Below are 55,523 nucleotides of genomic sequence, written 5' to 3'. Positions count from 1 at the left end.
CGCCGCCCCCCCCCCCCCCCCCCCCCCCCCCCCGCCCGCCCCCCCCCCCCCCCCCCCCCCCCCCGCCCGCCCCCCCCGCCCCCCCCCCCCCCCCCCCCCCCCCCCCCCCCCCCCCCCCCCCCCCCCCGCCCCCCCCCCCCCCCCCCCCCCCCCCCCCCCCCCCCCCCCCCACCCCTCCCCCACCGCCATCCACCCCGGACGATCCCGCGCTGACCCGCCGGCGGCGCCGGCGCCGCGTCATCCGAGACCTCCGGATCTACCTGCTCGTGCTGCCGGCAGCGGCGTTCTACATCGCCTTCGTGCTCCGCCCGATCGCGCTGACCGCGCAGTACTCGCTGTACGACTGGGATGGCTTCACCACCGCGTCCTGGGCGGGCCTTGCCAACTACGGCGAGGTCTTCGGCAACCCGACGCTGCTCGGCGCCATCCTCAACTCCTTCGAGCTGATCATCTACTTCAGCATCATCCCGGTGATCCTCGGACTCTTCGCAGCGAACATCATCCGGGGAATCGCAACGAGCCGGCTCGCCACGGTCTCCCGCACCGTCCTCTTCCTCCCGCAGGTCATCCCGCTCGTGGCCGCAGGGATCATGTGGAGCTGGCAGCTGTCCTCGAGCGGCTTCGTCAACCAGCTGCTGAGCGCGATCGGCCTCGGCGGACTCACGCGCGCCTGGCTCGGCGACTTCAACACCGCCCTTCCCGCCGTCGGTCTTATCGGCGCCTGGGTGCAGCTCGGCCTGTGCACCGTGCTGCTGCTGGCCGGCATGACCAAGATCGACCCCGCCCTCTACGAGGCGGCGCGCATCGACGGCGCAGGTCCCGTCCGCGAGTTCTTCTCGATCACCCTGCCGAGCGTCCGCCAGGAGCTCGCCGTCGCCATCACCGTGACCGTCATCTCCGCGCTCGCGAGCTTCGACATCATCTACATCTCCACCCAGGGCGGCCCGGGCAACAGCACGCTCGTCCCGGGCCTGCAGATCTACTACCTGGCCTTCTTCCAGCGCGACGTGGGCACAGCCTCCGCTCTCGCGGTCGTGCTGATGCTGCTCGTGCTCCTCGTGGTGCTGCCCCTGCAGCGCATCATCCGCGGGAGGGACGCATGATCACCCCGCTCCGCGACAAGATCCTCGGCCGCGCGCTGCTGTTCCTGCTCATGGCGATCACCATCATCCCGTTCGTGAGCCTCTTCGTCACGGCGCTGCATCCCCCCGGAACCTACCCCGCCGGCATCAGCTGGCCCGAAACGCCGCGGTGGGACAACTTCCTCACGGCGTTCCAGTCGGCCAACATGCTCGAGCTGCTGTGGTCGAGCGTTCTCATCGAGCTCGGCGTGGTTCCGATCGCGGTGCTGATCGCCACCCTCGCCGGTTTCGCGCTCGGCCACCTGCGACCCCGCGGCGGCAACGCGGTGTTCATCGTGTTCATCCTCGGGCTCACCCTGCCCTTCGAAGGCATCGTGGTGCCGCTGTACTACCAGATGCGCGACATCGGGCTGCTGAACACCCGGTGGGCGATCATCCTCCCCCTCATCGGCCTGTTCATGCCGTTCGCGATCATGTGGATGCGTGCCCACTTCGTGAACATGCCCCACGACCTCTCCGAAGCCGCTCGCGTCGACGGAGCGACGACCTGGCAGCTCTTCTGGAAGATCCATGTGCCGCTGTCGGCACCGGCTTTGTCGTCGCTGGCGATCCTGCTGTTCCTGTGGACCTGGAACCAGTTCCTCCTTGCCATCGTGCTCGTCGACGATCCGGCGAACCGGACGATGGCCGGCGCTCTCGGCGCCTTCCAAGGCCAGTGGGGAACGGATATCCCGCTCCTGTGTGCCGGGTCGCTGCTGATCCTCACCCCCACGCTGCTGATCTTCCTGATCTTCCAGCGCCACTTCGTCTCCGCCCTCCTCCAGGGCTCCCTGAAAGGCTGATCGATGCCGCCGATCCCGCCTTTCGATCCCGACGTGGCACACGCCCTGGCGACCAACCCGGACATCGTCACGACCCTCCGACCCGACGAGATCGAAGCCCTGCGCACCCGGAGCGTCGTTCCCCCGAGGGAGGAGATCACCCGAAGCGGTCGCCTCGAGCACTCCGAGCATGTGATCGAGGGTCCCGGCGGCGACCTCCGGGTCATCCTCCTCCTCCCGGCGGCACGCACCGGTCCGGTGCCGGTGCTGCTCTTCGCCCACGGCGGCGGGCTGGTCGTCGGCGGGCCCTACGACGGCCTGGCGCCCCTGACGGCTCTGGCCGACGAAGCGGGTCTCGCCATCGCCTCGGTCGACTATCGCCTCGCTCCCGAACACCGCTATCCCGCCGCCGTCGAAGACGTCTATGCCGCGCTCGCGTGGGTTGCGGGCCAGGCCTCCGCGCTCGACGTCGATCCCGACCGCATCATCCTGTCGGGGATCAGCGCCGGCGGCGGCCTCGCCGCGGCGACCGCCCTGCTGGCCCGCGACCGCGGCGGGCCGGGTGTCTTCGCCCAGCTGCTCGTCTGCCCCATGCTCGACGATCGCAACCAGACGGCCTCGAGTGCGCAGATGGCCGGCCACGGCGCATGGGACCGCGACGCGAACGAGACCGCCTGGAGCGCCTACCTCGGGCCCGACCGCACCGACGTGCCCATCTACGCCGCACCCGCGCGGGCCGAGGATCTGTCCGGGCTTCCGCCTGCCTTCATCGACGTGGGATCGGCCGAGACGTTCCGTGACGAGTGCGTGGCGTACGCCGACCGCATCTGGCAGAGCGGCGGAGACGCCGAGCTGCACGTCTGGCCCGGTGGGGCGCACGGCTTCGACGCCCTCGTGCCCGAGGCGCTGCTCAGCCGCGATGCCACCCTCGCTCGCGCTCGATGGCTCACTCGCGTGCTGGTGCACGGTCGGCGCACCCTCGCGGGCATCTGAACCTGCCCCCACCGGTCGTCCCCCCGGCCGGTGGGGGTACGGCCACCCCTGGCCTCCGAACGCAGACCGGTCAGTCTCCCCGGCGCCGGCGCATCTGCGCGAGCGGCATGTTCAACCGGGGGTTGCCGGCGAGCTTCGCCTCGTGCCGATCGAGGAAGGCCCAGTAGGCGCTGGTGAAGACCGAGTCGCGGGCCTCGCGGTCGCTGCCCCACCACCGGCCCATCTTCTGCAGGTAGGCCCCACCCGAGACGTAGGGCTTGGTGGCCACGCCGCCGCCGTCGGCGTACTGACTCATCCCCTGCACGTTGGGCACCATCACCCACTCGTACGCGTCGACGAAGAGCGCCGAGTACCAGTCGAACACCGCCCGCGGGTGATAGCCCTGGAGCAGGAACCAGTTGCCGAGGACCATGAGTCGCTCGATGTGGTGGGCGTAACCCCATCGATGGACACGGTCGAGCACCACCCGCACCGGTATCGGCAGATCGTCGGGGATGCCGGCGCCGGTGTACCACCAGTCCTCGAGGGGGCGGGTGAGCTCGAAGTGATTGGCATCGATGAGGGCCGGATCGGCGCGGTAGGACCCCCGCATGTACTCCCGCCAGCCGATCACCTGACGCACGAACCCCTCGAGCGAGGCGATCGGCACCGCGTCACGGTGGGCCACGGCGGCGCGGACGACCTCCTCGACGCGGAGCAGACCGACGTTGAGGAACGGGCTGATGATCGCGTGGAAGAGGAACGGCTCATCGGCGGCCATGGCGTCCTCGTAGCGGCCGAAAAGCTCCAGACGCTCGGCCACGAACGAGGTCAGCCACTCCCGAGCCCCGGAAGCGGTGACCGGCAGCCAGAACTCCGCCGCGTCTCCCGGATGATCGGCGAACCGGTCGGTGACGAGGGCCATCACCTCCCGCGTGATCTCGTCATGCCGGGTCTCGGGAAGGGCGGGGATCGAGATCCCGCCCGCGGGAAGCGGATGACGGTTGTCGGCGTCGAAGTTCCAGGCACCCCCCGCGGGCTTCTCCCCGTCCATGAGGACGCCGGTACGAAGGCGCTGCCATCGGTAGAAATCCTCCATCTTCGCCCGCGGGTGCCCGCCGAACCAGCCATCGAGATCCTCGGCGGCCGTGAGGAACAGCGCGTCCGGGTAGATGCGGGTCGCGACCCCCTCGTCATCGCAGACCCGGCGCAGGCGCTCGTCCACCCCACGATCCGTCGCGCTCATCCACGCCAGCCCCTCGATCCCGTGCTCGCGGATCAGCCGACGAAGGCCCGCCGCGAAGCTCCACTCCTCCCCGACCCGGAGGGAGGCCACCCGGTGTCCGGCTTCCTCGGCGCGCGCGGCGGCATGTCGGAGTCCGGAGAGGATGAGCACGAGCTTGTGCGCGTGGAACGGTCGCCGGGTGAGAGCCGACTCGGCCTCGATGAAGAACAGGATGTCGATGTCGGGATCGCTGAGGGCCGGATGATCCTCGAAGAGCTGGGTGGCGAGGATCAGTGCGGCCTTCATGCCGTCATCCTTCCACCGCCCGGGCGGGGCCGGGGTCGTCCGGGGAGGCTGCGGTCGTCGTAGGCTCGGCACATGTCCCGCACCGGCGCCGCCGCGCACGACGTCGTCGTGATCGGAGCCGGCCTGGCGGGTCTTCGGGCGGCGGACATCCTCGCCCGGGCAGGACGCGATGTCGTGGTGCTCGAGGCGGCCGACGACGTCGGCGGCAGGGAACGCACCGACATCGTCGACGGGTTCCTCCTCGACCGCGGCTTCCACGTCCTGAACCCGGCCTACCCCGCTCTCCGGCGCGCGGTCGACCTCCCGGGCCTGGACGTCCAGGCCTTCCCCGTCGGGGTGCGCGTGCGCCGCGAGGGGCGTTCGGTGCGCCTGGGGCACCCCCTGCGGCATCCGGGCCTCATCCCGGCGTCCGTCGCGAGCGGGCTCGTCCGACCCGCCGACCTCTGGGCGCTCGCCCGGTGGATCATCCCGGTGCTCCTCGACCCGAAGGGCGTCGTCTCCGGGCCCGACGGCAGCCTCGCCGAGGGGTGGACGCGGGCGGGTCTGAGCGGGCCGCTGCGCACCGAGGTGCTCGAACCGTTCCTCGCCGGCGTGATCGCCGACGACACCGGCACGACCTCCGACGCGTTCGTCAAACTGCTCGTGCGCATGTTCGCGATCGGGCGGCCGGGGCTGCCCGCCGGGGGAATCGCAGCCCTCCCCCGACAGCTGGCGTCGCGGGCCGAGGCGGCGGGTGCCGACATCCGTCTCTCCCACCGGGTCACCGCCGTGTCTCGCGGAACGAACGTCTGCGAGGTGGCGATCGCAGGGGCCGACACCGTGCACGCGAGCCACGTCATCGTCGCGGTGGGGCCCGAGACGGTCGCGACGCTCACCGATCTCCCGGCACCGAAGACGAAGGGACTGCAGACCTGGTGGTTCGACGCCGAGCACGAGCCCGCGTTCGACGCCCTCTTGGCCGTCGACGGGCGACGCCGGGGTGCGATCGTCAACACCGCGGTCCTCTCGCGCACGGCGCGCTCCTACGCCCCGACCGGCCATCACCTCGTGCAGGCCACCTGCCTGCTCCCCGCCGACGGCGGGGGCGCTCCGGAGGCCGACGTCCGCCGTCAGCTCGCGGAGCTGTGGGGGAAGGATGCCGCGCAGTGGCGTCTTCTCCGCCGCGACGACGTGCGCCACGCCCTTCCCGCCCAGCCGGCTCCCCTCCGCACGCGGAGTGCGCCCTGGATCGCAGAGCGGATCCTGATCGCCGGCGACCACCGTGACACCGCCTCGATCCAGGGCGCGCTCGTCTCGGGAGCGCGCGTCGCGCGGGCGATGCTCTCGGCGTGAGACCCTCCGGCCTCAGCGCCCGCCGGCCTCGGCGATGGCGCTCAGGGCGGTGACGATGATCAGGCCGTTGACGAAGTACCCGATGACGGAGTGGGTCATCACCCGCCACCGCATCCGACGGTCGTGCACCTCGACATCGGAGGCGGCGAAACTGACCGCGACCGTATACGAGAAGTAGGCGAACTCGAGGATGCCGGGGGTCGTCGTGCCGGGGAAACGCAGCGGACGGTCGTTCTCGCGGTAGTACAGCTGCAGGTAGAGCTGCGCGTACCCCCAGTGCAGCAGGGTCCAGGCGAGCAGCATGGCCCAGATCCCGATGACGTCGAGCAGCGGGGTGATCGCGTCGTCGGGCTGGAGGAAGATGTGCTGGACGGTGGCGACGACGCCGACGGCGCTGGTGAAGATGGTTGCCGTCAGCGAGATCGTGCGCGGCACGATGCCGAGCTCCATCAGCAGCGGTGGCCCGTCACTCTCGGCTCGACGCCCCGCGACCCACAGGACCACCCAGATGCCTGCCGCGTATGCCGTGCCCACGGCGCACCAGGCCAACAGAAGGACGGCGGAGGCCGCGTTGCCGGGGGCGAGGATGAAGCCGATCCCCAGCAGCACGAGCGCCAGTTGCAGCACCGAGCTGACGACGAGCCCCCACACGGCGGAGCGTCGCCGCGCACCCGTGACGAGGCCGCTCACCTCAGAACATCCACGGCTCGATCCCCTCCATACCCTGGCCGCTCTCCCGGGGCGGATCGGCGGTGATCGGCGGCGGCGTCCACCGGCGGCGCAGGCGCCGCACGGCGGGGTTGCGGCCGATCCCCTGCGCCCCGCGCATCCCCGCGCGCAATCGGATGAGATCGGCGGCGCGAGGACCGGTGGGGATGTCACGCGGCAGCGAGGATGCTGCGACGATCCAGTCGGGGAGCGAGAGGAGACGCAGGATGACCCTCAGCCGCTCGGACTCGGACACGCTGTCGCGCTCCAGCTCCTCGTCGAGGATCTCCGTCAGCTTCTCGCCGGCCTCGGGGACCCCCGCGAGGGCCGCGAACTCCGGCGCCGCGGCGACACCCACCGGCTCGGCGGCGACATCGTCGTCAGCGCCGGGCTCGGCCGACGGGTCGCTGTCGTAGCGGCCGAGCTCCTCCGTGCCCCGCCAGGCGACCACCCCGAGCTGCCGGTCGCGGCGCACCCGCACGGCCAGGACCGCACACTCGAGCTGCTCGGCGACCACCGCTGCGACCTCGATGATCCCGCGGCGTTCCGCCGCCACGACTCCCGCTCCCGGATCGCCGATCACGACCTGCGTGCCCGATGATGCGGGTGCGATCCAACCGGTGAAGCGGATGACGCGGAGAATCCTCTCCAGAGAGGCTGCGTCCGCGGCATCCGTCAACAGCACCAGCGCGCCGTAGGAGTATCCGTCGGGTCCGCCGACCTCGCCGGGTGTGGAGATGGGCAGATAGGCCATCGCGATGTCCGATCAGGCGTCGGCCTTGCGGCCCCCCGCTTCGAGCACGTCGCCCGCGGGGAGCTCCTGGTGACCGCCGAACTGCAGGCGCATGGCCGAGAGCACCTGGTTGGCGAAGTGGTCCTCGCCCCGCGATGCGAAACGTTCGAACAGCGACGCGGCGAGCACCGGGGCAGGCACGCCGGTGTCGACGGCGGCCTTGACCGTCCACCGGCCCTCGCCCGAATCGGACACCCGACCGGCGAGACCGTCGAGCGTGGGGTTGTCCTGCAGGGCGGCCGCGGTGAGATCGAGCAGCCACGAGGAGATGACCGACCCGCGGCGCCAGAGCTCCGCGACCTTGGGCGTGTCGATGGTGAACTGGTAGAACTCCGGCTCCTCCAGCGGCGCCACTTCTGCGGAGTGCTCCGCCTGATGGATGCCGGCATCAGCATGTTCGAGGATGTTGAGGCCCTCGGCGAGCGCGGCCATGATCCCGTATTCGATGCCGTTGTGCACCATCTTCACGAAATGGCCGGCACCCGACGGACCGCAGAGGAGGTAGCCGAGCTCCTCCGGCGCGAAATCGCCTTCGCGGCCCGGGGTCCGTTCGATCTCCCCTCGACCGGGGGCGATCGTCGCCAGCACCGGCTCGATGCGGGTGAAGGCCTCGTCCGGGCCTCCGACCATCAGGCAGTAGCCGCGGTCGAGGCCGAAGACGCCACCGCTCGTGCCGACGTCGACGTAGTGGATGCCCTTCGGCTTCAGCGCGGCCGCCCGACGAACGTCGTCGCGATAGTTGGAGTTGCCGCCGTCGATGATGATGTCGCCCGGTTCGAGCACCTGGACGAGCTGGTCGACGACCCCGCCGGTGAGACCTGCGGGGATCATCAACCACACCACGCGCGGGGTCTCGAGCTTGCCCGCGAGATCGGCCAGGGTCGCCGCGCCCGTCGCACCTTCCGCGGCGAGAGTGGAGACCGCGTCCTGATTGACGTCGTAGACGACGCAGTCGTGACCGTCGCGCATCAACCGTCGGACGATGTTCGCACCCATCCGCCCCAGTCCCACCATCGCCAGTTGCATCTGTCCTCGCTCCGCTTCGCGCACCGGACGGTCCGGCCCCTGCTCGCAGTCTAGGGACGCCGTGCGACGAGCGGCTATCACTGCTGTCGGCCCGGTGCAAGCTCTCCCTCCGAATTCGTCGCTCGCCTATCGTCGAATCCACCCCGACCGATAGGAGCGTTCCGTGGCCACCACGTCCGACAAAGCCTCTTCCGCCACCCGCAACAAGCGGCGGCCGTCGCGCGGCGCCGAACTCACCGATGAGCAGAACGCCGAGAAGGGCTTCCAGGCATCGGAGACCCTGAGCAACAGCCTGCAGCGTGTTCTGGTCGACCTGATCGAACTCTCCCTGCAGGGCAAGCAGGCCCACTGGAACGTCGTCGGGACGAACTTCCGTGACACCCACCTCCAGCTCGACGAGATCATCGACGCCGCGCGGGAGTTCGCCGACGACATCGCCGAGCGGATGCGGGCGCTTCACGCCCTGCCTGACGGCCGCAGCGACACCGTCGCCGAGACGACCACCCTGCCGGAGTTCCCGCAGGGCGAGATCGCCACGACCGAGGTGATCGACCTGATGACCGAACGTCTCGACGCCGTCGCCGGCACCGTCCGCGAGGTGCACGACCCCGTCGATGACGAAGACCCCACGAGCGCCGACATCCTGCACGGGGTTCTCGAGCGCGTGGAACAGCTGTCGTGGATGGTGAGCGCGGAGAACCGCAAGCCCCGGCGCTGACAGCGAGAGACGAGAGCGGATGCCGTGGGGGCGGCATCCGCTCTCGTCATGTCCGGGGGGCGGACGCGCCGGGGTTTGGGCCGTGTCCGCCGACCTCGCTACTGTGTAGCGGCGGCGCTGACGCGGATCCGTCGCATGGAGAGGAAGCGATGTCCGACCAGAACCCTTCTCCCGGAGACGGGCAGCAGCCCGCCGATCCTCCGCCCGCGGGCCCCTACGCGCCTCCCGCAGGTCACTACGCGCCACCGCCGGGGCCGCAGTACGCCCCTCCCGCGGGGCAGTACGCCCCTCCGGCGGGGCAGTACGCGCCTCCGGCCGGGCAGTATCCCGCGCCGCCCTCCTATCCGGGCACCCCGCTCCCGCCGTATGCTCAACCTGGCATGGCCTATCCGGGGTCGCCGTCCTCCCCGGGAGCACCCGATACGCGCCCCAAGGTCCTCGCGATCGTCGCACTGGCTGCGGCGATCGTCGGTCTCCTCATCGCCTTCATCCCCTTCTTCGGGTGGCTCTCCGCACCGGTCCTGCTGGCCGCGCTGGTGATGGCCATCATCGGCCTGGCGGTGAAGTCGCAGGGGGGCAAGGGCTTCAGCATCTCCGCGCTGATCATCTCGGTGCTCGGCGGCATCACGGCGATCGTGGTGACGATCGTGGCGACGCTGTTCACGACGATCTCGACCATCGAGACGATCGACGACGGCATGACCGACCCGTTCGCCCCCGGCGGTGGGGAACCGGTCGCCTCGGCCGAACCGATCCAGGTCGTGGAGACGGCCTTCGGCCAGGACACGCTGGATCCCGGACTGTGGTGGTACGTCGTGATCGTCGACAACCCGAACCCCGACGCGGTCTTCGAGTTCGGGGAGATCACCACCGAGGCGGTCGACGCCTCGGGCACGATCCTCGACAGCTCCACCGACTACATCACGATGCTTCCCGGTCAGGTCGCCGTGTCCGGATCGTTCTACGAGGTGGGCGCGAACGAGATCACCGCGCTGGAGGTCATCGGTCCCGACCCCGCCGAAGCGGTATCCGAGCCCTCGACCGGGGCCGGTACGTTCTCGGTCGGCGAGCTGGCGGCGACCGGCGACGACTACGTCACCGAGGTCTCCGGCACCGTCACCGGGGAGTTCCCGGTCGATCAGGAGTTCGTGGGGGTCACCGTCGTGGCCCGCGATCCGGGCGGAGCGATCATCGGCGGCACGTCGACCTACATCGAGCGCCTGCCCGCCGACGGCGGCAGCGCCCGCTTCGAGGCGATCTTCTTCACCCCGTTGCCGGCCGACACCGTGTACGAGGCGTATCCGTTCCTCTGATCGGCCGGCGTGGACCGGTCTTCCCGGCGACCGGTTTCAGGCGGAGAGAAGGATCCTGTCGGGGTGCGTGTAGACGTTCATCGACGCGCCCCGCAGGAAACCCACGAGCGTGAGACCCGAATCCTCGGCGAGTTCGACGGCGAGCGACGACGGCGCCGAGACCGCCGCGAGGATCGGGATGCCGGCCATCACGGCCTTCTGCACGAGCTCGAAGCTCGCCCGCCCCGACACCTGCAGCACCGTGCCCGCGAGCGGAAGCCGGTCGTTCAGCACCGCCCACCCGACCACCTTGTCCACCGCGTTGTGGCGCCCGACGTCCTCGCGCACCACGAGCGCCTCGCCGGTCGCGGCGTCGAAGAGCGCGGCAGCGTGCAGCCCGCCGGTCTTGTCGAAGACATCCTGCTGGCGCCGCAGCTCGTCGGGGAAGCCGGAGAGCATCGCCGCCGGCACCCTCGCCTGGTCGAGCGCGATGTCGTAGCTCGACACCGTGCGGACGGCATCGATCGACGCCTTGCCGCACAGCCCGCAGCTGCTCGTCGTGTAGAAGTTCCGGGCGAGATCCGGGTCCAGCGGCGGGACGTCAGGGGCCAGCGAGACATCGAGCACGTTGTAGGTGTTCCCGTCAGCCGATGATCCCGCGAACGATGCGGTGGCGCCCGGCATCCCTCCCGGCATCCCTCCCGTCAGCCTTCCCGTCCCCGGGCCCCCGCAGTGGATGGCCGAACGGAACTGGTCACCGCGGGAGATCACCCCCTCCGACACCAGGAAGCCCGCGGCGAGCTCGACGTCGTGCCCGGGCGTACGCATCGTGACCGCGAGCGACGTGCCGCGCACCCGGATCTCGAGGGGCTCCTCCACGGCGAGCGCGTCGGGACGCCTGCGCGCCGCATCCGTTCCCCCCTCGCCGCCGCCGATCGTGACGCGTGTGACGGGTCGGCGCGCGGTGATGCGTCCCATCTCAGCCGCCGATCGCGTTCATCCCGCGTGCGGGCTGAAGGAAGGACGGATCGTTGATGGCGTGTCCGGGGAGCTTCCCGTGGACGCAGGAGCGGAGCATCCGGTCGATCGCGTCATCGCCCGCAGCGGGCCCGCGCAGGACGGGGAGCAGGTCGTACTCGGTCGTGGAGAACAGGCAGTTGCGCAGCTGCCCGTCTGCGGTGAGACGGAGCCGGTCGCAGGCGCCGCAGAACGGCGCGGTCACCGAGGCGATCACACCGACCGAGGCCGGACCACCGTCGAGGAGGAAGCGCTCCGCCGGCGCGCCCCCGCGACCGGGCACCGGGGCGAGATGCCAGCGTTCCGAGAGCGCGGCCAGGATCTCGTCGCGTGTGACCATGCGCTGCCGGTCCCAGGTGTGACCGGCGTCGAGGGGCATCTGCTCGATGAAGCGCAGCTGCGCGTCGTGGGTGAGCGCGAAGTCCACCAGGTCGACCAGCTCGTCGTCGTTGACATCGCGCATGGCGACGGCGTTGATCTTGAGGGGGCGCAGTGCTGACGCCGCGGCGGCGTCGATCCCGTCGAGGACATCGGCGAGCCGGTCGCGGCGGGTGAGGTCGCGGAAGCGGTCGCGGCGGAGCGTGTCGAGCGAGATGTTCACCCGCGAGAGGCCCGCGTCGATGAGGGCGGGAAGCGCCGCACGCAACCCGATGCCGTTGGTCGTCATCGCGATCTGCACCGGCCCGTCGGGTCCGCGCAGGGCCGCGAGCCGCGCGACGATCTCGGGGAGGTCGCGACGCAGCAGCGGCTCGCCCCCCGTCAGCCGGAAGGTCGAGACCCCGTCGGCGGCGGCGATACGGCCGACACGCTCGATCTCGTCGAGGGTCAGGATGCTGGTGCGCGCGAGCCACTCGTTGCCCTGCTCGGGCATGCAGTACGTGCAGCGGAGGGAGCAGCGGTCGGTCAGCGAGACGCGCAGGTCGCGGTGCACCCGGCCATGGGTGTCGACGAGCGGATCGCCGATCGTGCCGGGATCTTCGACCGGATGAGCCTGCGGGCGCGACCGCGCGGGTGAGATCGTCACCGGGATGGCCACCATCTCAGCTGCTCCCTCGCCGCGCAGTCATCCTTCGAGCGTAGTCCCGCCCTGGTCCGGTGTCGCTTCCTCCCCCGCCTGGTGGGATGGCGGGTCGTCCACGATCGGGATGTGCGGGGATCGGCGTTCGCCGCGTCGCAGGGAGGGACCGATGCGGTATCCGCGCCACATCGGCCGAGCGCGGATCAGCACTCGATGACGTTGACGGCGAGGCCGCCCTCGCTCGTCTCCTTGTACTTGTGCGACATGTCGATGCCGGTCTGGCGCATGGTCTCGACCACGGCGTCGAGCGAGACGAAATGCGATCCGTCGCCGCGCAGCGCCAGGCGCGCCGCGGTCACGGCGGTCGACGCCGCGATGGCGTTGCGCTCGATGCACGGGATCTGCACGAGCCCGCCCACAGGGTCGCACGTCAGCCCCAGGTGATGCTCCATCGCGATCTCGGCGGCGTTCTCGATCTGCCGCGTCGTGCCGCCCATGACCGCCGTCAGGCCGCCCGCGGCCATCGCGCATGCCGAACCCACCTCGGCCTGACACCCGCCCTCGGCCCCCGAGATCGACGCGTTGGCCTTGAACAGCGACCCGAGCGCGGTCGCCGTCAGCAGGAACCGCCGGATGCCACGCCGCCGGTTCGCCTCGGCGACGAAGGCGGGGTCCTCCGCAGAGACTCCCCCGCCGGCAGCCCCGGCCCCGTCCGCGTTGAAGCCGAGAAGGGCGCTCCCGACGAGCTCGCCCCACGGGGTGACGGCATTGCCGACACCCAGCCCCGAATCCGACAGGAATCGCCACCAGTACATCGCCACCGCCGGGAGGATCCCCGCGGCACCGTTGGTCGGCGCGGTGACGACACGACCGCCGGCCGCGTTCTCCTCATTCACGGCGAGCGCGAACGCGCCGAGCCATTCCCCGGGGAGCTCGCGGTGCCCGGAGGACTCCGCCTCCTCGAGCTGCGCACGAATGGCCGCCGCGCGGCGCTTGACCCCCAGCATCCCGGGAAGGACCCCGTCGGTGTGAAGACCCGCCGCAACGCACCCCGCCATGGCATCCCAGATCGCATCCAGGCCCGCGGCGATCTCATCCGGTGAGCGCAGCGCCTCTTCGTTGCGCCGAGCGAGCTCGGCGATCGTGATGCCGTGATCGTCGCAGAGGCTGATGAGCTCCGCCGCGCTCGCGAACGCGAAGGGGAAGGTGGCCGCCGCCACCTCGTCGTCGGCCCCCTCGCGCCGGATGAACCCGCCGCCGATCGAGAGGTAGGTCTCCGACAGCAGCGGAGCCTCGCCCGCCGAACCCCATGCCTCCAGGGTCAGCGCATTGGGGTGGCCCGGCATCCGGGTCCGCGGCGCGAACACGACGTCGTCCTTCGAGAACGCGATCGAATGGGTCCCGGCGACCTCGAGCAGCCCACCGGTCGGCCACTGCGCCCACGCCGCTCGCACGACGTTCGGATCCACCGTCTCGGGCTCGAATCCCTGGAGCCCCGCGACCACCGCGTCGGGGGTGCCATGACCGAGCCCTGTCGCCCCGAGCGACCCGAACAGCGTGCAGGAGATGCGGATGACGCGATCGAGCGTTCCGCCAGCGCGCAGCCGTCGAGCGAAGTCACCGGCAGCCCGCATGGGGCCGACCGTGTGGGAGCTCGAGGGTCCTACACCGATGGAGAACAGCTCGAACGCCGAGATGTAGGCGCTCACCCGTCTACCGTACGCCGCTCGCCTCGCTCGACATCGAGACACATCCGCTCGACGTCGAGACAGTCCCCCACGCTGTGGTCAGACCACAGCGTACGCTCGGTCCCGAAGGCCTCAACCGGAGATCGGAGAGCTGACGTGGACCTCCTCGACCCGCTGCTGCTGGCGCGGTGGCAATTCGGGCTCACCACCCTGTACCACTACCTCTTCGTCCCGCTGACCCTGGGGCTCGTGCTCGTCGTGGCGATCTTCCAGACGGCATGGCACCGCACCGGGAACGTGAAGTGGCTGCACCTCACGCGTCTGTTCGGCAAGATCTTCCTCATCAACTTCGCCATGGGCGTGGTGACGGGAATCGTGCAGGAGTTCCAGTTCGGCATGAACTGGTCGGCCTACTCACGATTCGTCGGCGACGTCTTCGGCGCCCCGCTCGCCTTCGAGGGCCTCATGGCCTTCTTCTTCGAGGCGACGTTCATCGGGCTGTGGATCTTCGGGTGGGATCGGCTGCCGCGGCTGCTGCACCTGGCCTCGATCTGGATGGTCGTGCTCGGCTCGACCCTGTCGGCCTACTTCATCCTCGCCGCGAACGCGTTCATGCAGAACCCGGTCGGCTATCAGCTCGCCGCCGACGGCGGCCGCGCCGAACTGATCGACATCGGCGCCGTGCTGACCAACCCCGTCGTGCTCGCGGCCTTCCCGCACACGATCTTCGCCGCGTGGATGTTCGCCGGCACCGTCGTCGTCGCCGTCTCGGCATGGCACCTCTCTCGCGGCCAGCACCTCGACACGATGCGCTCGTCGCTGCGCTTCGGCCTGTGGTTCGTCATCGCCTCGTTCCTCGGCGTCACCATCAGCGGCGACCAGCTGAGCCTGGTCATGGTGGCGACCCAGCCGATGAAGATGGCCGCGGCCGAAGCGATGTGGGACACCGCCTGCGGGGCGGACGCGTCGTTCTCGATCTTCTCCATCGGCACCCCCGACGGCACCGAGGAGATCTGGTCGCTGCGCGTGCCGTACCTCCTCTCGCTGCTGTCCACCCACAGCCTCGACGGATGCGTCGAGGGCCTGAACGACCTGCAGGCGCTGTACACAGAGCAGTTCGGCGCCGGCGTCGACTACCGCCCGATCGTGTGGGTGACGTACTGGTCGTTCCGGTGGATGATCGCCCTCGGCGGCCTCGCCGCTCTCGTCGCCGTGGCGGGGCTGTGGGTCACCCGCAAGAAGGCGACCCGCCCGGTGGCGACGTGGATGTGGAAGGTCGCGATCTGGTCGGCCCCGCTCCCCCTCCTCGGCAGCCTCGTGGGCTGGGTGTTCACCGAGATGGGCAGGCAGCCGTGGATCGTCTTCGGGCTGATGCTCACCGAGGACGGGGTCTCACCGAATGTCCCGGGGTGGACGGTGCTGATCTCGCTCATCGCCTTCACGCTGATCTACGCCACCCTCGCCGTCGTGGAGTTCGGACTCATCCTCCGCGCCGCGCAGAAGGGACCGGAGACGACCCTTCCCGCCGGTGACGACGAGGACGCGGAACTGGCCACCCGGACGACGGTCTACTAGGCGAAAGGCGCATCATGGATCTCCCCTCCCTGTGGTTCTGGATCGTCGGCTTCCTCTTCCTCGGTTACTTCGTGCTCGACGGCTTCGATTTCGGCGTCGGGATGTCGCTGCCGTTCCTCGGCCGCGACGAGACCTCGCGCCGTCAGATCATCAACACCATCGGGCCGGTGTGGGACCTCAACGAGACCTGGGTCATCGTCGCCGGCGCGTGCCTGTTCGCGGCCTTCCCCGAGTGGTACGCGACCCTGTTCAGCGGCTTCTACCTGCCGCTGCTGCTGATCCTTCTGGCCCTCATCGTCCGCGGGGTGTCCTTCGAATACCGCCACCAGCGCGATGACCTCCGCTGGAAGCGGCGCTTCGACCTCATGATCGTCGTCGGTTCGGCGGTCCCGGCGTTCCTCTGGGGTGTCGCGGTGGCGAACATCGTCCGCGGCGTGCCGATCGACCAGGACTTCGAATTCACCGGAACCCTGCTCGACCTGCTGAACCCCTACGCGCTCCTGGGCGGAGCGACGACCCTGCTGCTCTTCTTCACCCACGGGGTGACGTTCGTGGCTCTGAAGACCGATGGACCGGTGCACGCCGGCGCGCGCCGGCTCGCCGTCCGCGCCGGCATCGTGACCTTCGCCGTCGCCGCGGTGTTCCTCACCTGGACCCTCGCCGACGCCTGGAGCGGGGGCGCCCCCGCCTTCCCCGCCGCCCTGATCGCCGCCGGTGTGGCCGCCGTGTGCGTGCTCGGCGGGGTGATCGCCAGCGCCCGAGACCGCGAGGGCCGCGCCTTCGCGCTCGGGGTGGGCGCGGTCGCGGGCGCGGTGCTCACGCTGTGGTTCGCGCTGTTCCCGAACGTGATGCCCTCGGCCACCGACCCCGCGTTCAACCTGACGATCCAGAACGCCTCGAGCACCGATTACACCCTCACGATCATGTCGTGGGCAGCGCTCATCTTCCTTCCGCTGGTTCTGGCCTACCAGGGCTGGACGTACTGGGTGTTCCGCAAGCGCGTCACCCGCCGTCACATCGAGACCGCGGGCGCCGCGGCCGCCCACTGAGAACCCCTCATGGCTCGTCCCGTCGACCCTCGGCTTCTCCGCTACGCCGCGGCATCCCGTCCGTTCTTCGCGCTCCTCGTGCTGATCGGGTTCGCTCAGGCGGTGGTGGTCGTCGCCTTCGCCTGGCTGCTCACGCAGGCGATCGTGGGCGCGATCGACGGGATGCCGCCGGCCGAGCTCGCCGGGATCCTCACCGCACTGGTGGCGGTCGTCGCCCTCCGCGCCGCGCTCGCCTGGGTGCGTGAGGCTGCGGCGGCGCGGGCCGCGGCCCGTGCGCAGTCAGAACTGCGGGCAGCCGTCCTCGCCGCCATCGACCGCCTGGGCCCCGGCTGGCTCGCCGGCCGCAACACCGCACGGCTGGCGGTCACCGCCGGCCGAGGGCTCGAGGCGATGGAGGCCTACTTCGGCCGCTACCTGCCGCAGCTGGTTCTCACCGCCGTGGCCACGCCGCTGCTGGTGGCGGTGATGTGGTGGCAGGACTGGGTCTCGGCCCTGACCGTCGCACTGACCCTCCCGCTCATTCCGCTGTTCATGGTGCTCATCGGCCTTGCGACCCGGTCGGTGCAGAAGCGGCAGTGGGACACGCTCGGCCGGCTGGCCGCCCGCTTCGCCGACACCGTGCGGGGCCTGGGCACCCTGAAGCTCTACCAGCGCCAGGACCGCGCGGTCTCCTCGATCGGCGAGACCACCGCCCGGTACCGCCGCGAGACGATGACCGTGCTGAGGGTGTCGTTCCTGTCGGGTTTCGCCCTGGAGTTCCTCGCCAGCATCGCCGTGGCCATCGTCGCGGTCTCGATCGGCTTCCGACTCCTCGACGGCGCGCTGCCCCTCGCCGTGGGCCTGTTCGTCCTCCTCCTCGCCCCCGAGGCGTATCTGCCGCTGCGTCAGGTGGGCGTGCAGTTCCATGCGGCGGCCGAAGGCGTCGCCGCGACCGAGGAGGTCTTCGACGTGCTCGACGCCGCCGGCGACACCGCTCCCGCCGGCGATGATCGGCCGTTCCCATCGGATGCCGCGGGGCAGGGTCCGGGCGGAGGGGAAGAGGGTCTCGTCGTGGAGGGCCTGCGGGTACGCCGTGGCGACGTCTTCCTCGCCGCGGTCGACCTCACGGCGGCACCCGGCACCGTCACCCTCCTCACCGGCCCGAGCGGAGCAGGCAAGAGCAGCCTGTTCGCGGCGCTCCGCGGAGCTGCCGCTGCCGAGGGCACGGCGACCTGGCAGGGACGGGATGTCCGGGCGCTCTCTCCCGCGGATTGGCTGGCGTGGGCGGGGCAGGACGCGGGCCTTCTCCACGGCAGCGTCGCGGAGAACGTCGCCCTCGGCGATCCCGACCCGGATGAGGCGCTGGTGCGCCGCGCGCTGCACCTCGCGTGCGCGGACGGGGTCTCTACCGACACCGGTCTGGGCGTGCGCGGAGCAGGTCTCTCGGGGGGCCAGGCTCAGCGCGTCGCCGTGGCGCGGGCGTTCTATCGCCTGCTCCGCGACCCGGCTGGTCGCGGTGCCCGCCTGCTCGCGCTCGACGAACCGAGCGCCGCCCTCGACGCCGACACCGAGGAGCGCCTCTGGCGCTCGGTGCGCATCCTCGCCGACGAGGGTGCCGCGGTGCTGCTGATCTCCCACCGTGCCAGCGCGCGCCGGATCGCCGACCGCATCGCGTCGATGACCGCGGAGACGATCCCCGTCCCGGAGGCCCGTCATGTCGCAGCCTGAAGCCCGGACGAGCGCTCGCTCGATCCTCCGCGGCGCGCTGCCACCGGCGCCGCGGTGGGTGCCGACGATCCTGACCGGCCTCGCCGCGGAGGCATCAGCGGTCGCACTGCTGGCGGTCAGCGCATGCCTCATCGTGCGCGCGTCGGAGCAGCCGCCGGTGCTGTACCTCTCGCTCGCGGTCGTCGGGGTGCGCTTCTTCGCCCTCTCCCGGGCCGCCGCCCGCTATCTCGAGCGCCTGTTCGGACACGACGCCGCCCTCGGCCAACTCGTGCGCACCCGCACCGACCTCGTCCGCCGCCTCGTTCCCCTCGCCCCCGACGGCCTCAGCCGGACGCGGAGCGGCTCGGTGCTCGGCGCCCTCGTCGACGATGTCGACGAGCTGCAGGACCTCCCCCTCCGGGTCATCCAGCCCCTCGCCTCCTCGGCGCTCGTGGCAGCGCTGTCGGTGATCCTCGTCGGGCTGGTGTGGTGGCCTGCGGCCCTCACCCTGCTGGCCTGCCTCGCGCTGGCCGCCGTCACCGCCGCGGTGTGGGGCTGGGCTGCCGGGTCACGCGCCGAGCGCGCTGTGGCGCCCCTGCGGGCGCGGGTCACAGAGGCCCTGATGGATCACTTCTCCGCCCTCGACGTCCTCCACGCCTACGGCGCGACCGAGACCAGTCGCGCCCGGATCGACGCCGCCGATCGCGCCCTCCGCCGCGCCGTCGTGCGTCGCGCCGGAGCTCAGGCCGCGACGACCGCGGTCGTGTCGGTCGCGGCCGGCGTCGCATCGATCGCCGCCGTGCTCGTCAGCGCGCCCGCCGTGGCCTCGGGGGCGCTGTCCGGTCCCGGACTCGCGGTCGTCGTCCTCGTACCGATGGCGGTCTTCGAGGTCTTCACCGTCGTGCCGCTGGCGGCGGCAGCGTGGCGGCGCGTGCACGCCGCGGCGACCCGCATCGCCGACGCGGTGCCGGACGCCCTTCCGACCGAGCTCGTGTCCGATCGGCCGGGGCCACCCACCGGAATGGGCCCGTCCCTGGGGGAAGGGCTGTCCCTGCGGGGCGTGACGGCGAGGTGGCCGGGCAGCGCGGAGGCCGTGCTGCGCGGCGTCGACCTGGACGTCGCCCCCGGCGAGCGCGTGCTGGTGTCGGGCGCGAGCGGGGCGGGGAAGACCACGCTCGCGCACGTGCTGGTGCGCTTCCTCGAGGCCGGCGGCGACTACACGATCGGCGGCGTTCCGGTCACCGCGTTCTCGTCCGACGACGTCCGCCGCACGATCGGTCTCGTCGAGCAGCATCCGATGCTCTTCGATGACAACATCCGCCAGAACCTGCTGTTCGCACGGCCCACCGCGAGCGACGCGCACCTGGAGCGGGCCCTCGAACGGGTGGGGCTGTGGGACTGGGTCGGTCGGCGCGGGGGCCTCGACGCGCGAGTCGGCGAGCGCGGCGCCTGGGTCTCGGGGGGCCAGGCCCAGCGGCTCGCCCTCGCCCGAGCGCTCCTGCGCGGCTTCCCCGTCCTCGTCCTCGACGAACCCACCGCCGGCGTCGATCCGGCTGCCGCTGATGAGCTTCTTCGCGACCTCCTCTCGGCCGCCGGGTCCGAGCAGGCCGTGATCCTCATCTCGCACGCCGACGTCCCCGCGGGCGGTGTGGATCGCGTGGTGCGCCTGGAGGCCGGCCGCGTCGTCCGCGAGGTGGGCGCGACGACGCCGTAGGCCGGCGCCGCGCCCGCCGCTCAGGCGGGCGAGGTCACGGTCGGCCGGGCGCTGCTTCCCACCACCGTCTCGGCAGCCGCGGCGATGCGATTGGCCATGCCCGCGAAGATGAAGCCGTGGAACGGAAGCACGGCGAACCAGTACAGGCGCCCCGAGAGGCCGTGGGGGAAGAACACGGCGCGCTGCTCGTACCGTGAGCCGCCCGCCTCGGGGCGCGCCCGCAGCTCGAGCCACGCGAGCCCCGGCACCTTCATCTCGGCACGGAGGCGGAGGAACCTTCCCGGCTCGATCGCCTCCACACGCCAGAAGTCCAGGGCGTCGCCCACGACCAGACGGGCGCGGCTGCGTCGCCCGCGTGCCAGGCCGATACCCCCGACGACACGGTCCATCCACCCGCGGATCGCCCAGAGCACCGGGGAGGAGTACCACCCGTTCTCGCCGCCGATCCCCTCGATGACCTGCCAGAGCGCCTCGGGAGGGGCGGTGGTGTGCGCTGACCGCTCGTCGACGAAGACCGCCTTCCCCGCCCAGTCCGGGTCGCTCGGGAGCGGATCGCTCGGAACGCCGAGCACCTCGGCGTCTTGCCAGCTCGTCTCGATCGCATCCTCCGCCACCCGTCCGAGAGCTCGCGCCACCGCCTCCCGGTACGGCATCAGACCGCCTTCGGGACGCGGGATCAGAGCGTCGACATCGTTGTCCTTCATGACGCACTCGTTCTGCAGGGACTCCACCAGCGGACGCGCGATCGAGCGCGGGATGGGGGTCACGAGGTTCACCCAGTGCGAGGCGAGACGGGGCGTCAGCACCGGCAGCGCCGCGATCGCCCGCTGCGGGAGCCCGGCCTCGAGCGCGTAGCCGTTCATCATCTGGCCGTAGCGGAGCACATCGGGGCCGCCGATGTCGACGGCGCGATTGACATCGGGGGCGACGCGCGCGGCGCCGAGGAGATAGTGCAGCACGTCACGCACCGCGATGGGCTGGATGCGGTTGCGCACCCACCGCGGCGCGGGCATGTACGGGAGCACGTCGGTGAGGTGGCGGACCATCTCGAAGGACGCCGAACCCGACCCGATCACGACGCCCGCCTGAAGCACGAGCGTGGGCACACCGCTGTCGAGGAACACGTGTCCCACCTCGACGCGCGACCGCAGGTGCGCCGACAGCGGCACCCCCTCGGGATGGAGACCACCGAGGTACACCAGGCGCGCGACGCCCGCGCGGGCGGCGGCGTGGGCGACGGTTTCGGCGGCCTCCCGGTCGGCCGTCTCGAACCCCCGACCCGCCGACATCGAGTGCACGAGGTAGTACAGGACGTCCACGTCGGCAGCAGCGCCTGTCATGACGGTCGCATCCGCGGCATCCCCCGACACGATCTCGACCCGCTCGCCCCAGGCGAAGGCGGCCACGCGACGCGGATCGCGCGCGAGGACCCGCACCCGATAGCCGGCGTTGAGCAGCCGCGGCACCAGGCGTCCGCCGATGTAGCCGGTCGCTCCCAGGACGAGGGCGCGGGGGGCGGTGCCGTCATCGCGCGCGACGGCGACGAGCGCCGCTTCGCGACCGGTCGGAGCGGAGAGGTCGTCCATGCCAGCGAGGCTACCGCCGCCGCGGGGGGCGGAGGGCGGCGCGCGATCAGTCCAGACGCATCCCGAAGGCCTGACTCCCGGGCGTCGACGGCAGCGCCGCGAAGCCCAGGCGAGGATAGAACGCCAGCGCCCCGGTGTTGCCGGCGGAGGCGACGAGGTGCACACCCGGCACGCCCCGGTCCCGCAGCGTCTGGACGAAGCCGGCGATGAGCAGGCGCCCCCACCCCTGTCCCTGCACTTCGGGGAGGAGGTCGATGTGCAGGTGAGCGGGATACTCGCCGGCATACGGATGTGCGCTCGTCCCCCGAGCGGCGGCGTCGTTCAGCAGATCGGCGTGGCGCCCCTCGGCCCCCTCCCTCCCGGGACGGTGCGGGGCGACCCGCGGCCACCAGTCGCGCGCGAACCAGCTCTCGAACGCGGCGGTGTCAGGAGTCCCGACGAGGTAACCGGCGACCCGACCGTCATCGGTCTCGACGACCGAGGCCAGGTCGGGGTGCCGCGCGACGTAGGGGAGGACGAAGAGCGCGGCCCAGAGATCGTCATCGGGCAGCACGCCGGTCGCGTCGGCGCCGTCGTCGGCGGTGCGCAGACAGATCTCGGCGAGCGCCGGTTCGTCACCGGGGCGGAAGGGGCGAAGGCGCGGCACGCGGGGAGTCTACGCGGCCGGCGTGCGGGACGGCGCGCGTGTCAGGTGTCAGCCGGACCGCCGCCTCGTCGAGCGTGACGGTGACGTCGGCGCCGACGGGGAAGCGCGCGGCGGCGGCCAGGTCGGCATCGACGAAGAGGGGAGGCTCGTCGGTGTGCAGACGCACCCCCGAGGGCGTGGCCTCGTGCCGGACGATCCGCGCCGACCATCCGCCCACGCCCTCCGCCGCGGCGCCGCCACCGCCGTCGGGTGCCCCGATCGCCGCCGCCGAGGGGCGGAACACCGCCCACACCCGCCCACCCGTCACGAGAAGGGCGCGCGAGGCGGCATCCGCGGGAACGACCCGCCGCCCGGCGCGCTCCCAGGCTCCGTCCCGCGCAACCCCCTCGACCCGGTTCAGACCCGCGATGCGCGCGACGAACGCCGTCGCCGGGGTGGCGAGCACCTCGCGGGTCGGCCCGCGCTGGCTGACGCGACCGGCTTCGACGACGATCAGGGTGTCGGTGAGCACCGCGGCATCAAGAGCGTCATGGGTGACGACGACGGCGGTGACGCCCGTCGCGGCGAGCTGATCGCGCAGCACCGCGCGCAGGTCGTCGGCGGTGACGGGGTCGAGCGAGGTGAAGGGTTCATCCAGTAGCAGCACGGCCGGGTCGGTCACGAGCGCGCGTGCGAGGGCCACCCGTTGCTGCTGACCGCCCGAGAGTTCTCCGGGCCGCCGATCGCCGAGGCCCGCCAGGCCCACCCGTTCGAGCCAGGATGCCGCGTCGGAGCGCGCCTTCGACCGCGAGACGCCACGCGCCCGCGGCCCGAACGCGATGTTCTCGGCAGCGGAGAGGTGCGGGAACAGCCGCGCGTCCTGGCCGAGCAGCACCACCTCGCGTGCCGCGGCCGGCACGAGGCGTCCGGGGGCCGACAGCACACGTCCGTCCCGGACGACGCGTCCCGAGTCCAGCCGCACCGTTCCCGCGATCACTCCGAGGAGCGTGGACTTGCCCGCACCGCTCGGACCCATGATGCCCACGACCTCGCCCGGCTCGGCGACGAACGACACCGACAGCCGGATGTCGCCGCGCGCCTGGTCGTCGACCTCGACCTCGAGTCGCCCCGCCGTCACCGGAGGCTCCCCGGTCGCCAGGCACGGACGAGGAGCAGGACCACCAGGGCGGTGACGAGCAGGAGGAGCGACAGAGCCACTCCGGTCCCCTGCGCCACGCCCGCACCGTTGAAGGCGCTGTAGATGGCGAGCGGCATGGTCTGGGTGACCCCCGGGGCGTTCCCCGCGAACAGTGCCGTCGCGCCGAACTCCCCCACCGCCCGAGCGAAGCAGAGGATGACACCGGCGATGAGCCCCGGTGCGGCCAGCGGAAGGGTGATGCGGGCGAGGATCGTCCAGCGACCGGCGCCGAGCGCGCCTGCCGCCTCCTCGAACCGGCTCCCGATCGCTCGCAGCGACCCTTCCAGAGCGAGGACGAGGAACGGCAGCGCGACGAAGGCCTGGGCGAGGACGACGGCGGTGGTGGTGAAGGGCAGTCGGATGCCGACGGCATCCAGTGCAGGACCGAGCCAGCCGTTGCGGCCGAAGAGGAACAGCAGCGCCACCCCGCCCACCATCGGCGGGAGGACCAGCGGAACGGTGACGACCGCACGCAGAACAGCAGCGGTCCGCGTCGAGGCGCGCGCGATCACGAGCGCGAGGGGGATGCCGAGGATGATGCACAGCGCCGTGGCCGCGAGTCCGGTCTGCAGCGACAGCAGCAGCGCCGACACCGCCGGGGGCGAGGTCACGTCCGCCCAGAGGGTCGACCACTGCGCCCGCGACACCAGCGCGGCCAGGGGGACGACGAGGAGGGCGAGTCCCAGGACGGCAGGGACGGCGAGGATCGGAGGAACCGCGGGGGCGGGCGCCGATCGGAGCGAGCGCGAGTCGGAGGTCATGGTCCGGCAGACGCGAACCCGGCGTCGGCGAGCACACGCTGCCCCTCGGGACCGGTGACGAGGTCGACGAAGGCGCGGGCGACCTCGTCGGAGGCGGCCCCGGTGGTCACCGCGATCGGGTACAGGTTGACCACGTCCGCGGCTCCGCCGGGCACGATCACCTCGACGTCATCGCGGCCGACGACGTCGGTGGCGTACACCAGGCCCGCGTCGGCCTCGCCGGCGGCGACCTTGGTCACCACCGCCGTGACGTTCTGCTCCAGGCTCGCGGGGGTGAGACTCACCCCTGCGTTCTGGAGGAGCGTCCTCGAGGCGGCGCCGCACGGGACATCGGGCTCGCACAGCACCACCATCGCATCGACGAGGTCGGCGAGCCCTGCGATGCCCGCGGGGTTGCCCGTCGGGGTGACGAGGACCAGGGTGTTCGCGGCGAAGACCACCGGATCGGCCGCAACCCCGGCGTCGACCGCCTGCTGCATGATGCGCTCATCGGCACTGGCGAACACATCAGCGGGCGCCCCCTCGATGATCTGGGTGGCGAGGGCCGATGATCCGTCGGTGACGAGAGGCTGCACCGCGACATCCGGATGCTCCTCGGCGAAGACCGTCAGGAGATCATCGAACGCGCTCTGCAGGGACGCCGCCGCGTAGACCGTGAGGCTCCCTGTGAGTCCTCCCTGGGCAGAACCCGGCGACGGCGAGGTCGGGGCCGGCCCGGCGCAACCGCTGAGGATGACGGCGGCTGCCGCGAGAGCACCGATCGTGACAGGACGGATGTGACGTCGAGATCTCGCACGACCGGTCGAGGGAGCGCCCGTCACCGGGGGACCTCCACGGTCACCGTGGTGGCCTTGACCGACGCCACTGCGAGCGACCCGACCTCGAGCCCCAGGTCGTCGACCGCTTCGGACGACATGAGCGACACCACCCGGTGCGGCCCGCACTGGATGTCGACCTGGGCCATGACGCCGTCTCGCTGCACGCGGGTCACGAGCCCCACGAAGCGGTTGCGGGCGCTGGAGAGAACCCCGGTGGGGTCGCCCGCCTGCTTCGCCAGGGCGAGCGCGTGTGCGGCCAGGACGGTTCCCGAGATCTCCGCCGGGACCGCACCCGTGGTCTCGAGCGTTCCCTGATCGATCCATCGGCGCACCGTGTCATCGCTCACCCCCAGAAGGGCCGCGGCGTCTGAGATCCGAAAATTCGGCACAATACGCATCATATCTCCGCAGACGCGGAGGCGGCGCGGGGCATCGGCGGCGGGGCTAGCCTGATGCCATGCCGTTGCCACCCCTTGTCGACCCGGCACCGCTGCTCGACCCCGCCGAGCAGGAGCGGACGCTCCGACACGCCGCCCTGGCCGGGCTCGGCGAGATCGGTCAGCGGCGCCTCGCTGCCGCGCACGTCGCCGTCATCGGGGCCGGAGGGCTCGGCTCGCCGGTCATCCTCGCGCTCGCCGCCGCGGGCGTGGGAACCCTGACCGTCATCGACGACGACGTGGTGGATCTGTCCAACCTCCAGCGTCAGGTCCTGCACCGCGTGGCCGATCTCGGCAGACCCAAGACCGACAGCGTCGAACGCGTCACCCGCGACCTGTCCCCCACCACTCGCGTCCACGCGCGGCGAGAGCGCCTGACCGCTCACAACGCGGCCGATCTGCTCCGCGGCGCCGATCTCGTCGTCGACGGCAGCGACAGCTTCGTCACCCGGGAGGCCGTGGCGAGGGCGACCGAGACGCTCGGGGTGCCGCTGGTGTGGGGAGCCCTGCAGGGGGCCGCCGCTCAGGTGACCGTGTTCTGGTCGACCCCGCCGGACGGCGCCGCGCGGGTCGTCCTCGACGACCTCTACCCCACCGGGTCGGCTCACGACGCCCCCTCGTGCGCCGAGGCGGGAGTCCTCGGCCCCCTGTGCCTGCAGGTCGGCGGACTGCTCGCGACCGAGGCGGTGAAGCTCATCGCCGGCGTCGGCGAGCCGCTCCTCGGCCGCATCCTGGTGGTCGACGCCTGGGCGGGTGCGGTGCGTGACGTGCCGCTGGCGCCCGCTCGACGATCCTCCCCCGCGCCGATCGTCGCCGCGACCGACATCCCCGAGATCGAACCGGAGCGACTGGCCGAGAAGCTCGACACGGGGGCGGTGCTGCTCGACGTCCGCGAACCGTGGGAGACCGCCCGCGGCGTCATCCCGGGTTCTGTTCTCCGCCCCCTCGCCGACGTGCTCGCCGCGCCCACCGCGCTCGCAAGCCCCGCCGGCGACGGTCCCGTCGTGGTCGTCTGCCAGGCGGGCGGCCGCGCCCGGCGGGCCGCCGAGGCGCTTCGCGCCACCGGTGTCGACGCCTCGGTGCTCCGGGGCGGTTACACGGCGTGGATCGCCGCGGCAGGCGCACCCGCCGGAGCGAACACGTGAGCTCCGTCCACGCTCTGCGGTCGGTCGAGGAGCACCGCGACGCCATCCTCGCCGCGGTCCGCCCCTGCGACGTCGTCGCATCGCCCGTCGAGACCGCGCTCGGTCTGACCCTCGCCGAACCGGTGCGCGCACGGGTGCCGATTCCGGTCTTCGACAATTCGGCGATGGACGGCTTCGCCGTGCGCTACGACGACGTCGCCGGTGCGACGCCGTCGACACCGGTCGCGCTGCGCGTCGTCGCCGACCTGCCCGCAGGGAGCCCCCTCGACCCCTCCCTCCGCCCCGGCGAGGCCGCTCGCATCATGACGGGGTCGGCGATGCCCACCGCCGCCGACACCGTCGTGCCGTTCGAGGACACCGCCGACGGTCTGGCCGACTCCCTCGGCGAGATCCAGGTGCTGCGCGCCCCACGAGCCCGCGGCGCCCACCGCCGGCACCGTGGTGGTGATCTGTCCCCCGGCGACGAAGTGGTCGCCGCGGGTGTCGCGCTCGGGCCCTTCCAGCTCGGAGCGGCCGCTGCTGCGGGTGTCGCCGTCGTCCGGGTACGCCGCCGACCACGCGTGGCGGTGATCTCGACGGGATCCGAACTCGTCGCCCCCGGCGCCGACCTGGCGCGGGGCCAGATCCCGGAGTCCAACAGCATCCTCCTCGCGGGGCTCGCGCGCGACGCGGAATCCGAGGTCGTCCTGCGCACGACCGTCGCCGACGACGACGAGGGCCTCCGACCCGCGCTCGCCGCAGCCCGGGACGCGGGCGCGGACGCCGTGGTGTTCTCCGGGGGCGTGAGCGCGGGCGCCTACGAGGTGGTGAAGTCCACCCTCGGTCCCACCGGGGAGATGACCTTCACCGGCGTGGCCATGCAACCCGGCAAGCCGCAGGGGTTCGGCGCACTCGACGACGGCACGCTGCTGTTCGGTCTCCCGGGCAACCCCGTGAGTGCCGCGGTGTCGTTCGAGGTCTTCGTGCGCCCGGCCCTGCTCCTCATGGCCGGGCGCACGCAGCTCGAGCGGCCCGTGCTGCGACTCGCCGCCGGCACGGGGTGGCGCACGCCCCCCGGTCGCCGCCAGTACCTCCCCGCCGCCATCGATCGCAGCGACCCCGCCGCGTGGCGCGTGGTCCCCGCGACCGCGGGCGGCTCGGGCTCGCACCTGGCCGGCGGCCTCGCTCAGGCCGAGGCCTTCGCGATCGTCCCGGCCGAGGTGGAGCAGGTCGAGCCGGGCGACAGGGTTGACGTCATGCTCAGAGGGTCGATGTCATGCTGAGGGGATGAGCTTCACACACCTCGACGCCGCCGGCCGGGCCCGCATGGTGGACGTCACCGAGAAGACCCCGACCGTCCGCGCCGCCACCGCGCGCGGCTTCGTCCGCTGCGCGCCCGCGGTCGTCGCCGCCCTGCGGGATGGGGCGATCCCCAAGGGCGATGTCTTGGCGGTGGCGCGGATCGCCGGCATCCAGGCGGCCAAGCTCACCCCCACCCTGCTGCCCCTCGCCCACGTCATCGGCGTGCACGGCGCGACGGTCGACCTCGTCGTCGAGGACGAGGGCGTGTCGGTCGAGGCGACCGTCCGCACCGCCGATCGCACCGGCGTGGAGATGGAGGCTCTCACCGCGGTGAGCGTTGCCGCCCTCGCGGTCGTCGACATGGTCAAGGGCATGGACAAGTCCACCTCCATCGAGGCCGTGCGGATCGTGGCGAAGGAGGGCGGGCGCTCAGGAACGTGGGTGCGCCCGGAAGGATGATCGATCTCTCCGCGATCCTGCTCGCCGGCGGGCGCGCGCGGCGGCTCGGCGGGGTGGCCAAGCCGCTCCAGACCGTCGGAGGCAGATCCCTGCTCGACATCGCCGTCTCCGCAGCGACCCGTGCCGGCGCCTATCCGATCATCGCCGTCGGCCCCGAGATGCCGGTTGTGGGCACGGTGCGGTGGACACGCGAAGATCCCGCGTTCGGCGGACCGGTGGCAGGGATCGTCGCGGGGTTCGACGCCGCGATGGCAGCGGCGGACACTCGGCCCGCGTGGACGCTCGTGCTCGCGTGCGACCTCCCCCACGCCGAATCCGCCGTCCCCCTTCTCACGGCTGCGGCCGCGCTGGTGCCGAGCGACGTCGAGGCCGTCTGCCTCGGTGACGCCACCAGCCGACCGCAGTTCCTCGTCGGCCTGTTCCGTACCGCCCCCCTCGGGCGCCAGATCGAGCGGATGCCGCGACGCGGCCGTGACGCGGCCGTGCGCGACCTCGTGAACGACCTCGCCGTGACGGTCGTCAGCGATCCGGGAACCGCGGCTCTCTCCTCCGACGCCGCCGCGGCTCTCTCCTTCGACGTCGACACGTGGGAGGATCTTGAAGCGGCGCGCCGCGCCGGGGAGGACGGGAACCGTGAGTGAGACACCCACACCGACACCGCGCACGCTGCCCCCGGAGGCTCTGGACCGCTGGGCCGAGCTGATGCGCGACCACTTCGACCTCGCCGCCGATCAGGTGCCCGTCTCGGGCGTCCTCGACCTCGCGCGGGAAGTCGCGAACGGTGTCGCCCGACCCGGCGCCCCCCTGGGAGCCTTCGTCGCCGGTCTCGTCGCCGGTCGGGCCGGAGCCGGCCCCGACGACGTCAGGGCCGCGCTCGCCGCCGTCGTCGACCTCGTCGCCCAGTACGACGACGCACCTTCCGAGCAGACGGCGGAGACCTGAATGGCGCGCGTGAGGTACTTCGCCGCGGCCGAGGAGATGGCCGGCACGAGCGAGGAGACGAGGGCCGAGCCGACCCTCGGCGCGCTGCGCGCGGCGCTGGCCACCGAGCGCCCGGGAATGGCGGGCCTCCTCCCCCGCTGTGCGGTGCTCGTCGGCGGCAGCCGGGTCGATGACGACGAGCCGCTCAGCGCCGAGACCGTCGTGGATGTCCTCCCGCCCTTCGCCGGCGGGTGAGTCTCAGCCGCCGAGGCCGAGCCAGGTCGCGGTCCCGTCGACCTCGATCTGCCTCTTCCACACCGGCAGATCCGTCTTGATCCGCTCGATGAGCTGACGGCAGGTGTCGAAGGCGGTGCCGCGATGCGCCGCGGCCACCGCGATGATCACCGCGGCGTCTCCGACCCCGAGCGTTCCCACGCGATGGCTGACCGCGACGAGCGCGCCGGTGTCACCGGCGGCCTCCTGCGCGAGCGAGGCGAGGACCGTCTCGGCATCGGGATGAGCGGTGTATTCGAGCGCTCGCACCGCTGCTGCGGCATCCGGATCGTGGTCTCGCACCCGCCCGATGAAGGTGGTGACCGCGCCCGCCGCGACGTCTTCCACGGCATCGAGATGTGCGGTGAGATTCAGGGGGTCGGCGCTGATCCGCGCCATCCGCACCGGCGTCATCGGTGGTCCTCACCCGCGAGCTGATCGAGCACGTGCCGGGCGACCGACAGGACGACCGGCATGCCCGACGTCACGGCCCGCGGGGAGCCGGGAAGGTTCACCACCATCACCCCGTGCGGGTCCACCACCCCGGCAAGCCCCCGCGTGAGCATGCCCGCGGGCTTTTCCGCCGCACCCCGTCGGCGCAGTTCCTCCGCGATCCCCGGGATCTCGCGGGTGATCACCCTCGCGGTTCCCTCGGGCGTCGCGTCGCGCGGTCCGACGCCCGTGCCGCCGGTCGTGATCACGAGTTTCACCCCTGCGAGCACCTGAGCCGTGACCGCACGCTCGACGCTGTCGGCACCGTCGGCGATCACGACCGCCTCGTCGCAGTCGAAGCCGGCCTCGCGGAGCGCGGCGACGGCGAGCGGTCCGCTCTCATCGGCACGCGCGCCGGCGGCGGAGCGGTCGGAGACGGTGATGACGGCGGCGGTGTGCACGCCCTCAGCCTAGGCGCGCGCGGCTGCCGCGACCTGTTCGAGGCGGACCACGACCGACTTCGACGTGGGTGTGCCGCTGACGTCGGCGACCGAGTCCAGCGGAACGAGGACGTTCGTCTCGGGATAGTAGGCCGCGGCGTTGCCGCGCGGGGTGGGGTAGGCGACGACCCGGAACCGTTCTGCGCGGCGCTCCTCGACCGCGCCGTTCGTCATCGTCCACTCCGATACGAGGTCGACCAGGTCGCCGTCGCGCAGCCCCTGGGCGCCGAGGTCGTGCTCGTTGACGAGGACCACCCGGCGGCCCCCGTGGATGCCGCGGTAGCGATCATCCTTGCCGTAGATCGTGGTGTTGTACTGATCGTGCGACCGCAGCGTCTGCAACAGCAGCCTTCCGGCCGGGATCTCGGGGTATTCGAGGCGGTTGGCGGTGAACATCGCCCGCCCGGTCTCGGTGGCGAAGGTGCGTGCGTCGCGGGGGCCGTTCGGGAGGATGAACGTGCGCCCCTTGGCGATCCGCTCCTCGAAGTCCTCGAAGCCGGGGACCACCCGGGCGATGTGAGCGCGGATGAGTGCGTAGTCGTTCTCCAGGGCCGACCAGTCCGCGTGGGGAACGTTGCGCGGGCGATCCACCCCCGCGGGGTCGGCGCCGCCCGGCTCCACGGTGTCGCGCTCGACCTGCCGGCGATCGACCTCCTCGGGTGCCGGCTGGGTCTCGAGCGGCGGCGCCGTGGGCGGCGCATCGACCGCGTCGCCGTCGACGTCGCCGAACAGCATGCGGCAGAGGCGCGCGATGATCGCCACCTCGCTGAGGAGGTCGTCCGACGGCGGTGCGAGCCGGCCGCGGGAGGCGTGGACCGCACTCATCGAGTCCTCCACCGTGACCCGCTGCTCTCCGCCGCCCCGGCGGTCGCGGTCGGTGCGGCCGAGCGTGGGCAGGATGATCGCCCGACGCCCGGTCACCAGGTGCGAGCGATTGAGCTTGGTGGAGACCTGCACGGTCAGATCCGTCGTCGCCAGGGCCGCCTCGGTCACCGCGGTGTCGGGCGTGGCGCTGGCGAAGTTGCCGCCCATCGCGAAGAACACCCGGACCCGCCCGTCGCGCATGGCGCGGATCGCGTCGACGGTGTCATAGCCCCACTCGCGCGGGGCGGCGAAGTCGAACTCGCGGTCGAGCGCGTCGAGGAACGCCGTGGAGGGCTTCTCGTAGATGCCCATGGTGCGATCGCCCTGGACGTTGGAGTGGCCGCGGACGGGGCAGACCCCGGCACCGGGGCGCCCGATGTTCCCCTGGAGGAGCAGGACGTTCACGATATCGCGCAGCGTCGGCACGGAGTGCTTGTGCTGGGTCAGCCCCATGGCCCAGCAGACGATCGTGGCCCCCGATCCCCGTACGGTCTCGGCGACGTGGCGGAGGCGGTCCTCGGCGATCCCCGTCGCGACGACCAGCTCCTCCCAGGGCACCGCGGCGATCGCCGCCCGGTACTCTTCGAAGCCCGAGGTGTAGGCGTCGATGAACGGGCGGTCGATCACGCCTCCCGCACGGTCTTCTGCTTCGAGCAGATGCTTGCCGATGGCCTGGAACAGCGCCTGGTCGCCGCCGAGGCGGATCTGCACGAACTGGTCGGCGATCCGCGTGCCGCCGAGGATCATGCCCTTGGGGGTCTGAGGGTTCTCGAACCGGATGAGCCCGGCCTCGGGGAGCGGGTTGACCGCGATGATCGTCGCTCCGCGGGCCTTGGCCTTCTCGAGCGCGCTCAGCATGCGGGGGTGGTTCGTGCCCGGGTTCTGCCCGGCGACGATGAGGAGATCCGCCTCGTGGATGTCGGTGATGGAGACCGTGCCCTTGCCGATCCCGAGCGTCTGGGTCAGCGCCGACCCGGATGATTCGTGGCACATGTTCGAGCAATCGGGGAGGTTGTTCGTCCCGAGCCCGCGGACGAGCAGCTGGTAGAGGAAGGCGGCTTCGTTCGACGTGCGCCCGGAGGTGTAGAACACCGCCTCGTCAGGATCATCGAGCCCCCGGAGTTCATCGGCGATGACGCGGAGGGCGTCGTCCCACGAGACCTCCCGATAGTGCGTGGCCCCCTCGTCGAGGATCATCGGGTGGGTCAGACGACCCTGCTGACCCAGCCAGTAGTCGTCGCGCTCCCGCAACTCGGTGACGCTGTGTCGCGCGAAGAATTCCGGACCCACCTTCCGCAGCGTCGCCTCTTCGGCGACGGCCTTGGCCCCGTTCTCGCAGAACTCCGCGATATGGCGTTTGTCCTCCTCCGGCCACGCGCAGCCCGGACAGTCGAAGCCGTCCTTCTGGTTCACCCGGAGCAGGGTCTGGGCGCTGCGCACCACCCCCATCTGCTCGTAGGACATCTGCAGGGCGTGGAGAACGGCGGGAACGCCGACTGCGACCTTCTTGCGGTCACCGACCTTCAGGTCGTTCTCATCGATGTCGGAGGTGGGGGGCTTCGTCGCCATGTCCACAGGCTACCCTCGCCCCGGCGACGGCGAACGGGGGTTCCCACTCAGCGGCGCGCGGTGCCGAAGACGCCGCGGATCACCTCGCGGAGGATGCTCTGCGTCGCCTTCGAGCCCAGCACCCGGTCGATCGGCGACGGGTCGGCGCGCCGGGTGGTGCGGGTGGAGCGACTGCCCGCGCTCTGTTTCAGGAGACGTTCGTACTCTTTCCGCGCCTTCTTCTCAGCGTCCGCCTGGGCCCTGTCGTGGGCTGCGCGCTGCTTCGCCAGCTCGGCCTCGATCCTGGCCTGCTCCGCGGCCGCATCGGCGGCGGCCGCGGCCTCCGCCGCGGCGTTCATCCGGGCGGTGAGGATCTCCCGCGCCGACTCGCGGTCGACGGCCTCGGCGTACGCGGCGAGGAGGGGAGATCCGGCGACGGTGGCCTGGATCTTCGCCGAGGCTGAGGGGCTCATGAGCCCCAGGGGCGCCCGCAGCCTGGTCCAGGCCACGGGTGTGGGAGCGCCTTTCTCGCTCATCACGGTCACGATCGCCTCCCCCGTGCCCAGTTCCTGCAGGACGCGCTCGAGGTCGTACCCCGAGGTCGGGTACGTGCGGACGGTTGCGCGCAGGGCCGCGGCGTCCTCGGGGGTGAAGGCCCGCAGCGCGTGCTGCACCCGCGAGCCGAGCTGGGCGAGTACGTCGGACGGGACGTCCTTCGGCGTCTGCGTGACGAAGAACACCCCGACGCCCTTGGAGCGGATGAGACGCACGGTCTGCACGATGGCCGCCACGAAATCCTTCGAGGCGTCGCGGAAGAGGAGGTGCGCCTCGTCGAAGAAGAACACCAGCTTCGGCCTGTCGAGGTCGCCGACTTCGGGGAGGATCTCGAAGAGCTCCGCCAGGAGGTACATGAGGAACGTCGAGAAGAGTTCGGGCTTGTCGGCGACACCCGGGATCTCGAGGAGATTGATGATGCCGCGGCCGTCGGGAGCCGTGCGGAGGATGTCGCGGACGTCGAACTCCGGCTCGCCGAAGAAGACGTCGGCGCCGCCATCGGCGAAGGTGATGAGTTCTCTGAGGATCACTCCGGCTGTCGCCGCGGAGAGTCCGCCGAGCTCCTTCAGCTCCGCCTTGCCCTCTGCGCTGGTGAGATAGGTCAGCACCGCCCGGAGGTCGGAGAGGTCCACGAGCGCCAGGCCGTTGGCATCGGCATAGTGGAACACCAGCCCGAGGCTGGACTCCTGGGTCTGATTCAGTCCCAGCACTTTGCTCAGCAGCAGCGGCCCGAATGCCGACACCGTCGCGCGGATCGGCACGCCGGTTCCGATGCCCCCGAGGGAGAAGTACTCGGTCGCGGATGCCGCGGGCTTCCAGTCCTGCCCGATGGCACGCGTACGCGCGAGCAGCTTCTCGCTCGGCTCACCGGGCGTGGCGACCCCCGACAGATCTCCCTTGATGTCGGCGGCGAAGACAGGAACCCCGCCGGCGGCGATCTGCTCGGCCAGCAGCTGCAGGGTGCGGGTCTTGCCGGTGCCGGTCGCGCCCGCGACGAGCCCGTGTCGATTCAGCATCCCGAACGGAATGCGCACCTGTGCGGTCGGCACGGCCTCGCCGTTCACGAGGGCGCCGAGATGCAGGCCCGGTTCGTCGAAGGTGTAGCCGCGGACGACGGCGGCGACGCCATCCTCGGTGAGCGGACCGTCCCCCACCGGCTCCGATACGGGTCTGGGGGCATCGGGCGGCGCCTGAGACGCGCGAGCGGCCGCTTCTTCGGCTGCGGCGAGCACGGCGCGCGCCCGGGCGGCCTTTAACTCCGCCTCGGCGGCCTCCGCGTCGGCGCGGAGCCGCGCGAGTTCGGCGGCCACCACCGCATCGGGATCGGACGACTCCGCCTGGGTCATGGGTTCACAGTAGCGAGACGGGCTCCGCCGCGGCATCCGTCCGCCGTCGTCTCTCCCTCGCCAACGGCACGGCGAAAGCCGCGGCGAGCAGCAGCGTCACGCCTGCCCCGACGAGCGCGCCGCCGAGGGTGTCGCTGAGCCAGTGGGCATGGAGGTAGGTGCGGCTGAAAGCCATGAGGAGCGTCCACACCGCACCCACGATCCCCACCCACACCCGCGGGAAGAGAACGAGCGCGATCGCGGCGACGGTCGCGGCGTTCGCGGCGTGACCGGACGGGAAGGAGCCGTAGTCGCTGACCACGACGATGTCCTCCGGCCGCGCTCGGCCGAACGTCTGCTTGAGCACCTGCACGCTCGCGGCCGAGGCTGCGAGGGACACGACGAGGAACAGCGCCCCCCAGGGCCGGCGGAGGAGGATCAGGAGGAGCGCACCGGCGAGGGGGACGACGGCGATCGAGAACCACCCCGCGCCGACGACGTTCATGAACTGCGAGAAGGCGGTCGCCACCGGCGACGACCAGCTCGCCAGGAGGATGTTCCACTCGGCGTCGAGGTCGAACGGCTCGTTGCCCCGGATGAAGATCCAGGCCCCGAGACCGACCGCGAGGGCGACGAGGATCAGTCCGGCGACCAGCGGCACGGTCCACGCCCGTCGATCCAGCGTCGGCGGTGTGGCGGTGTCCATCGGCTCATTCTGCCCCGCGGTTCTCGCACGGGGTGGACAGCCGCGGGGGGCTTGCGCTCAGGGTGTCAGCTGTGCAACCGACCGCGGGCGGACGATCAGCCAGAGAGCGAGCACGGCGACCACGCCGCATCCGACCATCACGACGGCCATCGAGGTGCCGGTGATGCCGGTGTCCTGCGAGATCCACCCGACCACCGGGGAGATGAGGCCGGCGACGCCGAAGTTGACCGCGCCGAGGATGGATGCCGCCGTGCCGGCGGCCTTGCCGTGCCGATCGAGCGCCAGCACCTGGATGCAGGGGAAGGTGAACCCGCACGCCGTCATGAAGAGGAACAGCGGCACGACGGTGCCCCACAGACCCAGGCCGAGCTGATCGAGGACGATGATCATGCTGGAGGCGAGCACCAGCGTCGCCGTGGATCCCGCCAGGACCCACTGCGGGCCGAACCGCGCCGCGAGCCGCGACGCGGTCTGCACCCCGACCACGAGACCGAGGGAGTTCACGGCGAACAGCAGGCCGTACTGCTGCGCGTCGAAGCCGTAGCCCTCCTGGAACAGGAACGAGGAGGCCGAGAGGTACGAGAACAGCCCGCTGAAGGTCATGCCGCCGATGACGAGGACGCCCAGGAACACCCGGTCGCTGAGGACGCTCCGGTACCGCTGCAGAACGGTCGTGCCGCCCCTGCCGCCTCGGCGGGCCGGGGGGAGCGTCTCGGGGACGAGGAGGACGGCGCACACCAGCAGGAGAGCCCCGTAGACGGCGAGCACGATGAACAGTCCCCGCCACGGCATGACGGCGAGCAGCCCGGCGCCCACGAGCGGTGCGACGACCGGCGCGACACCGGTGACGAGGGCGAGTCGGCTGAGCATGACCACGAGCCGCTTGCCGCCGAAGAGATCGCGGACGATCGCCATCGCGACCACACCGCCGGCAGCGGCGCCGATCCCCATGAAGACGCGAGAGACGCTGAGGAGCATCAACGTCGGCGCGAGGGCGGCGGCGATGCTCGCGATGACGTGGAGGGCCGTGACGGAGATGAGCGGCACGCGGCGCCCGACCTTGTCGCTGAGCGGTCCGACGATCAGCTGTCCGACACCGAACCCGATCATCGTGCCGGTCAGGGTCAGCTGGATCGCGGCAGCGGTGGTCTGGAAGTCGTCCTCGAGGACCGGGAAGGCCGGCAGGTAGAGGTCGATCGTGAACGGCCCGAGGGCCGTGAGCGCCCCGAGCAGGATGATGTAGAGCAGGCGCTTGCGGGCGGGGATGGCGTCGCCCGGATGGAGCATGACGGGCGCCGTCGCGGGATTGGATCCGAGGGTGCGGATGGCTCCGGTGGTCGTGCGAGCCGGGGAGGCAGCGGCGGGCGGGACGGTCGGCTGGGAGGCGGTATCGAGCACAGTCACTCTCGGTTTCGTGGCAGGGTGTCGCGCGGCCGGAAGAGGAGGCAGCCGACGGGGGTCGTCGCTGCGTCGGAGAGAGACGCGCGTCGAATCGATTCGAAGACCACCCGAGTCTAGCGGATGCGGGGCCGTTTACGAGCCCGTTCCCAGGGCTCGCCCCCATGCGCCCGCATAAGATGGGCACGTCCCTCCTGCCTCGACGCGCTCGCCGCGCCAGACCCGAGAGCCCATGCCATGACCCCGTCTTCGTCCTCCCGTCCGTCCGGAAAGCGCGCCAGCGGCAATCCGGCCACCCAGGCCGAGATCAATCAGACCGTCAAGCAGCAGCGCGAGCAGAAGAAGCAGGAGAAGCTCGCGGAGTATCAGCGCCAGCTCGCCAAGCGCCGCCGCAGCAAGGTGGTCTGGTGGGCCGTGGGCTCGACGGCGGCGGTCGCCGTGATCGCGGCCATCGTGGCATCCATCGTCTTCGCCCCCGCCCCTCCCCCCACGTACGGCGCCCTCGACAGCACGGGCGCCGAGATCGAGGGTGTCGAGACGTTCGAGCTGGCCACCGACCACGTCGACGGTGCCGTCGAGTACGAGCAGACTCCTCCCGCCGGCGGTCCGCACAATGCCGTGTGGCTGAACTGCGGCGTCTACACCGAACCGCAGGCCAACGAGAACGCGGTGCACTCGATGGAGCACGGCGCGGTCTGGGTCACCTACGACCCCGCGCAGGTGAGCGCCGAGGACGTCGACACCCTCGAGAGCTACCTGCCCTCCAGCTACGCGATCCTCTCCCCCTACGAGGGCATGGACACCCCGATCGCCGTCAGCGCGTGGAACGCACAGCTGAAGGTCGACTCGGCCTCCGACGAGCGCATCACGGAGTTCTTCGAGGAGTACTGGCGCAGCCAGAACGCCCCTGAGCCCAACGCCGCCTGCAGCGGCGCCATCGACGGTCCCGGGCGTCAGTGATCGGGAGCCGATGACCGACCCCACCGCTTCGCGCCGCGGACTCCCCCGCTGGGTGCTGATCGCGCTCGTCGCGCTCGGCATCGGGGCGCTCGCCTTCGCGATCGGCCGGTTCTCGATGTTCGGTGCGGCGAGCGCGGTCGCCGCACCCGGCACGACGTCGGCCGAGGCGGGCTTCGCCCGCGACATGCAGGTGCATCACGCCCAGGCCATCGAGATGGCCATGGAGATCTACCGCAAGACCGAGGACGACGAGGTGCGTGCCCTCTCCTACGACATCGCCACCGGCCAATCTGGTCAACGCGGTGAGATGTACGGCTGGCTCGTCAGCTGGGGTCTGCCGCAGTCGGGGGGTCCGCTGATGGGCTGGATGGCGGGGACCGACCACGCCCACGGCGGGCACGGCGGCGGGGACGGCGAGGCCCTGACGAACGCCGAGCTGGAGGCCGAGATGGGCATGGCGACCCCGGCCGAGCTCGACGCCCTCCGTGCGGCGACGGGCGCGCAGGCCGACTGCGACTTCCTCGCCCTGATGATCCGCCATCACCAGGGCGCCATCCCGATGTCGGAGGCGGTGATCGACCTCGGTTCCGAACCTCGGGTCCTCGCCGTCGCGCAGTCGATCATCGAGACCCAGGAGGCCGAGATCGACCGGATGACGAGCATGCAGCAGCGCCTCGGCTGCACGGACTGATGCCGCGCGGGAGGGTGCACCACTAGGGTGAACCCGTGAGCGCGCCCCGGAGTGACAGCGTCCGCGGCGACGCTGCGACCGGCGAGACGCGGCCTCGACGCGGGGTCGTCCTGACCGTCGTGGTGGTGCTGGTCTATACCGTCGCCTTCGCCAATGTCGCCCTCGGCATCCTCGTCCTCCTCAGCCGATACGACGTCGCCGCCGACGAGGTGCTCCCCGTGTCGCTGCTGGGCGCGGGCATCATCCTCTTCGGTCTTCTGGTGGTCGCCCTCGCCTCCGCGCTCGCCCGGGGCAGTCGGTTGGCACGCCTGTTCCTGACAGGCTATGTCGCCCTCCTGGTCGCGCTGCAGGTGGTCACGATCGTCTCCAGCGACAGCTGGGACATCCCCGCGACCGTTCAGCTGCTGGTGCAGGTGATCGCCGTCGTCTTCGTGTGGGTGCCGCCCGCGTCGCGCTATTTCACCGCACCCGCCAGGCGGTCGGACGCCGGCGAACCCGTCGGCTGACCCGTCGGCCGCCCCCGATCGCGCGCGAGGTCGCGCGCGACGACGCGCCGGTGGAAGAAGCGCACGACCTCGATCGCCCCGATCGTGACGATGATCACGCCGGTGATGAGCCAGGCGGCATCCCGTCCGGGGTCGACCAGCTGGAAGAAGGCCGTCGTCGCCGGGAGGGTGAAGATGGCCAGCAGCGCGATGAACATGGCCCCGATCACGAGCACCTTCACCCGGGTGACGGGCCGGGACAGGACGGTCAGCACCCAGATCCCCACGACGGCGAGGATGATCGTCGACCCCGTTCGAAGCTCGGCCTCGCCGATACCGAGTGACGAGGCGGCGAGGGTGTAGAGCGTCAACGAGATCGCGATGATCAGACCCGCGGGGATCGCGAAGCTCAACGAGCGCCGGAGGAATCCGGGGATGTAGCGCTGGGTGTTCGGCAGCAGCGCAAGGAAGAACGCCGGGATGCCGATGGTGAGACCGTCGGTGATGGAGAGCTGTCGCGGCAGGAACGGGAACTCCAGCACGAGCAGACCGAACAGCAGCGCGAGCCCGGTCGCGTACGCGGTCTTGGTGAGGAAGAGCATCGAGACCCGCTCGATGTTGGCGATGACCTGCCGCCCCTCCGCGACGACGTCGGGGAGGTGCGAGAACTTGCCGTCCAAGAGCACCAGGCGCGCGACCGCCTTCGTCGCCGCCGACCCCGAGTTCATCGCGATGCCGATGTCGGCCGTCTTGATGGCGAGGGCGTCGTTCACGCCGTCGCCGGTCATCGCCACGGTGTGTCCGCGGCTCTGCAGGGCGACGACCATCCGCTTCTTCTGCTCGGGGGTGACACGCCCGAAGACCGTGTGCTCCTCCAGCACGCCCGCCAGCGCCTCGTCGTCCTCGGGGAGGCGCCGGGCATCGTATCCCTCGGGGGCTTCGACCCCGAGGTCACGGGCGATGGCTGCGACTGTGCGCGGGTTGTCGCCGGAGATGATGCGCACGCCCACGCCCTGACGCGCGAAGTACGCCAGCGTCTGCGCCGCATCGGGACGCACGGTCTCTCGGAACGTCAGGACCGCGGCAGGTTGCAGCTGCGCGGGGAGACGCTCCGCAGCGACATCCTCCTCGGTCAGCGACAGAGCGGTGCGAGCCAGGACGAGGGTCCGACGGCCGGTGGCGGCGAGGGTGACGACACGCTCACCCAGCGGCGTGGCGGTGTCGGTGGCGATGTCGCCGAAGATCATCTCGGGCGCCCCCAGGATCCAGGTGCCCGCGGGGCCGTGAGCGAACGACACGGCGCTCCACTTCCGCGCCGAGGAGAACGCGATGGCGTGCGCGGGCACGCTCGGGTCCGCGACCGGGAAGGGTTCCCGCAGACAGCGCGCCGTCGCGTTGGCATCCGGCGCGGCTCCGTACCAGGCGAGCACAGCTGCGACCTCGGCCGGCTCCGCCGCACCGTCGAGGGGGTGCAGGGCGTCGAACGCGATGTCGCCGACGGTCAGAGTGCCGGTCTTGTCCAGGCAGATGACGTCGACGCGCGCGAGACCCTCCACGGCGGGGAGCTCGTTGACGAGCACCTGCCGACTCGCGAGACGTGCCGCGCCGACCGCGAACGCGATGGAGGTCATCAGCACCAGCCCGAGCGGGATCATCGCCGTCAGAGCGGCGATCGTGTTGACGATCGCCTGCACCCAGCCGCCCGACTCCCAGGCTGCGGCCCACCCGCCGGCGACCATCATCTGGGCGTTCAGCACCAGGAGCCCCAGCGGTCCGATCAGCCAGCTCATCCACCGCAGCACGCGGTTGATCGAGGTCCGCAGCTCCGAGGCGACGAGCGAGAACCGCTTGGCCTCGCCGGCGAACCTGTTCGCATAGGAGTCAGCCCCCACTCGGGTGACCTGCGCCTCGCCCTCGCCGGCGACCACCACGGAGCCGGAGAGCACCTCCGCGCCGTCGCGCTTGTCGACCGGGTCGGCTTCGCCGGTGAGCATCGATTCGTCCAGCTGCAGCCCCCGCGCGCGGCGGACGACACCGTCGGCGGGCACCTGATCACCGGCGCGGAGGACGAGGATGTCGTCGATGACCACCTCGCCCGGCGCGATCTCGCCCTCCTCGCCATCGCGACGGATGCGCGCCCGGGGGGCGTTCAGAAGCGCGAGCCTGTCCAGTGCGGCCTTGGCGCGGAACTCCTGCACGCATCCGATGATCGAGTTCGCGAACGCGGCGAAGCCGAACAGCGCGTCCTGCCATCTGCCGAGCACGAACAGCACGAAGAAGCATCCGAAGACGATTCCGTTGAACAGCGTGAAGACGTTCGCCCGGACGATGTTCCACACGCTTCGACTGGTGTCGGCGGTGAACGCGTTGGTGCGGCCGGCGGCCGCACGCTCGGCGACCTCGGCCGCGCGCAGCCCCATGTCGGGATCGATCTCGATCAGCGTCGCCGTGATGACGCCGTCATCGGCGTGGGCGTCCATCTCAGGCGTGGCCATTCTCAGACAGTAGCGGTCGTCCCGCCACGGTGAATCCCGGATCGGTTGACGCGACGCACATCGTCGGACGCCGCGCCAACACCATCCGGAACCCTCGTCCTACCCCTTCGTCGATCCCGCCAAGAGTCCTCTGACGAAGAATCTCTGGAGCGAGAAGAACACGATCAGTGGCACCACCAGCGAGACGAAGGCACCCGCCGTCAGACGCTGCCAGTCCTGTCCACGCGACCCGACCAGTTCGGCGAGGCGCTGCGTCAGCGGCGCCACGTCCTGCGTACCGCCGGAGAAGATGAGGGCGACCAGCAGGTCGTTCCACACCCACAGGAACTGGAAGATCGCGAAGGACGCGATCGCCGGGATGGCCAGCGGCAGCACGATCCGGAAGAAGATCTGGCTGTGCGACGCGCCGTCCACGCGCGCCGCCTCGATGACGTCGCCGGGGATCTCATGGATGAAGTTGTGCAGCAGGAAGATCGCGAGCGGAAGGGCGAAGATCGTGTGCGCGATCCAGACCGGCAGGTAGTTCTGCTCCGGGATGATCGGGATCAGATTGTGCAACCCGACCTGCAGCGGCCGGAGCCATGAGGAGAAGAACTGCAGGAGCGGCACGAGGGCCATCTGCAGCGGCACGATCTGGAGGGCGAACACCAGGATGAACAGCACGTTCGCTCCGCGGAACTTGATCCACGCGAACGCGTAGGCCGCCATGCAGGCGATCACCAGCGGGAAGATCGTCGCCGGGATGGCGATCGCCAACGAGTTGACGAAGTACGCCCCCAGCTGAGGCGCCGACTGCGACGGCGAGAAGAGGACGTCGCGGTAGTTGTCCAGCGTGAAGCCGGGGTTCTGGAAGATCGTCCACCAGCCGGTGGTCTGGATCAGTTCCGCGGGCCGGAACGAGGAGATGAACAGACCGAAGGTGGGGATGGTCCAGACGACCGCGATCGCGATCGCTGCGGCGGTGGCCCACGGCGAGGTCAGCCGACGCTTGATCCGGCTCGACTTGGTGTCGCGGGCTGCCTCTTCGAAACTCGAGTCGTCTCTTCCTTCACCGGTGGGAAGATCGACGGGGGCGACGCTGCTCATCGGATCTCCCTCTGCTTGCGAAGCACGTTGACGTTGTAGATGACGATGGGCAGGACGAGCAGGAAGAGGATGACGGCGAGCGCCGACCCTCGTCCGACCTCGCTCGCGCGGAACGCCTGGGTGTACATCTCGTTGGCGACGACCGAGGTGTTGAAGTTACCGGCGGTCATCGTGCGCACGATGTCGAACACCTTCAGCGTCGCGATGGAGATCGTCGTGAGCACGACCACCAGTGAGCCGCGGATGCCGGGAACGGTGACGTTGGTGAACCGCTGCCACGGGTTGGTCCCGTCGAGCTGAGCGGCTTCGATCTGCTCGGCGGGGATGCCCTTGATCGCGGCGCTCAGGACGACCATCGCGAAACCGGTCTGGATCCAGATCATCACGACGATGAGGAGGAACGTATTGAGCGGATCGGTCTGGAGCCATTGCACCGGCTCGCCGCCGAGACCCGTCACGATCGCGTTGAGAAGACCGATCTGCTCGCGCTCACCGGCGCGGTACTCGTAGACGAAGCGCCAGATGATGCCCGCGCCGACGAACGAGATCGCCATCGGCATGAACACCAGAGCCTTGTAGTAGCGCTCACCGCGCGACTTGTCGATGAAGACCGCGTACGCCAGCCCCAGGGCGGTGGCGAGGGTGGGGACCAAGAGCACCCAGACGACGGTGTTGATGAGAGTACGGATGGCGGCGGGCTGGGTGAACATCCAGATGAAGTTGTCCCAGCTGAAGTTGCCGCTGTTGTCGAGGAAGGCCAGTCCCGTCGTGCGGATCGCCGGCCAGATCAGGCCGATGGCCAGGAGGATGATGGCGGGGGCGAGGAAGCCGACGAGCTGCCAGTAGTCTCGGCCCTTCTTCGGAGCCCGGTCGATGAAGAAGACCAGCAGGCCCACGATGGCGGCGAACACGGCCAGTCCCATCACGACCTGGAGGATCTTCCCCAGAAGATCGGCGGTGGTCATCGGTCACGATCCCTTCTTCGTCGTTGAAGTACGGACGACGCGGTGCCGCGTCATCCGGCGTTCGGAGTGGTCGGGGGCGGGGCGAACGGTGCCCCACCCCCGACCTGGATCAGCCGATCAGCTGGCCGGCCAGCTGGACTCGATCGCGTCGACCGTTTCCTGCGTGCTCTGCCCGGTGACCCACGCCACCACGCCGCGCCAGAACGAGTCGGCGCCGACCGCGCCGGGCATGAGGTCCGACCCGTCGAAGCGGAAGGTGGTCTCGGGATCCTGCAGGATCTCGATCGACTGCACCAGCAGCTCGCTCGACGCGTTCTCGGGGTCCACACCCTTGTTGGCGCTGATCACGCCGCCGAGGCTGACGCGGTTGTTCGCCCAGGTGTCGCTGGAGAGGAACGCGCGCACCGTCTCGACCTCTTCGGCGTCGCGGAAGGCGACGGGGAACTCGCCACCACCGGTCACCGACAGCGGGTCACCGGCCGTGGCCGGCGGGGTGAGGAAGCCGAACACATCGCCGTCCGAGGCCACGACGACCTCGTCGCCGCCCTCTGCGTTCCAGAAGGTCTCGTAGAACGAGGCCTGGTGGTGCAGCGAGCACTCGCCGTCGAGGATGGGCAGACCCGCGGTCTGGAAGGCCTCGGTGACGAGGGTCGACACGTCGCCGATGCCGCCGTTGACGTAGTCCTCGTTCTTGATGTAGGCACCCACGGCGTCGAAAGCCTCGACGATGCGGGGGTCGTTGAACGGGATCTCGTGGGTGACCCACTGGTCGTAGACCTCGGGGCCGTGCAGGCGCAGCACCCAGTCCTCGATCCAGTCGGTGGCCGGCCAACCGGTGGCGTCACCGGACTCGAGCCCGACGCACCAGGGCTTCTGACCCGTGGCCGCGATCTCCTCGGTCAGCGCGGTCAGCTCGTCGAGGGTCTGGGGGATCTCCCACCCGTTCTCCTCGAACTGTGCCGGCGAGTACCAGACGTAGCCCTTGATGCTGGCCATCAGCGGCGCGGCGTAGAACGTGCCGTCATAGGTGCCGTACTGCTTCCAGTCCTCGGACCACCACTCGTCGACGTTGGCCTCGACCTCGGCCGATGCCGGGATCAGCCAGCCACCCTCGGCCAGACGCGCAAGAAGACCCGGCTGCGGCACGATGCCGATGTCGGGAGCGTTGCCACCCTCGGCGAGAACGGCGATCTGCGCCTCGAACTCGCTCGAGCCCTGGTATTCGATGTTGATACCCGTGCACTGGGCGAAGTCGCTCCAGGACTCCACCAGGCGATCAGCCTCGAGGTCGAGGATGGTGCCGCCGATGGTGACCTCGGCACCATCGAACGTGCCGTACTCCTCGTACTCCGTGCAGTCGACGTCTTCGTTCGCCGCGATGTCGCCGGTACATGCCGACAGCGCGAGGGCGGAAACACCGAGGGCCGCGACGGCTGTGACGACGCGACCCGCTTTTCCGAATCTCATTTTGCCTCCTCATCGAGCAGTTCCCACCGTCCTGCGACCCGCAGGCGTCGGGTAGGGAACCGATTCCAGGATCACCGTACGGGATACCGCCTTGGCTTCACAACGCGAATTGATCACGACTCGATAACCGATGCGCACACTGGTGGCGCGCCGACGATCGACGTTGCATGATGACGTGGAAACGGTTCCAGATTCCGGTGGCACCGCACCGGCCCCGAGAGCCCGAAGGAGGGTTCGCACGATGATGGGGATCGCCGACGTCGCACGCCTCGCGGGGGTGTCGAAGTCCACGGCGAGCCGCGCCCTGACAGGAGCGGGGTATGTGTCGACCGAGACGCGCGAGCGCGTGCAGCGGGCGGCCGCCGAGCTCGGCTACGTCGCCTCGACGAGCGCAGTGAGTCTCGTCACCGGTCGCACCCGCAACGTCGGGGTCGTGATGCCGTGCGTGAACCGCTGGTTCTTCGCCGAGGTTCTCGAAGGCATCCAGGACAGCCTCCTGGACGAGGGTCTGAATCTTACCCTCTACGACGCCCAGCCGGGCACCCCGGGCCGTCGGCGCATCTTCGAGGACTTCCTCTCTCGCAAGCAGTTCGACGGGCTGATCGCCGTCGGGCTCGAACCCGAGGACGCTGAGCTCGCGCGGTTGCGACGGATCGGCAAGCCCGTCGTCAGCATCGTCGGCGGAGCAGACGGACTCAGTGTCATCGCCCTCGACGACGATTACGCCGCTCGACGGGCCACCGACCACCTCATCGCCCTCGGTCACCGTCGCATCCTGTTCCTCGGCGGGGGCGCCCCCGACGGGCCGAAGGTGGCCGGGTCCGACGTCGAACGCGCACGCCGCGAGGGCTACCGAGGAGCGATGGAGGATGCCGGCATGGGCGACCTCGCGCAGCACGTGATGTCGCGCCTCAGCCTGCCCTCCGGCTACGCCGCCGCCGTCGACGTGCTCGGTTCCCGGGATCGACCGACCGCGATCGTCGGGGTCTGCGACGAGGTCGCCATCGGCGCCATCATCGCGGCGCGCAGGCTGGGCATCCAGGTGCCCAACGATCTCAGCGTGATCGGCATCGACGACCACGAGTACGCCGAGATGTTCGCCCTCACCACCCTGCGGCAGACACCGCGCGAGCAGGGCGCCGCGGCGGTGCGGACCCTGCTCGAGCACCTCGCCGATCCTGAACGGCCGCCCTCCGTCATCCGCACGCAGGCACGCCTGGTCGTTCGCAACTCGACGGGACCGGTCAATCCCCGCCAGTCGGCCGCGGTGGCGGATGCGTCGCTGGGGCGGATGTAGGGACTCCCCCTCGCGACCCGTCGGGAAACGCGGTGCACGCGCGCGTCCAGCCGCTTTCTTCGACGGGTCGAGGTCAGTGGGAACGAAAGACCCGGGACACGACGGGTGTCCCGGGTCTTTCGATGTGGCGCTGTGAGCGCCGAGAGGTTTCGATACGCCGCTTGGGCGGCATCTCAACCTGAGTCGACGCCGCGTCGACGCGCGCTATGCGCGCATCGACCCGGCACGGCTCACTTGAGGGTGACGGTGGCGCCGGCCTCTTCGAGAGCGGCCTTGGCCTTGTCGGCGGTCTCCTTGTTGGCGCCCTCGAGAACGGGCTTGGGGGCACCGTCGACGACGGCCTTCGCCTCGCCGAGGCCGAGCGAGGTGAGCTCGCGGACGACCTTGATGACCTGGATCTTCTTGTCGCCGACCGACTCGAGGATGACGTCGAAGGAGTCCTTGACCTCTTCCTCCTCGGCGGGGGCACCACCGGCGGGGGCGCCGGAAGCGGCGACCGCGACGGGGGCGGCGGCGGTGACGTCGAAGGTCTCCTCGAAGGCCTTGACGAACTCGGACAGCTCGATGAGCGTGAGCTCCTTGAACGCGTCGAGCAGCTCCTCAGTGCTGAGCTTTGCCATGATGTATCTCCTTGTTGGGTGGTTTTATCTGCCGGGCCCGTGTCAGGCCGCGGACTCCTGCTTCTCACGCAGCGCGTCGACCGTGCGAACGGCCTTCGACGGCAGCGCGTTGAAGACGTAGGCCGCCTTGGTCAGCGAGGCCTTCATCGCGCCGGCGAGCTTCGCCAGCAGGACTTCACGGCTCTCGAGATCGGCGAGCTTGTTGACCTCCTCCGCGGTGAGGGGGTTTCCGTCGAAGAATCCGCCCTTGACCACCAGGAGGGGGTGTGCCTTGGCAAAGGCACGCAGACCCTTCGCGACGGCGACCGGGTCGCCGTGCACGAACGCGATGGCCGACGGACCCTTCAGTCCCTCGTCCAGCCCCGTGACCCCCGCGTTGCCCGCGGCGATCTTGGTCAGCGTGTTCTTCACCACGGCGTATTCCGCATCCTGACGGATGGTGTTGCGAAGCTCCTTGAGCTCGGCAACCGTCAGGCCGCGGTACTCGGTGAGCAAGACGGCGGTCGAGTCCTCGAATTGCTTCGTGAGCTCGGCGACCGATGCTTCCTTCTGCGCCATGGCCACTCCTTGTATCTGTGAGACGCACCACGGTGGCGGTGCGTCGGCCTGCGACATCCGGTCGTCACGGCAAAACAAAACGCTCCGGCGCAAGCGCACGGAGCGTCATCCTGGAGAGGGTTTCGATCGTGTCACCTGCGCGGGCCCCTGCGATGCAGTGCTTCGGTCTCGGTGCTCGCGCACCTCGATGACCAGCGGTCTTCGGCTCCGACCATCGTACGCCGAGCGCAGACGTCCCGCCAAATCGGCGTCTCCGCCGGAATGGTTAGGGTAGCCTTACCATGGCGCTTCCGCCTTCCCTCCCCTCCCCCAAGGATGTCCTGCATGCCCTCTCGCCGCTCCACGCTCCTCGTCGCCGCCGTCGCCGGCCTCGTCGTCCTGTCGCTGACGGCCTGCGCCGGGCAGACCCCCGGTGACCCGGGCACGCCCTCGGACGAACCGCAGACGCTGACGGTGTACTCCGGCCGAGACGCCGAGCTCATCGACCCGCTCATGGAGATGTTCGAGGAGCAGTCGGGAATCGACGTCGAAGTGCGCTACGCCGGGACCACGGAGCTGGCTGCGCAGCTGCTCGAAGAGGGCGAGCGCACGCCCGCGCAGGTCTTCCTCTCGCAGGACGCCGGCGCGTTGGGCGCCGTCTCCGACGCCGGCATGTTCGCGACCCTTCCCGATGAGATCACCTCGCTCGTGCCGGCCGAGTACACCTCGTCGGATGGATCGTGGGTGGGATTGACCGGACGAGCCCGCGTGATCGCGTATGACAGCGAGAAGTACACCGCCGACCAGGTGCCCGGCGACGTTCTGGAACTCGTCGAACCCGAATGGGCCGGGAAAGTGGGCATCGTGCCGAGCAACGCCTCGTTCCAGGCGTTCGTCACCGCGCTGCGCGTGAGCGAGGGAGAAGATGTGGCCAGGTCCTGGCTGGAAGGCCTGGTGGCCGGAGACGCCCCGATCTACGCGAGCAACGGCGAACTGCTCGAAGCCGTCAATTCCGGGGCCGTGGACCTCGGGCTGATCAATCATTACTACTGGGCGCGATCGGAGCAGGACCCCGCGACGCTGCGCGCGCAGCTGAAGTTCGGAGATCCCGGCTCGATCTCCGCGCTGGTCAATGTCACCGGGGTCGGAGTGCTCACCGGGGCCGCGGATTCACCCGAGGCCATCGCGTTGGTCGAGTTCCTCGTGTCGGAGGAGGCGCAGACCTACTTCCGCGAGGAGACCTTCGAGTACCCGCTCGTGGGAGACCTCCCGGGACCCGAGGGCGTTCCGGCACGGGAGGATCTCGGCGCCCCCGACATCGACCTGTCCGACCTCGCATCGCTTCAGGAGACGGTGGCGCTGATCACCGAGGCGGGACTGCTCTGACCGCCGCGCCGGTCATCGCACGTCCGGGCCGACGGCCGCGGACGTCGTCTCGGCGCGCCCCCCTCCCCCTCCTGGCCGCCGCGGCGCTCGTCGCGGCGTGCGCGGCGGCACCGCTGGTCCAGCTCATCGTCCGGGCGGCGTCCGGTGGCGCCGAGGCGGCGGCGACGGCGCTGCTGCGACCACGCACCGTCGAGCTCCTGGCGAACACGCTGATCCTGGTCGCGACGGTGAGCGTCGCGGCGCTGCTGCTGGGGATCACGCTCGCCGTCGCGGCGGTTCGGGTGCGTCTTCCCGGACGGCGCCTGTGGTGGGTGGCGCTCTGCCTGCCGCTCGCCGTTCCGAGCTTCGTCGCCGCCTTCGCCTGGACGGCCACGTGGCCGACGGTCGACGGCTTCTGGCCGCTCGTGATCGTCCTCACCCTGTGCACCGTGCCGTATGTGACGCTTCCGGCGATGGCTGCGCTGTCCACCCTCGACGACGGCCTGGTGGATGTCGCCTGCACCCTCGGCAGGAGCCGGGCCCGGGTCTTCCTCACCATCGTGCTCCCGCACGTCCTTCCTGCCGCGGCCGCCGGAGCGCTGTTGGTCGCGCTGTACACCCTTTCCGACTTCGGCGCACCGGCGATCCTCCGCTTCGAGACCCTGACCACGGGCATCTACGCGCAGTTCAGCAGCGGGTTCGACCGCACTCTGGCCGCCACCACGGCTCTGCTCCTGGCCGTCGTCGCGATGTTCTGCGTCGCGGGCGAGCGCGTCGTCCGCCCGCGACCCGCCCGCATCCGCACCGCGGTGACCTCGCGTCCGCCGACCGAGCTCGGTCGGGCGGGCACTGCCCTGACGCTGTGCGGACTCGGTGCGGTCACCGCGGCCGCCGTGGCCTTCCCGCTCGTGGCCCTGGGGATTCGGATGCTCAGCAGCGACCGGTACTCCTCGGCACCCACCGACCTCGTCGGCGCTCTGGTCACGACCCTGGGCGTCTCCGCGCTGGCTGCCACCGTCGCCGTGCTCCTCGCCCTGCCGGTCAGCGTGCTGGCGGCGCGCTTCCGCGGCCCGGTCGTCGCCGGCCTGGAGTCGGTGTCCTACCTCGGGCACGCGCTCCCGGGCGTCGTGGTGGCCCTGGCCCTGGTGACCCTGTCGCTGCAGTTCTTCCCCGGCGCCTACCAGAGCATCCTCGTCCTGCTCGTGGCCTACGCCGTCCTGTTCCTGCCCAAGACCGTCGGCGCCTCGCGCACCGCCGTCGCGCAGGTTCCGCCGGAGCTCGAGGAGGTCTCGCGCTCGCTCGGCCGCGGCCCCGTCCGCACCTGGATCCGGGTGACCCTCCCCGCCGCGCTCCCCGGCATCCTCGCCGGGTGGGTGCTCGTGGCCACCGCTGTCGCCAAAGAGCTGCCCGCGACGCTCATGCTGCGTCCGATCGGATTCGAGACCCTCGCCACCGAGCTGTGGAGCAAGACCTCGCTCGGCGCCTACGGTGCGGCCGCCCCCGTGGGTCTTCTGCTCATCGTCGCCGGAATCGCGCCGGCGCTGCTGCTGGCCCGCGGACTGGAACGCCGACGCGGATCCGACGGGCCGACGCGCTCGCCGACACCGTGAGGAGGGAAGCATGACGACACGCGTGGAGCAGGTGCGCGCCGCCTATGAAGAGCGCGAGGTGCTGCACGGCGTCGATCTCGTCATCGGTCCCGGCGAACGGGTGAGCGTGCTCGGGCCGTCGGGGAGCGGCAAATCCACACTCCTGCGCGTCATCGCGGGCCTGCACCCCGCTGCCGGCGGACGTGTCGTCATCGACGGCGACGACGTCACCCCGCTCCCGCCGGAGGCACGCGGGATCGGACTGGTCCCCCAGGAGGGCGCGCTGTTCCCGCACCTCGATGTCGCCGCGAACGTCGGCTACGGCATCCGAGGCCTCCGCCTCCGTCACGCGCACCGCGATCCCCGCGTCCGCGACCTGGTGGACGTCGTCGGTCTCGGCGGTCTCCTCCGTCGCCGCCCCCATGAGTTGTCCGGTGGTCAGCGACAGCGTGTCGCCGTCGCCCGCGCGCTCGCGCACGAGCCCCGTCTGGTGCTCCTGGACGAGCCGTTCAGTGCGCTGGATGCCGGCCTGCGGCAGCAGGTGCGCGACGACGTCGCCCAGATCCTCCGCGACCGCGGTGTGGGGGTGGCACTGATCACCCACGATCAGGAGGAGGCGCTCTCGCTCGGCGATCGCGTGGCGGTGATGCGCGACGGGCGGATCGTGCAGGCCGGCACGCCCCGCGAGGTGTACACCGCGCCGGTGGACGCGTGGACGGCGCGCTTCCTCGGCGAAGCCCTGGTGCTGCCGGCCGAGGCCCGCAGCGACCGGGCCACCTGTGCGCTCGGCGTCATCGCGCTCGCCGCACCCGCGCAGGGCGCGGTGGCGATCGTCCTGCGGCCCGAGCAGATCGCCCTGGACCCCGCCTCGAGCCCGACCCCGGGCCGCGGCTCGGGAGAGGTGACCCGCGTACGCTACTTCGGCCATGACGTCCTGGTCGACCTCCGGCTCGACGGCGGGACCGGGCTCACGGTCCGGACCGGCCCCGACACGCACGTCTCCCCCGGTCAACGCGCAACGATCTCGGTGCACGGCGCCGCGGTCGCCGTCGCCCCGGAGTGAGCGCACCCGCCGTCTCGGGTGTCGCGTCCCGCCACCACCGCCACCCCGGGTTACCCTCGAACGCGTGACACCCGAACTCGCCGCCCGCATCGTCGCGGATTCCCGCGATCGGGTCGCATGGGTGCGGGCCCGCTCCCGTGGGATCACGGCGACCGACGTGGCAGCGCTCACCTCCGAGCGCGTCATCCCCCGAGCCGCCGACGCCAAGCTCATGGGCTCGAACTTCTCGGGCAACGCCTATACCGCTCACGGACGTATCCGCGAGCCCGAGATCGCCGCGTGGGTGGCCGCCACCCACGGGATCCGGCCATCGAGCGCGCTCTTCCACGCCGAGATCGAGAAGCGCCACCTCGCCACTCCCGACGGCATCGCCGTCGATCCGACCGGCCGCGTGGTCCTCGCCGAGATCAAGACGACGAAGAAGGCGTGGCGGAGCATCCCCCGCACCTACCTCCGGCAGGTGTGGTGGCAGCAGCATGTCCTGGGCGCCGAACGCACCCTCGTCGTCTGGGAGGAGCACGACGGCTTCGTCCCCGTGGGCGATGAGCCCCGGTGCGCCTGGGTCGATCGCGACGAGGTCGAGATCGGTCGGCTGGTGCGCCTGGCGACATCCCTCATCGACGAGCTGTACCGACGCACGCAGCTGTCGCGAGCCGAGCGGATGACGCAACCCGCCGGCCCGCCCGCGCAGCCCTATCGCGCGCTCGCCCTCGCTGACTGACGCAGCCGGTCAGCGCAACGTCGTGACCGTCCGGCTGGTCGCATCCCAGATGCGCAGTCCCGTGACCTCGCCGACGTGCGGGGAGAGGTCGATCGCCTCGACGGCCGCGCCGAGATCGGCGAGCCTCACCCGGCGGGCCATCGTCACGTGCGGTGTCCAGTCGTCAGGCGCGGTGTGCGCGTAGCGCTCGTCGGCCGGGCCGAGAGCGGCGGCGACGCGGCGATGGAACTCCGCCAGCGGAGCCGTGACGACCACCTGCCAGCTGACGACCGCCTGACCCGAGCGCGGGAACAGCAGCACCCCGCCGAGACGGAGGGTGAGGGGAAGCAGATCCGCGAGGTCCGCAAGCTTGTCGAGGTCGGGTGAATCGCGCACGGCCACGGTGATGTGGGGCCGGTTGCTCTCGCCGGTGTGGCGGCCGGCGCTCGGCAGTCCGGCGTCGATCAGACGCTGCCACGCGGCACGGGCGAGCGCATCCGTGGCGGCGTCGGGCAGCACCTCGACACTGATCACTCCTCCATCCTTGCGTGAGCCGAGGCCGGGAACCCAGCTCTCCACATTCGTTGACAAAGATCAACATTCGGAATATCGTTGATATAAATCAACCTTCAGGAGGACACGTGGCGAGGAATGCAGACGCTCCACCGGCTCACCGGCCCGGCGTGGTGAAGGCCCTCATCGGGCTCCTCCTCGGCATGTTCGTGTCGATGCTCGCCTCCACAGTGGTCTCGACCTCGCTGCCGGTGATCGTGCACGACCTCGACGGCGACCAGGCCGCGTACACGTGGGTGGTGACCGCGACGCTGCTGACCACCGCCATCTCCACCCCGGTCTGGGGGAAGCTCGCCGATCTGTTCGACCGCAAGCTCCTCATCCAGATCGCGATCGTGATCTTCGTGCTCGCGACGGCGGCCGCCGGCTTCTCGCAGAACCCCGAGACCCTCATCGCCTTCCGCGCGCTGCAGGGAGTGGGCGCGGGCGGGCTCGCCGCCCTCAGTCAGGTGATCATGGCCGACATCATCAGCCCGCGCGAGCGCGGCCGCTACATGGGACTGTTCGGTGCCGTGATGGCGGTGGCCACGATCGGCGGGCCGCTCCTCGGCGGGGTCATCACCGATGCCTTCGGCTGGCGGTGGAACTTCTTCGTCGCCCTCCCCGTCGCCGTCGCCGCCCTCATCATCCAGCAGCGCACCCTGCATCTGCCGGGGCGCCCGCGCCGCGCGGTGCGGATCGACTACGTGGGGATCGTCCTGCTCAGCGCCGCCGTGTCGCTGCTGCTGGTGTGGGTGACGAACGCCGGCACGTCGTTCGACTGGTGGAGCCTGCCGACGGCCCTCATGGTGGGAGGGTCGGCCTTGGCGACCCTCCTGTTCATCGTCGTCGAGCTGCGCACCGCCGAGCCGCTCATCCCGCTCCGTCTCTTCCGCAGCGCCACCTTCTCGCTCGCGGTGGTCGCCTCCATCGCCACGGGCATCTCGATGTTCGGCACCACGGTCTTCCTCAGCCAGTACATGCAGATGGCCCGGGGAGCCACCCCCACCGAGGCGGGCATCATGACGATCCCGATGATCGCGGGGCTGCTTCTCGCCTCCGTCATCATCGGTGCGCTGATCTCGCGCTACGGCCACTGGAAGCCCTACCTGATCGTCGGCGGTGTCCTGCTCACCGCCGGCACCGCCCTGCTCTCGACGATCCACTACGACACCCCGTTCGTCCTGGTGTCGGTGTACATGTTCCTCCTCGGCGCCGGTGTCGGCATGACCATGCAGAACCTCGTGCTGGTCGTGCAGAACACCGCCGATCCGCGGGAGATGGGGGTGGCGAGCTCCGGCGTGACCTTCTTCCGCAGCCTCGGCGGCACGATCGGGGTCTCGGTGATGGGCGCGGCCCTGGCCAGCCAGGCGACCACCCTCACCGGCGAACGTCAGGGCGACATCACGACCGCGCTGTCGAACCTCGGCGCCGAAGGCGCAACCCTCGCGCAGGAGCTGCAGTCGGGCACGATCCCGCAGGTCGCCGCCCTCCCCGAGGCGCTCCGGGTGATCTTCGAGGATGTCTACGCTCAGGCGATCGCGCACTCGTTCCTCATCGCCGTGCCGGTGGCGATCCTCAGTCTGATCGCGATCGTGTTCCTCCCGAACACACCACTGAATCGGATGACGACGACCGAGCGCATCCACGCCGGCGAAGCCGATCTCGCCACCGTGTCCACCAGCACGGGGATGAACGCCCTTCCCGCCACCGGTCGGACCCCTGCCCCGCGGGCCGCGCGCCGGCGGTGAGGACGACGTTAGTCTCGAAGGCGATGAGCGCCGCACCCGACCCCGACGCCCGCACGGAGGCCGTGCGGGCGCTCGAGGCGGAATTCAGCGGTCTCATCCATCAGGTGCGCCGGATCGTCAGTGAGAACGCCGAGCGGGTGAGCCCCGGCATGCTGCCCGCCGCTTACAAGGTGTTCACCACGATCGTCCGCCGCGAACGCGTGACGCAGTCGGAGCTCTCCGAGATGCTCGTCGCCGACAAGGGCCAGATCAGCCGCACTGTGCGCGAGCTCGAGGAGCTGGGGCTCATCGGACGCGAACCCGATCCCACCGACCGCCGCTCCAGCATCCTCTTCCCCACTCCGTTCGGCCTGGAGCGGCTCGCCGAGGCTCGAGCACCGCAGGAGAGCACGCTCCTGCACGCCCTCGAGGAGTGGTCGATCGACGACATCCAGACCCTCACCCGCCTGCTGCACGCCCTCACGGCGCGCGAACGTCCCTGAGCAGCATCCGGCAAGAGGGACAGCGCCGGTACCGGAGCCCGCGCTCCCCCCTTGCGCGGGCTCCGGAGCGTGCTACTTCGAGCTGAAGGCGGCGTCGAAGAGCTGGTGGGGCGGAGTGATCCGGGCGAGTCTGCGTACGAATTCCAGGGCCTCGGGAGCGCCGACGAGACGGTCCATACCGGCGTCCTCCCATTCCACGCTCGTCGGCCCGTCGTAGCCGATCGCATTCAGGGCGCGGAAGATCGGCTCCCACGGCACGGCGCCGTGCCCGGTGGAGACGAACGTCCACCCCCGCCGCGGGTCGTCCCATGAGAGGTGCGACCCGAGCACGCCGTTGCGGCCGTCCAGGTTGGTGACCGACTCCTTGCAGTGCACATGGAAGATGTGGTCGGCGAAGTCGAGCACGAACGCGACACTGTCCAGCTGCTGCCACACGAAGTGCGACGGGTCGAAATTGAATCCGAAGCTCTTCCGATGTCCGATGGCCTCGAGCGTCCGCTTCGCCGTCCAGTAGTCGTAGGCGATCTCGGACGGGTGCACCTCCAGGGCGAAGCGGACCCCGAC

At 70.8% G+C, this 55,523-nt stretch carries 53 protein-coding genes (1 of these 53 running past the window's edge); 26 read left to right on the top strand and 27 right to left on the bottom strand.

Features of this window, described 5'->3' with window-relative positions:
* Positions 1-209: 209 nt before the first annotated feature.
* From V6S02_RS16240 to V6S02_RS16230, 3 genes are read left to right on the top strand one after another with little or no spacing between them, the layout of a single operon-like run.
* Entirely contained in the window at positions 210-1,103 is an 894-nt protein-coding gene (locus V6S02_RS16240) for a carbohydrate ABC transporter permease (protein ID WP_442927944.1), read from the top strand.
* Complete coding sequence (locus V6S02_RS16235; protein WP_141939418.1) at positions 1,100-1,924, top strand: carbohydrate ABC transporter permease; 825 nt, start codon at positions 1,100-1,102, stop codon at positions 1,922-1,924. The genes V6S02_RS16240 and V6S02_RS16235 overlap by 4 nt, the downstream gene beginning before the upstream one ends.
* A gap of 33 nt (positions 1,925-1,957) precedes the next feature.
* Complete coding sequence (locus V6S02_RS16230) at positions 1,958-2,896, top strand: alpha/beta hydrolase (protein WP_336401649.1); 939 nt, start codon at positions 1,958-1,960, stop codon at positions 2,894-2,896.
* Between the two features lie 70 nt (positions 2,897-2,966).
* On the opposite strand, the gene V6S02_RS16225 is transcribed toward V6S02_RS16230, so the two are convergent.
* Positions 2,967-4,406 carry a cryptochrome/photolyase family protein gene (locus V6S02_RS16225; RefSeq protein WP_336401648.1) on the bottom strand — a complete coding sequence of 480 codons (1,440 nt, stop codon included), beginning with the start codon at positions 4,404-4,406 and terminating at the stop codon, positions 2,967-2,969.
* Between the two features lie 72 nt (positions 4,407-4,478).
* Between V6S02_RS16225 and V6S02_RS16220 the strand changes: the two genes are divergently transcribed.
* Positions 4,479-5,738: an NAD(P)/FAD-dependent oxidoreductase gene (locus V6S02_RS16220; RefSeq protein WP_336401647.1), complete on the top strand. Its 1,260-nt coding sequence runs from the start codon at positions 4,479-4,481 to the stop codon at positions 5,736-5,738.
* Positions 5,739-5,750: 12 nt separating this feature from the next.
* Here the strand turns inward: V6S02_RS16220 and V6S02_RS16215 are convergent, their stop codons facing one another.
* From V6S02_RS16215 to gnd, 3 genes are read right to left on the bottom strand one after another with little or no spacing between them, the layout of a single operon-like run.
* A complete protein-coding gene (locus V6S02_RS16215; RefSeq protein WP_336401646.1) occupies positions 5,751-6,428 on the bottom strand; it encodes a DUF1345 domain-containing protein in 678 nt (225 codons plus the stop codon).
* 1 nt (position 6,429) lies between these two features.
* Complete coding sequence (locus V6S02_RS16210) at positions 6,430-7,200, bottom strand: hypothetical protein (protein ID WP_336401645.1); 771 nt, start codon at positions 7,198-7,200, stop codon at positions 6,430-6,432.
* A gap of 12 nt (positions 7,201-7,212) precedes the next feature.
* Entirely contained in the window at positions 7,213-8,265 is a 1,053-nt protein-coding gene (gene gnd / locus V6S02_RS16205; protein ID WP_336401644.1) for a phosphogluconate dehydrogenase (NAD(+)-dependent, decarboxylating), read from the bottom strand.
* A 163-nt stretch (positions 8,266-8,428) separates the two neighbouring features.
* Between gnd and V6S02_RS16200 the strand changes: the two genes are divergently transcribed.
* Entirely contained in the window at positions 8,429-8,983 is a 555-nt protein-coding gene (locus V6S02_RS16200) for a Dps family protein (protein WP_124293909.1), read from the top strand.
* Positions 8,984-9,363: 380 nt separating this feature from the next.
* Positions 9,364-10,296, top strand: coding sequence for a hypothetical protein (locus V6S02_RS16195; protein WP_336401643.1), 933 nt, complete (start codon positions 9,364-9,366; stop codon positions 10,294-10,296).
* Between the two features lie 36 nt (positions 10,297-10,332).
* Here V6S02_RS16195 and fdhD read toward each other — a convergent pair whose 3' ends face one another.
* The 3 genes from fdhD to V6S02_RS16180 all read right to left on the bottom strand — a co-directional run bounded on the left by fdhD (position 10,333) and on the right by V6S02_RS16180 (position 14,019).
* Positions 10,333-11,253 (bottom strand): formate dehydrogenase accessory sulfurtransferase FdhD, encoded by a 921-nt coding sequence (fdhD, locus tag V6S02_RS16190; protein WP_336401642.1) that lies wholly within the window; start codon positions 11,251-11,253, stop codon positions 10,333-10,335.
* Position 11,254: 1 nt separating this feature from the next.
* Complete coding sequence (gene moaA / locus V6S02_RS16185) at positions 11,255-12,331, bottom strand: GTP 3',8-cyclase MoaA (RefSeq protein WP_336401641.1); 1,077 nt, start codon at positions 12,329-12,331, stop codon at positions 11,255-11,257.
* Between the two features lie 182 nt (positions 12,332-12,513).
* Entirely contained in the window at positions 12,514-14,019 is a 1,506-nt protein-coding gene (locus V6S02_RS16180; RefSeq protein WP_336401640.1) for an L-serine ammonia-lyase, iron-sulfur-dependent, subunit alpha, read from the bottom strand.
* Between the two features lie 135 nt (positions 14,020-14,154).
* On the opposite strand from V6S02_RS16180, the gene V6S02_RS16175 reads away from it, so the two are divergent.
* Genes V6S02_RS16175 through cydC form a run of 4 tightly spaced genes read left to right on the top strand, consistent with a single transcriptional unit; the run spans position 14,155 to position 20,022 of the window.
* On the top strand, positions 14,155-15,573 hold the full coding sequence (locus tag V6S02_RS16175; protein ID WP_336401639.1) for a cytochrome ubiquinol oxidase subunit I: 1,419 nt from the start codon (positions 14,155-14,157) through the stop codon (positions 15,571-15,573).
* A 14-nt stretch (positions 15,574-15,587) separates the two neighbouring features.
* Positions 15,588-16,622, top strand: a complete 1,035-nt coding sequence (gene cydB, locus V6S02_RS16170; protein ID WP_336401638.1) for a cytochrome d ubiquinol oxidase subunit II — start codon at positions 15,588-15,590, stop codon at positions 16,620-16,622.
* 9 nt (positions 16,623-16,631) lie between these two features.
* Positions 16,632-18,329, top strand: a complete 1,698-nt coding sequence (gene cydD, locus V6S02_RS16165) for a thiol reductant ABC exporter subunit CydD (protein ID WP_336401637.1) — start codon at positions 16,632-16,634, stop codon at positions 18,327-18,329.
* Complete coding sequence (cydC, locus tag V6S02_RS16160) at positions 18,316-20,022, top strand: thiol reductant ABC exporter subunit CydC (protein WP_336401636.1); 1,707 nt, start codon at positions 18,316-18,318, stop codon at positions 20,020-20,022. Before cydD ends, cydC begins: the two co-directional genes overlap by 14 nt.
* A gap of 20 nt (positions 20,023-20,042) precedes the next feature.
* Here cydC and V6S02_RS16155 read toward each other — a convergent pair whose 3' ends face one another.
* The 6 genes from V6S02_RS16155 to V6S02_RS16130 are packed head-to-tail and all read right to left on the bottom strand — an operon-like array spanning position 20,043 to position 25,399.
* On the bottom strand, positions 20,043-21,608 hold the full coding sequence (locus V6S02_RS16155) for an SDR family oxidoreductase (RefSeq protein ID WP_336401635.1): 1,566 nt from the start codon (positions 21,606-21,608) through the stop codon (positions 20,043-20,045).
* A 46-nt stretch (positions 21,609-21,654) separates the two neighbouring features.
* Positions 21,655-22,254: a GNAT family N-acetyltransferase gene (locus V6S02_RS16150; RefSeq protein ID WP_336401634.1), complete on the bottom strand. Its 600-nt coding sequence runs from the start codon at positions 22,252-22,254 to the stop codon at positions 21,655-21,657.
* On the bottom strand, positions 22,223-23,371 hold the full coding sequence (locus V6S02_RS16145; protein WP_336401633.1) for an ABC transporter ATP-binding protein: 1,149 nt from the start codon (positions 23,369-23,371) through the stop codon (positions 22,223-22,225). Before V6S02_RS16145 ends, V6S02_RS16150 begins: the two co-directional genes overlap by 32 nt.
* Entirely contained in the window at positions 23,368-24,192 is an 825-nt protein-coding gene (locus tag V6S02_RS16140; RefSeq protein WP_336401632.1) for an ABC transporter permease, read from the bottom strand. Before V6S02_RS16140 ends, V6S02_RS16145 begins: the two co-directional genes overlap by 4 nt.
* A complete protein-coding gene (modA, locus tag V6S02_RS16135) occupies positions 24,189-25,013 on the bottom strand; it encodes a molybdate ABC transporter substrate-binding protein (RefSeq protein ID WP_336401631.1) in 825 nt (274 codons plus the stop codon). The genes V6S02_RS16140 and modA overlap by 4 nt, the downstream gene beginning before the upstream one ends.
* Positions 25,010-25,399 carry a TOBE domain-containing protein gene (locus tag V6S02_RS16130; protein ID WP_124293921.1) on the bottom strand — a complete coding sequence of 130 codons (390 nt, stop codon included), beginning with the start codon at positions 25,397-25,399 and terminating at the stop codon, positions 25,010-25,012. The genes modA and V6S02_RS16130 overlap by 4 nt, the downstream gene beginning before the upstream one ends.
* 68 nt (positions 25,400-25,467) lie before the next feature.
* On the opposite strand from V6S02_RS16130, the gene V6S02_RS16125 reads away from it, so the two are divergent.
* The 6 genes from V6S02_RS16125 to V6S02_RS16100 are packed head-to-tail and all read left to right on the top strand — an operon-like array spanning position 25,468 to position 29,508.
* A complete protein-coding gene (locus V6S02_RS16125; protein WP_336401630.1) occupies positions 25,468-26,592 on the top strand; it encodes a ThiF family adenylyltransferase in 1,125 nt (374 codons plus the stop codon).
* Positions 26,589-27,854, top strand: a complete 1,266-nt coding sequence (locus V6S02_RS16120; RefSeq protein ID WP_336401629.1) for a molybdopterin molybdotransferase MoeA — start codon at positions 26,589-26,591, stop codon at positions 27,852-27,854. Before V6S02_RS16125 ends, V6S02_RS16120 begins: the two co-directional genes overlap by 4 nt.
* 4 nt (positions 27,855-27,858) lie before the next feature.
* Positions 27,859-28,332, top strand: coding sequence for a cyclic pyranopterin monophosphate synthase MoaC (gene moaC, locus V6S02_RS16115; protein WP_124293924.1), 474 nt, complete (start codon positions 27,859-27,861; stop codon positions 28,330-28,332).
* Positions 28,329-28,973 (top strand): molybdenum cofactor guanylyltransferase, encoded by a 645-nt coding sequence (gene mobA / locus V6S02_RS16110; protein WP_336401628.1) that lies wholly within the window; start codon positions 28,329-28,331, stop codon positions 28,971-28,973. The genes moaC and mobA overlap by 4 nt, the downstream gene beginning before the upstream one ends.
* Complete coding sequence (locus tag V6S02_RS16105; RefSeq protein WP_240638624.1) at positions 28,966-29,274, top strand: DUF6457 domain-containing protein; 309 nt, start codon at positions 28,966-28,968, stop codon at positions 29,272-29,274. The genes mobA and V6S02_RS16105 overlap by 8 nt, the downstream gene beginning before the upstream one ends.
* Positions 29,275-29,508, top strand: a complete 234-nt coding sequence (locus V6S02_RS16100; RefSeq protein ID WP_124293926.1) for a MoaD/ThiS family protein — start codon at positions 29,275-29,277, stop codon at positions 29,506-29,508.
* Positions 29,509-29,511: 3 nt separating this feature from the next.
* On the opposite strand, the gene V6S02_RS16095 is transcribed toward V6S02_RS16100, so the two are convergent.
* From V6S02_RS16095 to V6S02_RS16070, 6 genes are read right to left on the bottom strand one after another with little or no spacing between them, the layout of a single operon-like run.
* Complete coding sequence (locus V6S02_RS16095) at positions 29,512-29,940, bottom strand: molybdenum cofactor biosynthesis protein MoaE (RefSeq protein ID WP_336401627.1); 429 nt, start codon at positions 29,938-29,940, stop codon at positions 29,512-29,514.
* Positions 29,937-30,419: a MogA/MoaB family molybdenum cofactor biosynthesis protein gene (locus V6S02_RS16090; RefSeq protein WP_336401626.1), complete on the bottom strand. Its 483-nt coding sequence runs from the start codon at positions 30,417-30,419 to the stop codon at positions 29,937-29,939. The genes V6S02_RS16095 and V6S02_RS16090 overlap by 4 nt, the downstream gene beginning before the upstream one ends.
* Positions 30,420-30,428: 9 nt before the next feature.
* Positions 30,429-32,891 (bottom strand): FdhF/YdeP family oxidoreductase, encoded by a 2,463-nt coding sequence (locus V6S02_RS16085; RefSeq protein WP_336401625.1) that lies wholly within the window; start codon positions 32,889-32,891, stop codon positions 30,429-30,431.
* A gap of 47 nt (positions 32,892-32,938) precedes the next feature.
* On the bottom strand, positions 32,939-34,771 hold the full coding sequence (locus V6S02_RS16080; RefSeq protein WP_336401624.1) for a helicase HerA-like domain-containing protein: 1,833 nt from the start codon (positions 34,769-34,771) through the stop codon (positions 32,939-32,941).
* Between the two features lie 4 nt (positions 34,772-34,775).
* On the bottom strand, positions 34,776-35,456 hold the full coding sequence (locus V6S02_RS16075) for a phosphatase PAP2 family protein (RefSeq protein WP_336401623.1): 681 nt from the start codon (positions 35,454-35,456) through the stop codon (positions 34,776-34,778).
* 57 nt (positions 35,457-35,513) lie between these two features.
* Positions 35,514-36,854: a multidrug effflux MFS transporter gene (locus tag V6S02_RS16070; RefSeq protein WP_442927943.1), complete on the bottom strand. Its 1,341-nt coding sequence runs from the start codon at positions 36,852-36,854 to the stop codon at positions 35,514-35,516.
* Between the two features lie 237 nt (positions 36,855-37,091).
* Between V6S02_RS16070 and V6S02_RS16065 the strand changes: the two genes are divergently transcribed.
* From V6S02_RS16065 to V6S02_RS16055, 3 genes are read left to right on the top strand one after another with little or no spacing between them, the layout of a single operon-like run.
* Complete coding sequence (locus tag V6S02_RS16065) at positions 37,092-37,814, top strand: DUF3105 domain-containing protein (RefSeq protein ID WP_124293932.1); 723 nt, start codon at positions 37,092-37,094, stop codon at positions 37,812-37,814.
* A 10-nt stretch (positions 37,815-37,824) separates the two neighbouring features.
* Positions 37,825-38,505 (top strand): DUF305 domain-containing protein, encoded by a 681-nt coding sequence (locus V6S02_RS16060; RefSeq protein ID WP_336401622.1) that lies wholly within the window; start codon positions 37,825-37,827, stop codon positions 38,503-38,505.
* Positions 38,506-38,540: 35 nt separating this feature from the next.
* Entirely contained in the window at positions 38,541-39,011 is a 471-nt protein-coding gene (locus V6S02_RS16055; RefSeq protein ID WP_336401621.1) for a hypothetical protein, read from the top strand.
* Here V6S02_RS16055 and V6S02_RS16050 read toward each other — a convergent pair.
* From V6S02_RS16050 to V6S02_RS16035, 4 genes are all read right to left on the bottom strand, one after another.
* Entirely contained in the window at positions 38,960-41,410 is a 2,451-nt protein-coding gene (locus tag V6S02_RS16050) for an HAD-IC family P-type ATPase (protein WP_336401682.1), read from the bottom strand. The genes V6S02_RS16055 and V6S02_RS16050 overlap by 52 nt on opposite strands.
* A 174-nt stretch (positions 41,411-41,584) precedes the next feature.
* Positions 41,585-42,571 (bottom strand): carbohydrate ABC transporter permease, encoded by a 987-nt coding sequence (locus V6S02_RS16045; protein ID WP_124293935.1) that lies wholly within the window; start codon positions 42,569-42,571, stop codon positions 41,585-41,587.
* A complete protein-coding gene (locus tag V6S02_RS16040; RefSeq protein WP_124293936.1) occupies positions 42,568-43,536 on the bottom strand; it encodes a carbohydrate ABC transporter permease in 969 nt (322 codons plus the stop codon). The genes V6S02_RS16045 and V6S02_RS16040 overlap by 4 nt, the downstream gene beginning before the upstream one ends.
* 117 nt (positions 43,537-43,653) lie before the next feature.
* Entirely contained in the window at positions 43,654-45,003 is a 1,350-nt protein-coding gene (locus tag V6S02_RS16035; RefSeq protein ID WP_124293937.1) for an ABC transporter substrate-binding protein, read from the bottom strand.
* A 241-nt stretch (positions 45,004-45,244) separates the two neighbouring features.
* Here V6S02_RS16035 and V6S02_RS16030 point away from each other — a divergent pair, with 241 nt between their 5' ends.
* A complete protein-coding gene (locus tag V6S02_RS16030) occupies positions 45,245-46,300 on the top strand; it encodes a LacI family DNA-binding transcriptional regulator (protein ID WP_124293938.1) in 1,056 nt (351 codons plus the stop codon).
* Between the two features lie 230 nt (positions 46,301-46,530).
* Here V6S02_RS16030 and rplL read toward each other — a convergent pair whose 3' ends face one another.
* Together rplL and rplJ are read right to left on the bottom strand one after the other, a co-directional pair.
* Positions 46,531-46,920 (bottom strand): 50S ribosomal protein L7/L12, encoded by a 390-nt coding sequence (rplL, locus tag V6S02_RS16025; protein WP_124293939.1) that lies wholly within the window; start codon positions 46,918-46,920, stop codon positions 46,531-46,533.
* Positions 46,921-46,962: 42 nt separating this feature from the next.
* Positions 46,963-47,478: a 50S ribosomal protein L10 gene (rplJ, locus tag V6S02_RS16020; RefSeq protein ID WP_124293940.1), complete on the bottom strand. Its 516-nt coding sequence runs from the start codon at positions 47,476-47,478 to the stop codon at positions 46,963-46,965.
* A gap of 324 nt (positions 47,479-47,802) precedes the next feature.
* Here rplJ and V6S02_RS16015 point away from each other — a divergent pair, with 324 nt between their 5' ends.
* From V6S02_RS16015 to V6S02_RS16000, 4 genes are all read left to right on the top strand, one after another.
* Positions 47,803-48,843 (top strand): iron ABC transporter substrate-binding protein, encoded by a 1,041-nt coding sequence (locus tag V6S02_RS16015; RefSeq protein ID WP_124293941.1) that lies wholly within the window; start codon positions 47,803-47,805, stop codon positions 48,841-48,843.
* Between the two features lie 227 nt (positions 48,844-49,070).
* Positions 49,071-50,432, top strand: coding sequence for an ABC transporter permease (locus tag V6S02_RS16010; RefSeq protein ID WP_336401620.1), 1,362 nt, complete (start codon positions 49,071-49,073; stop codon positions 50,430-50,432).
* A gap of 10 nt (positions 50,433-50,442) precedes the next feature.
* Entirely contained in the window at positions 50,443-51,474 is a 1,032-nt protein-coding gene (locus tag V6S02_RS16005; RefSeq protein WP_336401619.1) for an ABC transporter ATP-binding protein, read from the top strand.
* Positions 51,475-51,538: 64 nt separating this feature from the next.
* Complete coding sequence (locus tag V6S02_RS16000) at positions 51,539-52,195, top strand: YqaJ viral recombinase family protein (protein ID WP_124293943.1); 657 nt, start codon at positions 51,539-51,541, stop codon at positions 52,193-52,195.
* Between the two features lie 9 nt (positions 52,196-52,204).
* Here the strand turns inward: V6S02_RS16000 and V6S02_RS15995 are convergent, their stop codons facing one another.
* Positions 52,205-52,708: a 2'-5' RNA ligase family protein gene (locus V6S02_RS15995; RefSeq protein WP_336401618.1), complete on the bottom strand. Its 504-nt coding sequence runs from the start codon at positions 52,706-52,708 to the stop codon at positions 52,205-52,207.
* Positions 52,709-52,815: 107 nt separating this feature from the next.
* Here V6S02_RS15995 and V6S02_RS15990 point away from each other — a divergent pair, with 107 nt between their 5' ends.
* Entirely contained in the window at positions 52,816-54,477 is a 1,662-nt protein-coding gene (locus tag V6S02_RS15990) for an MDR family MFS transporter (protein ID WP_336401617.1), read from the top strand.
* Positions 54,478-54,500: 23 nt separating this feature from the next.
* Complete coding sequence (locus V6S02_RS15985) at positions 54,501-54,959, top strand: MarR family winged helix-turn-helix transcriptional regulator (protein WP_124293945.1); 459 nt, start codon at positions 54,501-54,503, stop codon at positions 54,957-54,959.
* 72 nt (positions 54,960-55,031) lie between these two features.
* Here V6S02_RS15985 and V6S02_RS15980 read toward each other — a convergent pair whose 3' ends face one another.
* A protein-coding gene (locus V6S02_RS15980; RefSeq protein ID WP_336401616.1) for a sugar phosphate isomerase/epimerase family protein crosses the window boundary here: on the bottom strand, positions 55,032-55,523 show its final stretch. The gene runs 510 nt beyond the window's last position; 492 of the gene's 1,002 nt are visible here — the last part of the coding sequence; its start codon lies beyond the right edge, outside the window; it ends in the stop codon at positions 55,032-55,034.

Source organism: Microbacterium sp. CCNWLW134, assembly GCF_037083565.1.
In the GTDB taxonomy this organism is placed as follows: Bacteria; Actinomycetota; Actinomycetes; order Actinomycetales; family Microbacteriaceae; genus Microbacterium.
The sequence above is the reverse complement of the archived record's forward strand: the minus strand, read 5'-3'. Positions and strand labels throughout refer to the sequence as shown.

What these genes read in the sequence shown, in the direction of transcription:
- V6S02_RS16235 (WP_141939418.1), top strand. Translation starts at nt 1,100, where the DNA reads ATGATCACCCCGCTCCGCGACAAGATCCTCGGCCGCGCGCTGCTGTTC.
- V6S02_RS16225 (WP_336401648.1), bottom strand. Translation starts at nt 4,406, where the DNA reads ATGAAGGCCGCACTGATCCTCGCCACCCAGCTCTTCGAGGATCATCCG.
- V6S02_RS16220 (WP_336401647.1), top strand. Translation starts at nt 4,479, where the DNA reads ATGTCCCGCACCGGCGCCGCCGCGCACGACGTCGTCGTGATCGGAGCC.
- V6S02_RS16210 (WP_336401645.1), bottom strand. Translation starts at nt 7,200, where the DNA reads ATGGCCTATCTGCCCATCTCCACACCCGGCGAGGTCGGCGGACCCGAC.
- gnd (WP_336401644.1), bottom strand. Translation starts at nt 8,265, where the DNA reads ATGCAACTGGCGATGGTGGGACTGGGGCGGATGGGTGCGAACATCGTC.
- V6S02_RS16195 (WP_336401643.1), top strand. Translation starts at nt 9,364, where the DNA reads ATGGCCTATCCGGGGTCGCCGTCCTCCCCGGGAGCACCCGATACGCGC.
- fdhD (WP_336401642.1), bottom strand. Translation starts at nt 11,253, where the DNA reads ATGGGACGCATCACCGCGCGCCGACCCGTCACACGCGTCACGATCGGC.
- moaA (WP_336401641.1), bottom strand. Translation starts at nt 12,331, where the DNA reads ATGGTGGCCATCCCGGTGACGATCTCACCCGCGCGGTCGCGCCCGCAG.
- cydB (WP_336401638.1), top strand. Translation starts at nt 15,588, where the DNA reads ATGGATCTCCCCTCCCTGTGGTTCTGGATCGTCGGCTTCCTCTTCCTC.
- cydD (WP_336401637.1), top strand. Translation starts at nt 16,632, where the DNA reads ATGGCTCGTCCCGTCGACCCTCGGCTTCTCCGCTACGCCGCGGCATCC.
- cydC (WP_336401636.1), top strand. Translation starts at nt 18,316, where the DNA reads ATGTCGCAGCCTGAAGCCCGGACGAGCGCTCGCTCGATCCTCCGCGGC.
- V6S02_RS16155 (WP_336401635.1), bottom strand. Translation starts at nt 21,608, where the DNA reads ATGGACGACCTCTCCGCTCCGACCGGTCGCGAAGCGGCGCTCGTCGCC.
- V6S02_RS16140 (WP_336401632.1), bottom strand. Translation starts at nt 24,192, where the DNA reads ATGACCTCCGACTCGCGCTCGCTCCGATCGGCGCCCGCCCCCGCGGTT.
- V6S02_RS16125 (WP_336401630.1), top strand. Translation starts at nt 25,468, where the DNA reads ATGCCGTTGCCACCCCTTGTCGACCCGGCACCGCTGCTCGACCCCGCC.
- moaC (WP_124293924.1), top strand. Translation starts at nt 27,859, where the DNA reads ATGAGCTTCACACACCTCGACGCCGCCGGCCGGGCCCGCATGGTGGAC.
- mobA (WP_336401628.1), top strand. Translation starts at nt 28,329, where the DNA reads ATGATCGATCTCTCCGCGATCCTGCTCGCCGGCGGGCGCGCGCGGCGG.
- V6S02_RS16100 (WP_124293926.1), top strand. Translation starts at nt 29,275, where the DNA reads ATGGCGCGCGTGAGGTACTTCGCCGCGGCCGAGGAGATGGCCGGCACG.
- V6S02_RS16095 (WP_336401627.1), bottom strand. Translation starts at nt 29,940, where the DNA reads ATGACGCCGGTGCGGATGGCGCGGATCAGCGCCGACCCCCTGAATCTC.
- V6S02_RS16085 (WP_336401625.1), bottom strand. Translation starts at nt 32,891, where the DNA reads ATGGCGACGAAGCCCCCCACCTCCGACATCGATGAGAACGACCTGAAG.
- V6S02_RS16080 (WP_336401624.1), bottom strand. Translation starts at nt 34,771, where the DNA reads ATGACCCAGGCGGAGTCGTCCGATCCCGATGCGGTGGTGGCCGCCGAA.
- V6S02_RS16075 (WP_336401623.1), bottom strand. Translation starts at nt 35,456, where the DNA reads ATGGACACCGCCACACCGCCGACGCTGGATCGACGGGCGTGGACCGTG.
- V6S02_RS16065 (WP_124293932.1), top strand. Translation starts at nt 37,092, where the DNA reads ATGACCCCGTCTTCGTCCTCCCGTCCGTCCGGAAAGCGCGCCAGCGGC.
- V6S02_RS16060 (WP_336401622.1), top strand. Translation starts at nt 37,825, where the DNA reads ATGACCGACCCCACCGCTTCGCGCCGCGGACTCCCCCGCTGGGTGCTG.
- V6S02_RS16050 (WP_336401682.1), bottom strand. Translation starts at nt 41,410, where the DNA reads ATGGGGCTGCGCGCGGCCGAGGTCGCCGAGCGTGCGGCCGCCGGCCGC.
- V6S02_RS16045 (WP_124293935.1), bottom strand. Translation starts at nt 42,571, where the DNA reads ATGAGCAGCGTCGCCCCCGTCGATCTTCCCACCGGTGAAGGAAGAGAC.
- V6S02_RS16040 (WP_124293936.1), bottom strand. Translation starts at nt 43,536, where the DNA reads ATGACCACCGCCGATCTTCTGGGGAAGATCCTCCAGGTCGTGATGGGA.
- V6S02_RS16035 (WP_124293937.1), bottom strand. Translation starts at nt 45,003, where the DNA reads ATGAGATTCGGAAAAGCGGGTCGCGTCGTCACAGCCGTCGCGGCCCTC.
- V6S02_RS16030 (WP_124293938.1), top strand. Translation starts at nt 45,245, where the DNA reads ATGATGGGGATCGCCGACGTCGCACGCCTCGCGGGGGTGTCGAAGTCC.
- rplL (WP_124293939.1), bottom strand. Translation starts at nt 46,920, where the DNA reads ATGGCAAAGCTCAGCACTGAGGAGCTGCTCGACGCGTTCAAGGAGCTC.
- rplJ (WP_124293940.1), bottom strand. Translation starts at nt 47,478, where the DNA reads ATGGCGCAGAAGGAAGCATCGGTCGCCGAGCTCACGAAGCAATTCGAG.
- V6S02_RS16015 (WP_124293941.1), top strand. Translation starts at nt 47,803, where the DNA reads ATGCCCTCTCGCCGCTCCACGCTCCTCGTCGCCGCCGTCGCCGGCCTC.
- V6S02_RS16005 (WP_336401619.1), top strand. Translation starts at nt 50,443, where the DNA reads ATGACGACACGCGTGGAGCAGGTGCGCGCCGCCTATGAAGAGCGCGAG.
- V6S02_RS15985 (WP_124293945.1), top strand. Translation starts at nt 54,501, where the DNA reads ATGAGCGCCGCACCCGACCCCGACGCCCGCACGGAGGCCGTGCGGGCG.